The organism is Paracoccus alkanivorans (assembly GCF_003697785.1).
GTDB classification, from domain to species: domain Bacteria; phylum Pseudomonadota; class Alphaproteobacteria; order Rhodobacterales; family Rhodobacteraceae; genus Paracoccus; species Paracoccus alkanivorans.
In genome coordinates this window covers 1-43,974 of record NZ_QOKZ01000015.1, presented here as the reverse complement: position 1 = coordinate 43,974, position 43,974 = coordinate 1, and the positions used below count along the sequence as shown (strand labels likewise).

The window sequence follows — 43,974 nt, the reverse complement described above, 5'->3', positions numbered from 1 at the left end:
CGGCAAGAGCCTCCACCCGGTATTCGAACAATTCATTCAGGTAGTCCGTGCCGTCGAAACGCAACAGGACAAGCACATCCTCGCCCAGTTCCGTCGTCAGCCGGCCGAGACGCTCAATCTGCTTGAAGGGGGCGTTCATGAACAAAGCTCCAGGCAAACAACTTTAAAATATCATGTCACTTTGGACTCAAATGCCCGTGAAGTCCATCCCTTCCCCTGCCGTCCCGGCCGCCTCCGGCCGTGTTAAGGACAAGGAATCCATGCCGATCGCCACCCCCTGCCCATCTGTCCGATGTCCGGGAAAAGATCGCCCAGCTGCATGCGCTGGAACGGAAACTGCAGGACCTGATCGCCGAATGCCGTGGCGATGACGATCCCGACTGTGCGATCCTCGACGAACTCGGCAGCCCGGGGGCTGCGCGCGGCTAGCGCGGCCCGGCCGTTGCAGGCATTTCCGCTTCTTCTTTGTCCAAATACCTCGGGGAGTCGCGCGGCACGCGCGGCGGGGCGGAGCCCCTGCCATCGCGGGACACATTCCCACGCTGCCCCCCTCAGGCAAAGCTCCGGATCGTCCAGATCGCGCCGTCGAGGGCCTTGCCCTCCTCGTCCTGCAGGGCGGCCTCGCGCAGGCGGCGCGCCCAATCGGCGGCGTCCGGCCGGTCGGCGACGGTGGCGATCCCCTCCAGCACAAGATCGAATTTCGACAGGCCACGGCTATGGGTGTCCGAATATCCCTTGATCAGCCGCCGGCAGCGGATCACCTCGACCGCAAGATCGTAATTCGTGGCACGATAGCCCATCGCCCGGTCCAGCCATCCGGCCAGATGCGCCTGTTCCTGCGCATGGCGCAGGGTGCGGCGGCGCCAGCCCTTCAGCCCGCCCAGCAGGTAGAGCATGGCAAAACCGCGCAGGCTGTCGCTGCGCAGGCGGCGGCCCTTGCCGAACCAGCGGTCCAGCCGCTTCATCCATTTCGGGCTGTCCATCACCCTCTGCCCCAATCCGGCAGGCAGCATTCCGGCGATTTCCTCGGCGCGGGGATGCATGTATTCCGTCACCTGCATCAGGTTGGCCTCGCCCGCCCGCATCTCGGCCTGAATCCGGGTCATCCGGCGGGACCGGGTCTTGAGATCGGCCACCCGGATCACATCGTCATAAGCCATCGCATTGGCGATATATTTCGCCGCTTCCCGCGTCAGCACAAAGCCATGCCCGGCATCGTCCCGCGCCAGCACATCGCCAAGCCGGTCCAGATACTCCCGCCCATAGGCGAGATCCTGGAACTCGGCGAGTTTGCGCAGGCCCGGCAGGGCCATCCCGGCGACCGGCGCGGGCAGCGCCCTGGCCTCGGCCTCCAGCGCCTGCCATTGCGCGATCAGCCGCGAAGGGCCGGAGGGGCGCGGCTCGGCCGGGATCGCGGCTTCCGCCGCCTCGGGCGCCCCGGGTGGCTGGCTGGCCGCCTCATGGGCCGCGGCAAAGGCGCGCAGCGAGCCCTCGACCCCCTTGCCGCTCGCCCGGATCGCGTCCTCGAAGGCCTCGCGCGGGAAAGGCAAGGCCCCCGACCCGGCCAGCGCCCCGAACAGCGAGGCCGAGATGACCGAGCCGTTATCGATGGCCATCCGGTCGAAATCGGCGGCGATGAATTGCCGCGCGGCGATTTCCGCCGCCGCCATCACCTCGTCGGAAGAGGCGATGCCATCGCCCGGCACCATCTTTTCCGACACCGCCAGGGCGCGATGGGTCGAGGCGATCAGCACCGTCCGGTCCGGCGTCACGAAACCGCGCTGGATCGAGCGCCCGGCCTCCATCATCTCGGCGGCGATCATGATATCGACATCGCCGGCCGAGGGCGCCAGCGCAAAGACCGGCGCGGCATCGGCCTGCGGGGCCATCTCGATGTAATAGACCGTCGCGCCGGTGCGCTGCGCCACGCCCGCGACGCTGGTCGCCTGAGCGTCATAGCCGTTGCCGCGCGCCAGCGCCTCGATCCAGTTGGTCAGCACGCCGCCGCCCTGCCCGCCGACGGCAAGGATGGCCAGCTTGATGATCCCGTCCAGGCGCGGATCGGCGGGGGCGGAGGGCAAATGCTGGTGCAGGGTCATGGCTGGGCCTCGAATGTCAGGCGGCTGGCATCGCGGCGGGCCTGCAGCCAGCCGATGATGCGGGCGCGGAACCGGGCCAGCCGGGTCTCCCATTTGCGGGGGTTGTGGATGACATCGGCGCGATAGAAGGACGGGCAGAGCACGGCGGCATCCGCCACCTCGCCGCAATTGCCGCAACCGACGCAGCTTTGATCGATCGAGGCGACCGGGTCGTCGCGCAACGGATCGTCCAGCCGCTTCAGCCCGAGCGAGGGGCAGCCCGACAGCCGGATACAGGCGTGATCGCCGGTGCAGACATCCTCATCCACGCCGAAGCGCGGCGCCTCGACCCGGCGGCCATCGCGGATCGCCTGCGCCCGCTGCGGCTTTTCCCGGCGCTGCCGGTTCAGCATGCATTCCGACGAGGCGACGATGACGCGCGGCCCCGGCGCATCCGTGGTCAGCGCCTCGCGCAGCACGTCGCGCATCCGGCCGACATCATAGGTGCGATCGACCTGCCGGATCCAGTTGATACCGATCCCCTTCAGCGCCTTGGAAATGGGATTCTGCGTGGATTTCGTGGGATTGTCCGCGCGGGACGACATCACGTCCTGCCCACCTGTCGCGGCGGAATAGTAGTTATCGACGATCACCGCCACGCCATCGGACTTGTTGAAGGCCATGTTGGTGAAGCTGGATGACAGCCCGTTATGCCAGAACCCGCCATCGCCGATGATCGCCACCGGCCTGCGCTCTCCCCCGCCGTCGAAAGCGGCATTCGCTGCGGGGCCAAGGCCGTAGCCCATGGTCGCCCCGCCGATCTCGAAAGGCGGCAGCGCGGCAAAGAGATGGCAGCCGATATCGGCCGAGATCTGCAGCTTGCCGGTCTCGCGCTGGACCAGCTTCATCGCCGCGAAAATGGGGCGCTCGGGGCAGCCGGTGCAGAAACCGGGCGGACGGATCGGCACGGTCTTGGACAGATCGGGAAGCGGTGGGCGTTCCTCATTCGGGGCCAGGACCTGGGCGGGCAGGATGCCGGGCGCGGCCTCGCGCAGGAACCGGCCGATCCCGTCCAGCATCACCTGCCCGGTATATTCCCCGGCCATCGGCAGGATATCCTTGCCGCGCAGCTTGACCGCCGATCCGGCACGGTAAAGACAGGTGGCAAGCTGCTGCTCGATGAATTCCGGCTGCCCCTCCTCGATAATCAGCACCTGCTCCTTGCCCTCGCAGAAGGACAGGAACTCGTCGGGAACCAGCGGATAGGTGACGTTCAGCACGTAGAGCGGCACCCGGCTGTCGCCATGGATATCGGCCAGGCCAAGCCGCTGCAGCGCGCGGATCACGCTGTTATACATGCCGCCCTGCAGGACCAGCCCGACAGGCGCCTCGCGCGGGCCGAAAACCTCGTTCAGCTTGTGATCGCGGATATAGGCTTCAGCGGCGGGGCGGCGGTTGTCGATCTTGTCCTGCTCATGCGCGAAGCTCATCGGCGGCAGCACCACGCGCGAGAAATCCGATTGCGGATTGGACAGCGCCTCGCGGACGGTCAGGTTGGGGCGGCGATTGTCGCGGGTCGGGAAACTGCCGGTCACGTGGCAGGACCGGATCCGCACCATCAGCATGACCGGCGTGTTCGACGCCTCGGACAGCTCGAACCCGTCGCCCACCGCCTTGACGATCGAGGGCAGGTTGGGGCGCGGGTCCAGCAGCCAGAATTGCGACTTCATCGCGAATGCGTGGGTCCGCTCCTGCATGATCGAGGAGCCTTCGCCGTAATCCTCGCCCACGATCACCAGCGCCCCGCCATTCACGCCCGACGAGGCCAGGTTCGCCAGCGCATCCGACGCGACATTCACCCCGACCGAGCCCTTGAAGGTCACCGCCCCCCGGATCGGGTAATGCACGGACGCGGCCAGCATCGCCGCCGCCGCCGCCTCGTTCGCATTGGCCTCGAAACGGACGCCGAGTTCGGACAGCAATTCCTCGGCATCGGCCAGGACATCCATCAGGTGGCTGATCGGCGCGCCCTGGTAGCCGCCGACATAGCCGACGCCGTTTTCCAGCAGCGCCTTGGTGATGGCCAGGATGCCTTCGCCGGTAAAGCGCTCTCCCTCGCCGAGGCGCAGATGCCTGACCTCGGCCTTGAACGATCGCTCCGCCATCTTCCTTCTCCTTCGGCTACGCACGAGCGGGCCGGGCCTGCCGTGGCCCGGGATCAGATCTCGTGTTTGCGTATGTTTTTCAGAACCTTCTGCAAGGTGCCCACGAAGACGCGCTTGTCCTCGTCGGGGACGCCCCGGAACATCTCGGCCTCTGCCGCGGCCATATGCGGCCATAGCCGGTCGAAATCCGCCCGCCCCGCCTCGGTCAGATAGACCCGCGTCGCGCGGCTGTCGCTTGCATCCTGCACGCGCCGAACCAGCCCGTCGCCGACAAGCTGATCCAGCGCGCGCGACAGGGTGGACTGTTCCACCACGGCATAGATGGCCAACTCGCGGATCAGCGGCCCGTCGATGACCGACAGCACCGCCAATGCGCGCATCTTGGGCGTGCTGAGCCCCAGCCTCGCCATCTCGTCGCGCAACGAGGCATTATAGCGGCCCATGATCCGGTTCATCAGGTAGGGCGCGAAATTCCCAAGCCCGATCTCGCCAAGACGGGGATGGCCGCCGATATCGCGAGTATCGTCTTCGGTCATGACAACGGTCCTCCTTCAGTCGCCCGGCATGCTGTTCGGCTTACCATATAAATATGCATTTGCAAATAAATTTGGACAATTCACAAAGCAAATCGGGCTATGTTTTCGCACTCACAACTCCACTTTCGGCAGCATTGAATGAAAATGGATGCATCGAACACGCTGCATGCCGATACCTCCCTTCTCCTTTGTCCAAATACCTGGCCGGGGATCGCCAGCCGCGCGCGCCGCCGGTTCGAAAGACCGTCCGGCGACGGAACGCAAACCGCAAGCATCTCAGCGGCGGATTGCGTGGACCTTGCCCTTGCCGGCGCGCTCGATCAGCTTGACCAGCAATGCCTTGAGACGCCGCCCCTCGGCCGGGCTCAGGCAGCTTTCGATGAACTCCGTCTCATGTGCCCTGGCGCGGGCAACGAGGTCGCGGGCGATCCCCGCGCCCTGCCCGGTCAGCCAGACATGAACCTTGCGCCGGTCGTCTCGGCAACGCTTGCGGGTGACATGGCCGCGATTGTCCATCCGCTCGATCACCCGCGTCAGGCGCGACTGCTCCATCTGCGCCAGCCGGGCCAGCTCGGTCACCGACTGGCCGTCGCAATCGCTCAGGCAGGCGAGCACCCGCCATTCCGCGACCGACACGCCTGCGGCAGCAGCCTGCACGTGGAAGCTGTGGCTTGCCAGCCCGCTGGCCGTGGCCAGCAGGAATTGCAGGTAATCGGCCAGGAAAGGCTCCCCGGTCTCGGGCTTATCGCGCTCGTGATCGCTCATCCGATCCATTGACTACATCGAGTTCGGAATGACCAGTGCCAATGCCGGAAACAGCAGCAGCAACAGCAGCCTGACGATATCCATCAGCACGAAAGGCGTCACGCCGCGGAATATCTGCCCCACAGGCACCTCGCGCGCGACCACCCGCAGCACGAAGACATTCATTCCCATCGGCGGGGTGATATAGCTCAGCTCGGCGGCCACGACGATGAAGATGCCGAACCAGATCGGATCGATGCCAAGCGAGGTGACGATCGGGAACAGCACCGGCACCACCAGCGTCACCATGGACAGGCTCTCCAAAAGCGCGCCCAGCACCAGCAGCAGGACCGAGATCATCAGCAGGACGCCAAGGGGCGGCATGTCCAGCGACAGGATCCCGTTCTTGATATCCGAGGATAGGCCCGACAGGTTCACGTAATTCATGAAATACAGCGCCCCCATCAGGATGAAGAACATCGCCGCCGTGGTCTTGCCCGAATCGAACAGCGTGGTCAGCGTGGCCCTTGCCGTCAGCTTGCCGCGCAGCGCCGTCAGCAGGATCGCCCCGCCCGCGCCCATGCCCGCCGCCTCGGTCGCGGTGAAGACGCCCAGGTAGATGCCGCCCAACACGAAAAGGAACAGCATCAGCGCGGGAAACACGCCGCGCAGCGCCAGAACCCGCTCGCGCAGCGACAGCGGGGGCATCTCGGTCAGCCGCTCGGGCCGCATCCACAACGAGATCCGGACGGCGATCATGTAGCCGATCACCCCGAGCAGGCCGGGGATGATGCCGGCGAGGAACAGCTTGCCGATATCCTGCTGGGTCAGGATACCGTAGATCACCAGGATGACCGATGGCGGGATGATGATGCCAAGCGTGCCGCCCGCCGCGATACTGCCGGTGGCGAGACTGTCGGAATAGCCATGCCGCCGCATCGCGGGCAGCGCGATCTTGCCCATCGTCGCCGCCGTCGCCAGCGACGAGCCGCAGACCGAGCCGAAGCCGCCGCAGGCCACCACGGTCGCCATGGCCAGCCCGCCCTTGCGGTGCCGCAGCCATGCATTGGCGGCGTCATAGATCTCGTCGGCGACGCCCGATTGCACGATGAAATTGCCCATCAGCAGAAAGAGCGGCACCACCGACAGGGAATAGCTGCGGGCCGTGTCGAAAAAGATCTGCCCCAGCATGGACAGGGCGGGCTGCAGGCCGATGATGCTGGAAATGCCGACAAGACCGACCAGCAGCAGCGAGAACCCGATGGGGATCCCCAGAAACAGTATCGCGAACAGGATCGCCATCCCGAAGGGCCAGTCCATGTTACCTCCCTGCAAACCGCATGAAAATCGCGCTCAATCGGCCCGGCGGACGCGCAGCAGCGCCATTGCCAGCACCATCACCGCCGAGGCCGCGCAGATCACGGCGGCAAACTGCGCCACCGGCCCCATCGGGATCTTCAGATAGAGCGTGGTCTGGTTGTAGCTGGCCAGCCGCAACCCGTGCTGCCACAGTTGCCACGCCCCCAGGGCCAGCGCGGCGGCGGACAGGATACGGGCGCAGAAAAGCTGCCATTCCTTTCCGGTCGGGCTGAAATGCTGGGTGAGCAGATCGGCGGTGACATGGCCGTCATCCAGCGTGATGGCGGGCAGCCCGGCGAAAACGACGGCCATGACCAGAAGCTCGGTCAGCTCGGTGCCGCCGGAAAGCGGGCTGTTGAACAGATAGCGGCCGGCCACGTCCACCACCGTCACTGCGGTCAGGGCGATCAGCAGCACGCCCAGAAGAACCGCGGTGACGGTTCGCATGCCCGCGCGCAACTGCTCGGCCGTCATTCCCCGGCCTGCACTTTCTCGATCTCGGATTTGAACATCTCCAGCGCCGCGTCGAAATCGACGCCCTTGGCCTCGTATTTCCCGCGCACCGAAGCGTAGATCGAATCCGACGCCGCCTGCAGCGCTGCCAGGTCATCACCCTCGGCGGGGGTGAAGGCGACCTTGCCCTCCATCGCCTCGCGCCCGGCCTTGTCGGCGGCGTCCCATGCCTTGCCCGCCATGCGCACCAGCGCCTCGCCCGAGACCTTGTCGATCGCGGCCCGGTCGGCCTCTGACAGGCTGTCATAGCGCGCCTGGTTCATGACCATGAAGAAGGACACGTTATACATGCCGCCATCGACGGTCAGTGCCTGTTTCACCGTATCGTCCAGCTTGAAGAAGGGCACGGATTCATAGGGAAACACGATCCCGTCGGCGACGCCGTTATGCAGCAACTCGTAGCTTTCCGAGGAGGGCGCCTGGACCGAGACCATGCCGAGATTCCCGACAAGCTGATCCGTCACCTCGCCCGCGACGCGGATCTTGGCCCCCTCAAGCCCCGAGACCGGGCTGACCGGTTTCGAGGTGGTGAAAAGCTGCCCCGGCCCATGCCCGAACAGCGCCAGCACCTTGACCCCGGCATGTTCGTTCTGCTCGGCCAGCATATTCTCCCAAACCCGCCAGAAGGCGACAGAGTTCGCCTCGGAACTGGGGGTCAGGAAAGGCAGCTCGGCAAGCTGGGTCAGGGTAAAGCGTCCGGGCGTATAGCTATGCGCCGAAAAGGCGATGTCGGCCGCGCCCGACGACACAAGGTCGAAATGCGCGGGTGGCGGGCCCAGTGGCGCGTCGAGGATCTGAACCTCGACCCGCCCCTCTGTCGCTTCCTTCACCTGCTCGGCCCAGGGCATCATGATGTCCTTGACCACCGGATGCGACACCGGCAGCCAGTTGGAAAGACGCAAGGTCACGTCCTGCGCAAACGAGGGCAGCGCCGACAGGCACAGGGCGGCGGCGGCTGCCAGAAGGCGGGTGTTGAAATGCTTCATGTGGTGGCTCCCGGTTGACGATTCTTTTCCGCAAAGCCTCTCACCAATCGCCCCCTTCACGCAAGAAAAATATGAATATGCATTTTTTTAAGTTTAAAGATTGACAGGAGATTGCATGATATTTCATAGTTTCTGAAACAAGGCGGTCCCGAAATCGCCAGCCAGCGCAGGAAATTGTGCAACGCCAACAGGATCGGACAATGCCGACGACACAGCCCTCCCCCACTGGATCCTCTGGTCAAGAGCTTGAACTGACCGTCAAGCGAATCGCCGATCCGGGCGAAGGCATCCGCGAGATTGCACTGGTCCCGGCGGATGGCGGAAAACTGCCCGCCTATGATGCCGGGGCGCATATCCGGGTGGTTCTGCCCGGCGGAAATACGAATGCATATTCATTGATCGACCTTGGCAGTGATGTCGAAAACCCGGAGGAATACCTGCTGGCAATCCGCCGCGACGATGCCGGTGCGGGCGGCTCCAAATGGATGCATGAGCTGGCCGTTGGCGACCGGATCACCGCGCGCGGTCCGCAGAACGATTTCCCGCTGGATGACGGGGAGGCGCCGGCGCTCTTGCTGGCCGGGGGGATCGGGGTGACGCCGCTGGTCTCGATGGCAATGGCGCTGGCGCGCGGCGAACGGGACTGGCAGATGCATTACGCGGCCCGCTCGGCGGCGGTTGCCGCCTATGCCGATCACCTGACGGGCACACATGGCACGCGGATCGCGCTGCATCGCGATGACGAGGCGGGCGGCCCCTTGCCGGTCGCCGATCTGGTCGCGGCGGCGGCACCGGGCACGCATGTCTATGTCTGCGGCCCGCGCCCGATGATCGACGCCACGCGGCAGGCGGCAGAGGCGGCGGGCTTCACCCCCGAACGCATCCATACCGAGCTGTTCGACACGCCCGAACCAGAGGCCGGCGACAGCCCCTTCGAGATCGAGATCGCCTCGACCGGGCAGGTCTTTACCGTGCCGCCGGGCCTGACCATCATCGAGGTGCTGGAAGAAAACGGCCTCGATATCGTCTATGATTGCCAGCGCGGCGATTGCGGGATCTGCCAGACCGCCGTGCTGGAGGGCACGCCCGATCACCGCGACGTGGTGCTGTCCGAGGCCGAGCGCGCCGCCGGGGATGTCATGCAGATCTGTGTCAGCCGGGCCTTGTCGCCCCGGCTCAAGCTGGACCTCTGACGACGCGCAGGGGAAAACAGGGGGAGAAGCAAATGACCGATGAAACGCAACAGATCCACGAGGTCATCGACCGCGTGATCCGGCCCGAACAGGTGCATCGCGACGTCTATACCAGCCCCGGGATCTTCCGGCTGGAAATGCGCCACCTGTTCCCCAATTGCTGGGTCTATGTCGGCCATGAAAGCCAGACCCCCAATCCCGGCGACTACATCACCGCGCAGATCGGCGACCAGCCGCTGTTGCAGGTCCGGCATTCGGATGGCGAGATCAAGGTGCTGTATAACCGCTGCCCGCACAAGGGCACCAAGATCGTCATCGACAAGGCGGGCAATACCGGCAAGTTCTTTCGCTGCCCCTATCACGCATGGTCCTTCAAGACCGATGGCTGCCTGCTCGCGATTCCGCTGAAAAAGGGCTACCAGGGCACCGGTCTGGAGGGAACCGAGGCCGCCAAGGGTCTGGCCGCGGTGGGCGCATGGCATAATTACCGCGGCTTCATCTTTGCCCGGCTGGCGCGCGAGGGGATCGGGTTCGACGATTTCTTCGGCGACTCGCTGTCGTCGCTGGACAACATGGTGGACCGCTCGCCGGTGGGCAGCCTGACGGTGGCGGGAGCACCGCTGCGCTACATGCATCGCTGCAACTGGAAGATGCTGGTCGAGAACCAGACCGACACCTGTCACCCGATGGTCGCGCATGAATCCAGCGCCGGCACCGCCGTGAAGATCTGGGAGTCGATGGACAAGACTGAGGACACGCCCACGCCCCCGGCGATGGAAATCATCGCGCCCTTCATGTCGCCCTATGAATTCTTTGAGAACATGGGCATCCGCACATGGCCCAACGGGCATGGCCATACCGGGGTGCATCATTCGATCCATTCGGACTACTCGGCGATCCCCGGCTATTTCGAGTCGATGACCGAGGCTTACGGAGAGGATCGCGCCAGGGAAATACTGGGCGAGAACCGGCATAACACGGTCTATTTCCCCAATATCATGATCAAGGGTCCGATCCAGCAATTGCGTAACTTCATCCCGCTGGCCGCCGACAAGACGCTGGTGGAAAGCTGGATCTTCCGGCTGGACGGCGCCCCCGACCAGCTTGTCGCCCGCACCGCGATGTATAACCGGATGATCAACGCGCCGACCTCGATGGTCGGGCATGACGATCTGGAGATGTATGAGCGCGCACAGGAGGGGCTGATGGCCGACGGGCTTGAATGGGTGAATATCCAGCGGCTCTACGAAGAGGGCGAGGATCTGTCGCAAGAGGCCGTGCTGAACGGCACGACCGAACGGCAGATGCGCAACCAGTTCGACGCCTGGAAGCGCTTCATAATCGGGGGTGTGGCATGAAACCCGGGGAAATCACCGATTTCGTTCATGACGAGGCATGGATGCTGGACCAGGGCCAGTATCACGACTGGCTGGAGTTGTGGCTGCCCGACGCCATCTACTGGATGCCGCTGAACTGGAACCAGCAGGACCCGATCAACGAGACCTCGCTGCTCTACGAGGACAATTTCATGCTACGCCTGCGGGTCGAGCGGCTGCATGGCGCGCGCACCTTCAGCCAGAAACCGAAAAGCCGCTGTCACCATGTGCTGAACCGCCCCCGCATCGAAGAGATCTCGGATGACGAGGCGCGGGTGGTCACGCAGATGCACTATATCGAGACGCGGCTGGACGAACAGATGCTGCTGGCCCTGACCGTGCGCCATCACCTGAAGCGGGTGGAAGACCGGATCATGATCGCCGGGAAGCGGGTCGATATCCTGAACTGCGACGCCGCCTTCGGCAATATCCAGTTGCTGCCATGAACCCGATGCAGGCCGATACCGTCGCCGACGCCTTCGCCACCGCCGCAACACGCTGGCCCGACCGCCCGTTCCTCTGCGTGCTGCCGGAAACCGCCCGCGCCTATGGCATCCCGCTCCATAACAAAGTTGTCGCCACCGGGACCACGCTCCCTTCTTCTTCATCCAAATATCCTCCGGGGTCGGCGGCGGGTGCGCCACTGGTCCCCGAACCAGCCGGCGACGGGGGGCGAAGCGCTCCCCGGCCATCGCGGGACGCAATCGAGCTGACCTATGCCGGGGCCGCAATCCGGGTTCAGGCGATCCGCGAGGCCCTGCAGGCCGCCGGGGCGGTCCGGGGCATGCGGCTGATGCTGCTTCTGGAAAACCGCCCGGATTTCTTCCTGTATTGGCTGGCCGCTAACGGGCTGGGCCTGTCCGTCGTGCCGATCAACCCCGATCTGCGCGCCGCCGAGCTGGAACATATGGCCAACCTGACCCGCCCGGCGCTGATCATCGCGATAGAATCCCGCCATGCCAATCTGCGCGCCGCCATCCCCGGCGTGCCGGTCCATGCGCCGGGCGAGGCCATCGCGCCGCTGACCTCGGGCCCGGTCTTCGACGACATCCCCGGCCGCGCCCACGAGGCGGCGGTGCTGTTCACCTCGGGCAGCACCGGCAAGCCCAAGGGCTGCGTGCTGGCGAATGAATATTTCCTGCGGGCGGGCCAGTGGTATGCGCAAGAGGGCGGGTTATGCGCATTGTCCACCGAAGGCGAGCGGATGCTGACCCCGCTGCCGATCTTTCACATGAACGCCATGGCCTATTCCTTCATGGCGATGATCGCGGTAGGCGGCTGCCTGATCGCGCTGGACCGTTTCCATCCGCGCAGCTGGTGGCAATCGGTCAAAGATAGCGGCGCGACCTGCCTGCATTACCTTGGCGTCATGCCCTCGATCCTGATGGGACTGCCGGAAAGCCCTCTGGATCGCAGCCATTCCGTCCGCTTCGGCTTTGGCGCCGGGGTCGATCCCAAACTGCACGGGCCATTCGAGGAGCGCTTCGGCTTTCCGCTGATCGAGGCATGGGCGATGACCGAGACCGGCGCGGGCGCAGTCATCGCCGCCAGCCAGACCCCGCGCCTTGTGGGCGAAAGCGCGCTCGGTCAGCCGGGCCCGGCAATGGAAATGCGAATCGAGGGCGAGGACGGCAACCCCGCCGAACAGGGCGAATTGCTGGTCCGGGCCGCCGGTTCCGACCCGCATCTGGGTTTCTTCCGCGAATACCTGCTCGATCCCGCCGCCACCGCCGAGGCATGGGAAGGCGGCTGGTTCCATACCGGCGACATCGTCCGCCGCGCCCCGGACGGGCAGATCCATTTCGTCGACCGCAAGAAGAACGTCATCCGCCGCTCGGGCGAGAATATCGCCGCGGTCGAGGTCGAATCGATCCTTGCCCGCCACCCGGCCATCGCCTCGGTCGGGATTGCCGCCGTCCCCGACGAGCTGCGCGGCGACGAGGTCTTTGCGCTGATCGTCCCCCGCGACGAAATCGCACCGGAAGACCTCGCCGCATGGGCGCTGGAGCGCATGGCCTATTACAAGATGCCCGGCTATGTCGCGCTGACCGACGCCCTGCCGCTGACCGCGACCAACAAGCTGCAACGGGCCGAGCTGAAAACCCGCGCCGCCGCACTGGTCGGACAACCGGGAACCCATGACCTGCGACATCTGAAAAAGAGGCGGGCATGACCGCCCCCGCCCCATATGACGGCGTGGTCGTCACCGCGCCCTTTACCGCGCCCTATACGCGGTTCTCCCCGCATCCGGCGCAATACTGGCTGGGTTCCGCCCTTCGCGGCTCGCTGAAGGCGGCGGGGCTGACACCGCGCGATATCGACGGGCTGACGGTATCCTCCTTCACCCTGTTTCCCGACACCGCGCCGGGTCTGGCCGATCATCTCGGCCTCGAGTTGCGCTGGCTGGAAACCGTGACGGTCGGCGGCGCCTGCGGCGTGGTCGCCCTGCGCCGCGCCGCCCGCGCCGTGCAGACGGGCGAGGCCGGCATCGTCGCCTGCATCGCCGGGGACGCCAACGAGATCGACAGTTTCCGCCGGCTGCTGCAATCCTTCAGCCGTTTCGCGATGGATGCCAGCTATCCCTATGGGGCGGGCGGGCCGAACGCGGTCTTTGCCCTGCTGACCGATCACTACATGCGGAAATTCGGAGCCACGCGCGAGGATTTCGGCCGGATTGCCACTGCCCAACGCGCCAATGCCCGCCGCAACCCGCAGGCATTGCTGCGCGGCGCGCTCGGCCTTGACGATTACCTTGGGGCGCGGATGATCTCGGACCCGCTCTGCCTGTTCGACTGCGTCATGCCCTGCGCCGGGGCCGAGGCCTTCCTGGTCATGTCCGAGGACCGCGCCCGTTCGCTGCGCCTGCCCCATGCCCGCATCCGCGCCACGATCGAGCGTCACAACGCCTTTCCCGACGATCCCGCCCAGTATCGCGGAGGCTGGGCCGGGGACGCGCCGGGCATGTGGGACACCGCCGGGATCGGGCCGGGGGATATCGACCTGCTCCAGACCTATGACGACTACCCGGTGATCTGCGCCATGCAGGCCGAGGATCTGGGCTTCTGCTCCAAGGGCGAGGGCGCGCGCTTTCTCGCCTCCCGCGACATGACGATAGACGGGGATTTCCCGCATAACAGTTCCGGCGGGCAGCTTTCCGCCGGACAGGCCGGGGCGGCGGGCGGTTTCCTTGGCCTGACCGAGGCGATCCGCCAGGTCACCGCAACCGCAGGGCCGACACAGGTGGCAAAGGCGGCAAGGGCGCTAGTCTCGGGTTTCGGCATGGTCAATTACGACCGCGGCATCTGCTCCGCCGCCGCAATCATCGAAGGGGAAAGCGCATGACCGAACCCCTGCAACCACCGCCGAAAAAGAACCCGCTCAAGCGCACGCGGGTGCCGGTCTCGCCGCCCGGAACCCGGTCCCGCGCCGCGACCGCGCTTGCCGTCATGGCCGCCGAGGGCCGCTTCGCGCTGCAACATTGCGCCGATTGCGGGCGCATCCAGTATCCGCCCCGCGACCTGTGCCGCGCCTGCCTGTCCGGGGCGCTGCAATGGCGCGATACCGACCCGATGGGCCAGCTGGTCGCCGAAACCGCGATCCGCGCCACGCCCGATACGCATTTCCGCGACCGCCTGCCGATCCGCATCGGCACCGTGCTGCTGGATGCCGGGCCGTCGCTGATCTGCCGGTTGCATGGCGATGTCTCGGGCGATGACCGGGTGCGGGTGATCAACCGGATCGACGCCGCCGGGCAGGCGATCCTGCTCGCCCTGCCCCTCAAGGAGGTCCCCCATATGCAAGACGATCCAGCCCTGCGCGCCCTGTCCTGCGACCCGCGCCACCGCCGCGTGCTGATCACCGACGCCCGAGCGCCCGAAGCCCCCGCCCTCGCCCGTGCCTTGCTGAAGGCAGGCGCCTCCCGGGTCTTCCTGGGCCTGCCCGAGGCGTGGAAACCCTTCCCCGCCCGCTCCGAGCTGGAGGACATCGGGAATTGCAGCATCATGCCGCTGGACGTGACCGATATCGATTCGGTCCGGGAACTGGCCGCCGGGATCGGCGGCAAGACCGATATCCTGATCAACAATGCCCGCTTCATCCGCCCGGGCGGCGCACTGGCGCGCCCTGATACGATCTTCGCGCGGCAGGAACTCGATACCGGCTGTCTTGGTCTGATGCGGCTGGCGCAGACATTCGGGCGCGCCATGGCCGCGCGGGGCGAGGACGGGGTGAACAACGCGACCGCATGGGTCAATATCCTGCCCATCGGCGCACTGGTGCCGCAACCGGGCTTTGGCCTGAGCTCGGCCACGGGCGCCGCCGCGCTGGCGATCTCGCATGGCATGCGCGCCGATATGCGCGGCAGCGGGGTGCGGGTGATGAATCTCTATACCGGGCCGATGGACGACGAATGGCACCAGGAATTGCCGCCCCCGAAAGTGACGCCATCGGCGCTGGCCCGCGCGATCGTCTCGGCCCTGATCGCCGGGCAGGAAGAGGCAACCGCCGGAGAAATCGCCCGCGATCTCCATGCCCGCTGGCGCGATGATCCGGCTCTGGCGATCCGCGAGGCACTGGCGAAATGACAGACCTGAAACCACCTGTATTTCTTCTTTGTCCAAATACCTCGGGGGGCGCCGGGGGGCTGGCCCCCCGGCCATCGCGGGACGCAATCCATAGACCGCCTCACCTGAACCGATCCAGCAAAGGAGTCACCCCATGACCGGCATACTCGCGCAATTATCCGGCGCGCTCGCCTCGGGCCGGGTCGAGATCGTCGACCTCACCCACCGCCTGACCCCGGATTTCCCGGTCATGGTGCTGCCGCCGGAATTCGGCCAATGCGCGCCCTTCCGCAAGACCGAGGTCAGCGCCTATGACCATCGCGGCCCGGCATGGCGCTGGAACGAGATCACCATGAACGAGCATACCGGCACGCATTTCGACGCGCCGAGCCACTGGATCACCGGCCGCGACGTGCCCGACGGCGCCACCGACTCGATCCCGGTGCGCAATTTCGTCGGCCCCGTCGTGGTGATCGATTTCACCGCCGAGGCCGCAGCGGACGAGGACGCGCTCCTGGAAGTCGCACATATTCAAGCATGGGAGGATCTCCACGGCCGCATCCCCGCGGATTGCTGGGTCTTTCTGCGCACCGACTGGTCGAAACGCCAGGGCGCGGCCTATCTGAACCTGCGCGAGGACGGCGCGCATTCCCCCGGCCCCTCGCCCGAGGCGATCCGCTTTTTGGTAGAGGAACGCGACATCCGCGGCTTCGGAACCGAGACAGTGGGCACCGATGCCGGTCAGGCCGGGCATCTGGACCCGCCCTACCCGGCCCATGCCACCCTGCATGGCGCCGGGCGCTACGGGCTGCAATGCATGTGCGATCTCGACCGGCTGCCCGCGACCGGGGCGGTGCTGCTCGCCGCGCCGCTCAAGATCGAGAACGGCTCGGGCAGCCCGCTGCGGGTGCTGGCGCTGGTCGAGAAGGAGGGCTGAGGGGATGAGCGGTTACACCGCCGTCATCACCGGCGGAAACAAGGGCATCGGCGCCGATCTGGCGCAGGCGATGCGGGGGCGGGGCTGGCATGTGGTCTCTCTCGCGCGGCATCGATCCGGCGCCGGGGGGATCGAGGAGATCACCGCCGACCTGACCGATCCGCAGGCCGTGGCCCAAGCCGCCGCCGATATCGCCGCACGGCACCAGGTGACGCATCTGGTCCATAATGCCGGGATCATCCTGCCCAACCTTGTCGAGGATGCCCGCGTCGAGGAGATGCAGACCCTCACCCAGCTTCACCTTGGCGCGGCGCTGCAATTGCTGCAGGCCTTCCTGCCCGCCATGAAGGAGCGGCGTTTCGGGCGGGTGCTGTTCAACGCCTCGCGCGCGGCGCTCGGGGCGAAGACGCGGACTGCCTATTCGGCCAGCAAGGCGGGCATGATCGGCATGGCCCGGACATGGGCGCTGGAACTCGCCCCGCACGGGATCACCGTGAATGTCGTCGCCCCCGGCCCGGTGCTGACCGACAATTTCTGGGGCGTCGTCCCGAAAGGCAGCGATGCCGAGAGCGACCTTGCCACGCGCCTGCCGGTCGGACGGCTTGGCACGGTCGGGGATATCACCCGCGCCTTCATGTTCTTTGCCGAGCCCGAGGCCGGGTTCGTTACCGGCCAGACGCTTTATGTCTGCGGCGGCGCCAGTATCGGCGGGGTGCCGATCTAGGCGCGCGGACGGGATTGCGTCCCGCGACGGCCGGGGTTCCACCCCGTCGCCGGCTGGTTCTCGAACCAGTGGCGCACCAACCGGCAACCCCGAGGAATTTGGACAAAGAAGAAGAAGTGTGCGGGAAGCCTATAAGAGCAATCCGCGAAATGAGCCGGGCCACGCTTATATGTGCAAATGCATATTTACAAATTTGAAATAATATTATAGCAAGGCGCGGCATCTGCTCATTTTCATCAATCTATTCGCAACGGCATCGATGAACAGGAGGAACGATGAAGATAGCAGTGATAGGCGGAGGAAACGGCTGTTTTGCCGCCGTGGCGGATTTTGCCGAGGCCGGGCATCAGGTCGGCTGGTGGCGGCGCAACGGGCCGCAGTCCGGCGCAACGGCGCTGACCCTGATCGACCACAAGGGCAGCCGCGAGATTCCCGCCCGGGCGACCGATGATCTGGCAGCGGCGCTGGACGGGGCCGAGCTGATCTTTATCCCCACTCCGGCATTCTCGCAGGAGGATATTGCCCGCAGCCTTGCGCCCCATCTGCGGGACGGGCAGGTGATCTTCCTTGCCCCCGGCAGTTTCGGCAGCCTGCGCATGGCGCAGATCCTGCGCGATGCCGGTTGCGGCGCCGATATCGCGCTGGCCGAAACCGGCACATTGCCGTGGCTTGCCCGCAAGCAGGGGCCGGATGCGGTGCGCATCACCACCCGCGCCTCGCGCCTGCCGACCGGCGTCTTTCCCGCAAGGCTGACCGATCACGCACTGGACATCATCGGACGCGCCTTTCCCGGCGTGATCGAGCGGGCCGAGGACGCGTTGTCCGGCGCGCTGATGAATGCCGGGCCGATCATCCATCCGCCGCTGATCCTGATGAATGCCGGACCGATCGAGCATTTCGACCGGTGGGACATCCATAACGAGGGCACGCAGCCATCGATCCGCCGGGTCCATGATGCGCTGGACGGGGAACGCATCGCCCTGCGCGAGGCGCTTGGATATACCGCCCTGCATTTCCCCCTGCGCGATCATTACGAGACCGACCAGTGGATGTATGGCAATCTTGCCCATGACAAGCTGGTGGGGTCCGGCGACTGGCATGAAAAGCTGAATCTCGGCGATCACCGCTACATGAGCGAGGATATCGCCTATGGGCTTGCTCTGCTTGTCTCGGTCGCCGATTGGGCCGGGGTCGATGTGCCGGTGGCCAAGGGGCTGCTGGCGCTGGCCTCTGCCGTGACCGGGAAGGACCTGCGCCACGGGCCGCGCACGATCGAGGCGATGGGCCTGTCGGGCCTGGACCGGGCCGAGATGAACGAGCTTCTGCAGGACGGCGACCTGTCGCTGGCCGGGGTGGCGGCATGAGCCGAAGGCCGGTCCTCTGCCTTGGCGCGGGCCGAATGGGCCGGGGGATCGCCCATGCCATGGCGCATGGCGGCCATGATGTCCGGCTTTTGGACATGAAACCCCGCGATCCGGCGGATTTCCGGCGCCTGCATGACGAGGCGCTGGACGAGATCGCCTCCAGCCTGGCGATGGTCGCGGATCTGGGCGGGTTCGATCCCGCGCTTGTGGGTGGCATCCTTGACCGGATCTCGATCCACCCGGCGGATCAGGCCGAGGCGGCATTCGCCGGGGCCGAGGCGATCTTCGAGGCGGTTCCGGAAACGCGGGACGCCAAGGCCGCCGCCTTCGCATTGACCGACCGCCATGCGGGGGGCGACGCGATCCTTGCCTCGACCACCTCGACCATGCTGACGACCGAGCTGGCGGGGCTGACCGCCCTGCCCGGCCGGACGCTGAACGCGCATTGGCTCAACCCCGCCTTCCTCGTGCCGCTGGTCGAGATCAGCCCGAACGACCAGACCGACCCTGGCACCCTCACCCGGCTGGAGCGGATATTGGAACAGCTCGGCAAGGTTCCGGTGCGCTGCAAGGCCTCGCCCGGCTATATCGTTCCGCGCATACAGGCATTGGCGATGAACGAGGCCGCACGGCTGGTCGAGGAAGGCGTGGCCAGCGCCGAAGACGTCGACCGCGCGGTGAAATACGGCTTTGGCCTGCGTTTCGGGGTGCTGGGGCTGCTGGAATTCATCGATTGGGGCGGCGGCGACATCCTGTATCACGCCAGCCGCTACATGACGCAGGCGACCGGGGATCAGCGCTTTGCCGCCCCCGCCATCGTCAATGACAAGATGGAAAAGGGCCAGATCGGTCTGCGGACCGGACAGGGCTTTTTCGATTACTCGGACCGCGACATCGACGCCTATCGCCGCGAACGGCTCGGGGCGTTCCTGGCGGCGGTCCGCAACGCGGGACTGTGGAACCAGCCCGTCACGAGCGCGGATGAACCGCGCCGATCCCCGCCAGAACAATAACCAGCAGGAGTTGACCGGATGAAAACCCCCCGCCAGATCTTCAGACTATTCGCCGCCAGCAGCCTTGCCGCGCTTTTGGGTGCGGCGGCGGCGCAGGCCGAAACCACGCTCAAGGCCGTCTCTGCCTTTCCGTCGAATCTCGCCTTTGCGCAAAGCTTCCAGGGCTTTGTCGATCTGGTGAACGAACGAGGCAAGGGCGTGGTTCAGATCCAGATGATGGGCGGACCAGAGGTCTTTCCGCCCAACCAGCAGATCGACGCCGTCAGCCGCGGCATCGTCGATATGCAATACGGCCCCGCCACCTACTCCATCGGCTCCCTGCCCGAGGCCTATGCCTTTGTCGGCGGCACCGTCGATCCGGTGGAAACCCGCAAGAACGGCGGGCTGGACGTCATGCGCGAGGCGATGCTGGAAAAGCTGGGCGTCTACCTGCTTGGCCGCCCGGATTCGGATATCCGCTTCTATATCTACACAACCGGCGAACCGAAACGCACCGGGGATGGCGGCGTGGACCTGTCGGGGATGCAGCTTCGCGCCCTGCCGATCTATAACAAGTTCTTCGAATCCCTCGGCGCGGTGCCGATCTCGGTGCCGGTTGCCGATGTCTATACCGGGCTGGAGCGGAACACCTTCGACGGGCTGGGCTTTCCGATGATCGGAATCCGTGACCTGTCATGGGACAAGTTCCTGAAATACCGCATCGATCCGGGCTTCTTCCAGGGCGACCTGTCGATCGTGCTCAATCCCGAGGCCTGGGAAGGGCTTGCGCCCGAGGCGCAGGAGCTGCTGACGCAGGCCGCCGCCGATTGGGAAGTCCAGAGTGGCGAGCACTTCACCGGGCTGGCCAAGGAAACCGAGGCCGAGATCGCCAAGGCCGGGGTCGAGACCGTCCAGCTTGAAGGCGAAGCGGCCGAGAAATTCCTTGATGCCGCCTACGAGACTTCGTGGCAGGCGCTGAAGGAATCCGGGTCGCCCTATTACGACCGCCTCCGCGAAACCTTCTACGACCGCTGAGGGCATGATGGCCATCCTGGGCAAGCTGTATTCGGGTCTGATCCATGTGCTGGCGGTGCTCGCCGTCATCTCGATCCTCGTGGCGACGGGGCTGATCCTTGGCGATGTGACGATGCGCTACCTGGGGCTGGGCTCGATCCGGGCCTCCAGCACGCTGATCGAATATGCGCTGTTGTTCTCGACCATGCTGGGGGCGCCCTGGCTGATGCGGCGGCGCGGGCATATCACCGTCACCTCGCTGGTCGAGCAATTGCCGCCCGCGGGCCGAAAAGCGGCGGGAGCGCTGGCATTGGGGATCTCGACCGTCACGTTGCTGATCCTTGGCTGGCGCTCGGCGATGGTCGGATATGACAAGTTCCTGCGCGGCGGCGCGGATATCCGCTCCATCGCGGTGCCTGAATGGATTGCCTACGGCATCCTCGCCACCGGCTTCGTCCTGATGGGCACCGAATGCCTGCGCCTGATCCTGCAACGCCGTTTCGAGCCCCACGGCTCGGTCGCGGCATAGAAAGGGGGCGGGAATGAGCTGGCAAGCGGCAGCGCTGCTTCTGGGTGGCGGAGTCATTTTCCTGATGGCCCTGGGCACGCCCGTCGTCATCGCCTTCCTGACGGTCAACCTGATCGGCGCGGTGGTCTTCATGGGCGGCTTGGGCGGGATCGACCAGCTGATCGCCAATGCGACATCCTCGATCACCTCTTTCGCGCTGGTGCCGGTGCCGCTGTTCATCCTGATGGGAGAGCTGCTGTTCCATACCGGCATGGCGGTGCGGGTTTTCGACGCGCTGGACAAGATCCTTGGCGCGATCCGGGCGCGGCTGGCCTATCTGACGGTGATCGGCGGCACGATCTTCGCCACGCTGTCGGGCAGCTCGATCGCCAATACCGCCATGCTCGGCTCGACCCTGATGCCCGACATGGAAAAGCGCGGCTACAGCAAAAGCCTGATCATGGGGCCGATCATTGCCACCGGCAGCATCGCGATGATCATCCCGCCCTCGTCGCTGGCGGTGCTCTTGGGCTCGCTGGCCAAGATCGATGTCGGCGCATTGCTGCTGGCGGGCGTGGTGCCGGGGATCATCCTGTCGCTGATGTATCTGGCGGTGATCCGGCTGCATGTCTGGATCGACCCCGAGGCGGCGCCACCGGTCTCGCCGGTCTCGGTGCCGACGCGGGAAAAGGCGCTGGCACTGCTGCGCGATGTCGCACCGATGGGGCTGGTGATCTTCGCCGTCATCGGACTGATCATCCTCGGCGTGGCCAGCCCGACCGAATCCGCCGCCTTCGGCGTGCTGGCCGTGGCGGTGCTGGCGCTCATCTACGGCAAGCTGCGCTGGAAGGCGGTGGAAAAGGCGCTGTGGGGCACGCTGTCGGTCTCGGTGATGATGCTGGTGATCATCCTCGCCTCTGCGACCTTTTCGCAACTGCTGGCCTTTTCCGGCGCCTCGGCGGGGCTGGTCGCCTGGATGGCGGGATTCGAGCTTGGGCCGCATGCCACGCTGCTTGCCATGCTGGCGGTGCTGATCCTGCTGGGGATGTTCATGGACCAGCTGTCGATCATGATGCTGACCCTGCCGATCTTCATGCCGCTGATCGGCATGCAGGGGATCGATCCGCTGCAATTCGGCATCATCATGCTTCTGGCCCTGGAACTCAGCCTTGCCACGCCACCCTTCGGCCTGCTGCTTTTCGTCATGCTGGGGGTCGCGCCGAAAGGCACCTCTATCTGGGAGGTGGTGCGCGCCTGCCTGCCCTACCTGGCCTGCACGCTGATCCTGATCCTCGTCCTGATCTGGCTGCCCGGGCTGATCATCTGGCAATAGAGCACGGTCGGCGAAGGCCCCGGATCCGGCAGGCGTCACAGCAAGAAATGGAGTTTGCGGCCAAGGTCAGAGAAAGCGGATTTTCGCTTAAATTGCGGATTGTATAGGCTGATTTTTACCTGTAATGGTATATCACGTACTTGTGAGGACTGGTAATGATTAAGCATATCATAGCGATAGGCGCTGCAATATCTCTGGCTGGATGCGCGACAATCACGCGTGGAACGAAGGATGCTCTTGTCGTCAACTCCACACCCGGCGGTGCGCAGGTGAAAATGAGCGACGGTCAGACCTGCGATAATACCCCGTGCACATTCAAGGTGCCGCGCAAGTCGGAACTGAATGTTCTGGTAACCAAAGAGCGCTGCAAGCCCCAGCAAATTCGGGTAACGAACAAAGTTGCGGGCGGCGGTGGCGCGGCGATGGCGGGTAACGTCCTGGTCGGCGGCTTGATCGGCGCGGGTGTGGATGCCAGCAGTGGTGCAATGCTTGATCTTGTTCCCAACCCGGTGAACGTTACGCTTGAGTGTCGCTGATCCTGTGTGCTTGATCAAAGGCTCCGATGCACCGGAGCCTTTCCATGCACCAGAGAAGGTTGCGGCATCGGACCCTGTTCCCGACGATCCGCGACCTTCTTACATCGTTTCGGTTTTTCGTTGAAACACCGAAACGATGTAACTTTTTGTTTTTACGCATTTCCGGACGCAAAACCGGTATCCACTTTTGCTGGAAATGCTTTAGTGAAACCCGCATGCTTATGGCGTTCCGGGATTCACTCCGGCGCGGCGGTTTGCAGCAGGTCGGTGATCCGCCGGACCGAGCTGCGGCGGTTGGCGCGGATATCGCCTTCCTCGGCCACTTTCAGATAGTCCTCGCCATAGCCCTGCACGACGAGGTTCTCGGGCGGCACGTCGAAATATTCGGTCAGCGCGAGAGCCACCGATTCCGCGCGGCGGTCCGAAAGCGCAAGGTTCATGGCCGGGTCGCCGACCGTGTCGGTATAACCCTCGATCATGTAGATCTCCTGCGGGTTCTCGCGGATCGAATCCCCGATCACCCGGCCCAGTGCCGAAAGCTGCTGCGCCTGGCCGGGCGGAATCGCCGCCGAGCCGGTGTCGAAGGTGATCGCCGGAATATCGACCGGCGCCACCAGCGAGCGCACCTCGTGGATATTGCGGATCTGGCCAAGGGTGAAGCGGCGGTCGATATTCGCCTCGCGGTTCAGCGCGGCGCGCAACGCCTCTTCGTCCATCGCGTTGCCAAGGCCCACCGGCGCCGGAGCGGGTGGAAGGCTGGTGATATCAACGGGCTGGACCTCCTGCGTGTCGTCGATCAGCTGGCTGGTGCGGCCATCGGGCGAGATCAGCGTGCGCCGCAGCACCCGCATGTCGGCGTCGCGGATCGTCACCACCTTGCTGCCATCGGCGCGGGTCACGACAGTCCGCGAGGAACCGTCGTCGAACTGCTCCGTCTCGACATTCGAGCCGGGCTGGCGCAGCAGCGCCGCATCGTCCTTGATCAGTTCCTGGCTGCCATCGGGATGGGTCACCACCACCCGGTCGGGCGAACTGAGCGCGACCTGCCGGTTATTGTTCAGCATCGAGCCGACCGCCAGCGCGCCAAGCCCCAGAAGCAGCACCTTGGTCAGGTCGTTGTCATCATCGTCATCGTCGTCGCGATCCCTGTTGCGCTCTTCCCATCTTCTGCGTTCCTCTTCCCGCCAGCGCGATTCCCTGCGCCAGCGGTCGCGGTCACGGTCATTCGACAAGGCGTCGCGCAGGCTGGTGGCGAAATCCTCGTCGGAAGAGCGGGAGTTCTCGTCGGTGATCCGCTGCCGGAAGACATTCCCCGAACCCAGCAGGGCGCTGAGCGCCGCGGCTTCGGGTGCGCGCGTCTCTCTCGCGGCCTCGCGGGCGGCGGCGTTCCGTTCCCGGCGCCTCTCGGCGCGGCGCTCCTCCGCCTTGCGTGCCCTTTCGGCGCGCCGGGCCTGCTCTTCCCGGGCATCCTGCCGAGCCTCCTGCCGGCGCTCGCGCTGCGCCTCCTCGCGTTCCCGGCGCTCTTCACGCCTTGCCTGTGCCGCTTTCTCCTCTTCGCGGGCTTCTTGCCGCGCCTGCTTGCGGCGTTCCTCGCGCCTCGCTTCCGCCGCCTGTTCCTTGCGGCGCTGTTCGCGCTGCGCTTCCTCGCGTTCCCGACGCTCTTCGCGTCTTGCCTGTGCCGCTTTCTCCTCTTCGCGGGCTTCTTGCCGCGCCTGCTTGCGGCGTTCCTCGCGCCTCGCTTCCGCCGCCTGCTCCTTGCGGCGCTCTTCGCGCTGCGCCTCCTGGCGCTCCTTGCGTCTTTCGCGCTCCCGCTCGGCGGCCTGTTTCCTAGCCTCACGCGCCTTTTCCGCCTCGCGGCGGCGTTCTTCCGCGCGGGCCTTCTGTTCCTGCTTCTTCTTCTTCTGCGCTTCCGACTGGCGCTTGGCCTTTTCCTTGTCCTTCTCGGACTGTTTCTGCAAATCCTCGAACACTTTTTGCGCAACGCCGCCATCGCCGGACTGCTGCGCCTGCGCAAGCGAAGGCATCAGCAACGACAGGCAGGTTATGATGGCAGTGGTGTTACGAGCGATGCGTCTCATCTTGAGGCCCCATGTCACGGATCGGAATTTGCTTGCAGCATTAACCTTCCGGCCCGCGACTAGTTCCGTCGGGCGGATGCGTTTCACATCAAATAATCGGTATCGCCGGTTTACGGGGTGATATGGATCGGGGTCCCGTCCTCGACCATGGCATAGATCTCTTCGACCTGCTCATCCGTCACGGCGATGCAGCCCACGGTCCAGTCCCGCTCCTGCCGGGCGAGAACCCGTCCTTCGGGCCCCTGCCCGTGGATGAAGATGTCGCTGCCCACCTGAAGCCCCTTTGCCTGCGCGCGCGCCACGTCCTGCGCATTGGGATAGGAGATCCCCACCGACAGGTGATAGCGGCTGTCGGGATTGCGGCGGTCGATGTAATACAACCCCTCGGGCGTCCTGCCGTCGCCCTCGTATTCCTTCTGCCCGACCGGATAGGTCCCCAGCCCGATGGGATAGACCTTCAGCGCCCTGTTGCCGCTGAAGAGATACATCTGCCGGGCTCCCTTGTTCACCACGACCCGCGTGACCCGGGGACCGGAATAGGATTTGAACTTGCTGGGTCCGCAGGCCGCAAGACCGGACAAAAGCGCGCCTGCAAGAAAGTTTCTGCGTCGAAATGTCATGAAATCAACTTAGTGGCAGATATCCCGGCTGGCAACGCGGCAAATTCCCCGGAACGGCCGCCCCGATGCTCACATTTGCGAGAGATGATCGCGACGGACCACACAAGGGCGAGCGGGCCGTTCAGCCCGCCGCCGTCGAGATCTCGGCAACCCTGTCCTGCTCGCGCTGGCGCAGGTTTTCCTCGCTCTCGGCCATATAGCCGCGGGTCAGCGGCAGCGCCGATACCGACTTGGCAAGCTGGATCTGGTGGACGACCAGCCCCTGATAGCGGAACGCCGTCTCGGAGGCGGCAAGATAGAACTCCCACATCCGTGCGAAACGCTCGTCATACAGTTCGACCGCCCGCTTGCGATTGGCCATGAACCGCTTGCGCCAATGCCTCAGCGTATCGGCATAATGCAGGCGCAGCACCTCTATATCGGTCACCATCAGCCCGTTGCGTTCGATCTGCGGCATCACCTCGGACAGCGAGGGCAGGTAGCCGCCCGGAAAGATATATTTCCGGATCCAGCCATTGGTGACATAGGGCGCCGTCGTCCGGCCGATATAATGCAGCACAGCCACGCCATCGTCCTCCAGCAGGTCCCTGATCTTCGCGAAGAAGGCGCCATAGCTCCGGTTGCCGACATGCTCGAACATGCCCACCGACACGATCCGGTCGAACCGCCCGGTCAGCGCGCGGTAATCGCGCAGCTTGAAATCGACCTGCCCCTGCCGCTTTTCCGCGCGGGCGCGGTCGGTCGAGATCGCAAGCTGCTCTTCCGACAGGGTGATGCCCAGCACCCGCGCGTCGAACATCCGCGCCAGATACAGTGCCAGCCCGCCCCAGCCCGAACCTATATCCAGCACCCGCTGGCCGGGCTTCAGGTGCATCTTGGCCGCCAGATGGCGTTTCTTGGCCAGCTGCGCCTCCTCCAGCCCGTCGCCCGCAGCCTCGAAATAGCCGCAGGAATATTGCCGGTCGCTGTCCAGGAACAGGTCGTAAAGCCGCCGGTCCAAGTCATAGTGATGGGCAACGTTGCGGCGCGCGCGGGCGGGCGAATTGTAATCGCCGATCCGGATGAACAGACGCACCAGCCTGCGGGTCAGGCTTGAAATCCCGCGGGTCTCGTTCACCGTCATATTGGCGAAGATCAGCTCGAGCAGGTCATACATCTCGCCTTCGGCCAGGACCAGCTCGCCATCCATATAGGCCTCGCCAAGCGCGAGATCGGGATAGAGCACAAGCCGCGTCAATGCCTTCCAGCTGGTGATCCGCATGACGATCCGGCGGCCCGAGCCGTCCCCGGCGGAATAAGCTTCGCCAGAGGGCATTTCGACCGTCAGGGAACCCTTGCGGATCGTGTCCGTCAGCAGTTTCTCGAATTTCCTTCGCATGATGCGTCGAAGCAGGGAGTCACGTTTCTTCATATCCAAACGTTCACATTTGCGGCGAGCAACGGTTCGGGTTTGAAACTGCCAATGCTGTCAACCATATGACCCTTGAACCCATGGCAGCAGGAACCGGCCCGGAATTGCCGGGGGGTAGGCGCCCGGATGAGCCACTCGATCGGATCGAGTCCAGTCCGGTGAAATTTTTGCTACAACTAAAGTGGAATGTAAACGCTTCCCTTAAGCAATGGGCGGGCTTCGCCGCGGCCCTTGCAAATCCGCATCACCCCCTGCGGCACACGAATGCATGCAAAAACCGCGCCCCTTCTTCTTCATGCAAATATCCCGGGGAGTCGCGCGGCACGCGCGGCGGGGCAGAGCCCCCTCCCCGCCTCTCAGCCATTGGGCAGGCGCAGGTCGGCGGGGCGGCCCTGTTCCAGCACCAGCCGCATGTTCGGAAGATCGTTGCCCTCCAGCCTGGCCGCCGCCTCCTCCGGATCAAGCCCCGCCCAACGCGCGGCGAGGCGCTGGCGCAGGACCGGCTCGGCCACGTCGATGAAGACGGTAAGGCCGAAACAGCCGCCCAGTTCCCTCCATCCCGGCCGATCGAGCAGAAGATAGTTCCCCTCGACGATGACAAGCCGCACCGAAGCGGGGATCTCCCGCGCTCCGGCCCGGGCGATCTCGATGCCGCGGTCAAAGACCGGCACCACGACCGGGCGCCCGTCATCGGCCGCCAGCCGCTCCAGCATGACCCGCAGGCCATCGATGTCGAATGTATGCGGCGCCCCCTTGCGGGCGCGATGGCCGCGCGCCTCCAGCAGCATGTCGTCGAAATGGTATCCGTCCATCGGCAGAACCGCGGCCCGCCCCGGCGCGCGCGCCTCCAGCCCGGCGGCAAGCGCATCCGCCACATGGCTCTTGCCCGCGCCCGGAGGCCCGGCCAGCGCCACCAGCGCGCGCCGTTCGGACCGCGCCATGCCGGTCAGGCGGTCAAGCAGATCATCCATGGTCGTGTCGGACGTCATCTCTGTTACTCCGGTTTCCATTCGTGCCATAAGCCACGCGATTTGCCGCACAGTCAAATCCGTAGCGCCGGACGGACGGCACAGACGGGTTGCATAAACGCCTGCCGCCGTGAATCGTGACAAGGATAACGAGGAGGATCCCGATGAAACACCACACCCTGTTCGCCGCCGCCCTTGCGGTGCTGTCCTGCGCGGGGCTGGCGCTGCCGGCCATGGCCCAGACACGGCTGACCTATAAATCCGCCAAGACCGGCACTTCCTATTACCAGATGGGGGTCGAACTGGCCGAAGCGGTCAAGACCGCCTCGGACGGCGCATTGGTCATGACGGTCGAGGAAAGCCAGGGCTCGGTCCAGAACGTGATGGAGGTGCGCGCGCGCGGCGCCGATTATATCTTTACCTCCCCGCCCTCGCTGATTGCCTCGGCTCAGGAGGGCACGGGCCCCTTCGAGGGCAAGACCGATCCGAAATTCGCCGAGATACGGGCGCTGTTTCCGATCCCCTCGCTGACCATGCATTTCGTTGTCGGCGGCACCGGGGGCGAAACCGGCATGTCGGTGCTGGAAGGAACCCGCATCCTGCTGGGCAAGGGTACGTTCAGCGCCACCGAGGGGGAAAGATATCTCGAACTGTTCGGGCTGATGGACAAGGTGACCATCGCCGATGCCGAGCTGTCCAATGCCGGCGACGCACTCAAGAACGGCCAGATCGACGCTTTCGTATCGGCCAGTAGCTGGCCCGCGCCGAATATCATCGAGGCCGCCGCCAGCAACGGCGTCCGCATCCTGTCGCTGAGCGAGGAGCAGGTCGAGCAGACCGGGCAGGCACGTGTCGAGATACCCGCCGAGACCTATCCCGGGCAGGCGGAGCCGATCGTCACCACCGGCCTGCCGGTCGTGGCCTTCACCACCACGGCGATGGACGAGCAGACCGCCTATGACCTGACCAGGGATTTCTGGAAAACCCGCGAGAAACTGGCGGAAACCGCCGCCTGGTGGGCGGGTGTGAGCCCCGATCAGGTGGCCGGTATCGGCGAATTGCATCCCGGTGCCGCGCGCTATTACGAAGAGGCCGGTATAGATATCGGCGAGTGAACGGGGACCCGCGTCCCGCGATGGCCGGGGGGCTGCCTGCCCCCCGGCGCCCCCCGGAGGTATTTGCCCAAAGAAGAAGAGGCGCGCGCAACGCCTGAGCGGGTGAAGCACGACACGAGCCGGGAACCGGGTCGGGCACGGTCTGCCGGGTTTTCCGGAGACATGGCGTCCGAATATCCCCGAACGAGAAATTGATCCCCTCCCCTTGCCCATGGTTCCGCCGATGAAAACCGTCCCTGCCCTGACCGAGATACCCTCTGCCGCCGAGACGGCAAGCCCCCCTGCCCGCCCATTGGCGCTGATCGCGGCGGGCTTGCTGGTGTTCTATCATCTCGGGCTGATCTTTTACGGGCTGACCCCGAACCTGGTCGCACGGCCGTTGCATATGGCGCTGATCCTGCCATGGGTGTTCATCTTTACCGAAACCCGCTCGCCGGGGTCGCGGCTCGGCGGGTGGGTGCTGGGCGCGCTTGGAGTAGCGGCGTCTGTCTGGGTGGCCTGGAACGCGGATGCGCTGGCCGACCAATATGGCTTTGTCGAAAGCGGTTTCCAATATGCCACCGGCGCCGTCCTGCTGGTCTCGGTGCTGGAGGCAGCGAGGCGTGCCATCGGCTGGCCCCTGCCGATCGTGGCGGCGCTGTCGCTGGCCTATGCCTTCTGGGGGCATCTGCTGCCCGGAGAGTTCGGTCATGCCCCCCTGCCCCATGCCAGCCTGATGGGCACGCTGACCCTGGCCGAGGGCGGCATCTGGGGCACCCTGACCGGGGTATCGGTGGGCGTCGTCGCCATCTTCGTGATCTTCGGCGCGGTGCTGAACGCGGGTGAGGCCGGACAGGGATTCATGAACCTGTCCGCCGCCGCGGCCGGACGGCTGCGCGGAGGGGCGGCCAAGGTCAGCGTGCTGGCCTCTGCCCTGTTCGGCTCGATTTCGGGTTCCGCCTCGGCCAATGTCGCCTCGACGGGCGCCGTCACCATGCCCGCGATGGTCAGGCTGGGCTATCCGCGCCGCATCGCCGCCGCGGTCGAGGCCGTGGCCTCGTCTGGCGGGCAGATCATGCCACCGCTGATGGGGGCCGGAGCCTTTGTCATGGTCGAGCTGACCGGCGTTCCCTATACCGGCATCGTGCTGGCCGCCACCCTGCCCGCGTTCCTGTATTTCCTTGTCGTCTGGATCGGCATCGACGCCTATGCCCGCCGCTTCGACCTGCGCGGCATTGCCGCCGTGGACCGCCCCGCCCGGCGCGCCGTCATCGTGACCTCGGCCTTTTTCCTCGTCCCCTTCAGCGTGCTGATGGTGGCGATGTTCGGCATGGGTTACACGCCGCAATTCTCGGCCTGCCTGTCGATCATCGCTGCCGCCATCCTGTTGCTGACCGGCGCGGATGGGCGGATCGACCTGCGCCGGGCCGGGACGCGGCTGAGCGATGCCCTGATCTCGGCGGCAAGGCAGGTGGCAATGATCGCGGCCATCATCCTGTGTGCCTCGATCATCATCGGGGTGCTGGCGGTGACCGGTCTTGGGGTCAAGGTCACCTCGCTTATCCTGTCGGTCTCGGGCGGGATGCTGTGGCCCTCGCTGCTGCTGACGGCGCTGGCCTGCCTGGTGCTGGGCATGGAGGTGCCGACCACCGCCGCCTATGTCATCTGTGTCTCGGTCGCGGGCCCTGCCCTGACGCAGCTTGGCCTGTCGCCGCTGCAGGCGCATCTGTTCGTCTTCTGGTTCGCGCTCTTGTCCACGATCACGCCGCCTGTCTGCGGGGCGGTTTTCATCGCGGCAGGCATGATCGGCGAGAACTGGATCAAGGTCGCGCTGACGGCGATGGCACTGGGCGTCGGGCTCTACCTGATCCCGCTGGCGATGATCGCTCAGCCGGCACTGATCGAACTGGCGGCCACACCGGGCGCGGCCCTGCTGGCGGCGGCGCAGATCGGGATCGGCTGCGGCCTGGTCTCTCATGGGCTGATCGGCGAGCGGCGGGGGCTGCGGACGGCATTGTTCGTGTTGGTGGGGCTGGCGGCGCTGTTTGTGAGGCCGGTATTGGGGCTTTGAGCGGGGTTATCGCTCCGCCCCTGCAGGAATCGCATTGAATTATAATGGTTTTTCCCGGCTGAATGGCTGTTTCCGCACGTCTTCAGGGCAAAATTGTTCCATTTTATCAATGCCTTTCGGATCATAGATGCAATCACCTTCCGCCCGTCAGGATATGCACGCAATGCCACGTTCGGGACAAGGGCAAGGCGCGGTCGGTCGGTCGGGGAAAGCAGGCCGGAAGTTGACAGCTGTCAACGCCCCCTGCCCCGCTTTCTCTTTCGCCGCCCGTTCTTTACCCGTCATGTCGCCGCAGTTTGCATCGCGATGGCCTGCTCGAACCATGCAGTTGACAGCTGTCAACTTTGCCTTCTTTCTGCATCCCGGCAAGCTTGTCACGCAGCCAGACGGTTCTCGGCGCGAAGCAATGCCATGACCATGGGCCCGGGAGAAAAACCCGCGCCCTCGGCTTTTCCGGTCAGGCTGCGCAGGTAGCCGCCCGGCCGGAGAATCACGTCGGCGCGTTGCAGAATACAGGCCAGCGTCACTGCGGCGACTTTGGGTCCCATGACCTCTTGTGCTTGCCTCCAGGCATCCGGGCTGATCCCGAGCATTGGGTGAACGAAATTCGCCGTTGCGACCAGATCCCGCCAGCTTTGGATTCCGTCTGGCGCATAGTCCAGAATGTCCGGCGTGGCTTTCAGCACCAGTCCAAGCGGGATTGGCGGGTCTTTCGCGATATGTTCGGATCGCTCGTTCTGCTTTTCTTCGCAAGGTTCAGATTCATGGTTATCTTTATCTGAACTCTGATGGTGCCGCTCATTTTCGCTGTCACTGCCGCTCATTTTTTTTGTTTCCGGCGCGAGGATCGTCTTTACCCGTTCCAGTATTTCGCGCGCCTCGCCGGCCAGTTCCTGCAGCTTGCCGGCATCCAGCTTGCGGCGGAGCGCACGTTGCAGCAAGACGCAGGCATCAGACAGGGCGTCCCAATTCGCTGCAAACTGTTCGCGGCCCCATTGGATCAGCTTGACCGCGTCACGCAGCAGGATCACCGCGTTTTCGCGCAGCCGCCGCCTGGCGAGCTCCGCATGACGGGCCTGTTGCGCGGCCTCGGTGATCTCGGCTGCCCGGGTCAGCAACGGGCGCAGGTCAAAGCCGAAGGCCCGGTCCAGTGCGCCCGACAGGTCGCGGGTGGCGTAACGCTTGCCGTTGGGACTGTCGCGGCGCAGGATCAGCCCGGCGCGCACAAGCGCGGCCAGATGCCGCCGCAGGGTGCTTTCCGCCATTCCATGCGCGCGATCGGACAGGCTGGCATTGGAGGGAAAGACGATCAGCTTGTCGTCGTCATCCAATGTCTTGCCGGGGTGAAAGGACAAGAGTGCCGCCAGAACCGCAAGATCGCGGTCGCTGATGCCGAAATCCGCGCGCGCCGCGGTCAGGTCGTGCAGCACCGCCCATTTGTCGGGAGCGAGATCCGGGGCAGGGGCCTCGGCCAATGCCCGGGTTGCGAGCAGGCCAGCCGTCACCGGCTGCCGCCCGAAGGGCGTCATCGAAATATGCCTCATTTTCATGTCACGGAGGTAAAAACCGCCATTCGCCCGCAAAGACGTTGTTGACAGCTGTCAACTTTTGCCGTTATCTTCGAGGTGCTAGATCGAGAAACGGCCCTTCGGGATGTATGTCCTGGGGGGCTTTTCTTTTGGTCCTACCGTGTCGTGCCTCCTTACTGCTTCATTTGCCTCATCTTCCCGCCCGGCCTTCCTTTTTCTGCCAGTCGCGGTGAAGCTCTTCGATGCGATCGACCAGCCAATCGGCAAAGGCGCGGCCCTCGCCGGATAGTTCGATCACAGTTTTTCCCTTTGTTTTCCGTGCGGTGCCTAGCGATACGCCGTCTTGCCCCTGCAAATCGCGGGGGGCGATCCGGGCGGGCCTGGGCGCGGCGAGCGAGGCCAGCACGGCCACGAAACGCGCGTCGGAATCGGGACCCTTGGCGGCCTCGATCAGCGCATCCGCATCGCGGCCCTTCGCCTTTTCGGCCAGCGCCAGCCAGCGGTCGCGCCCCGCGCCCGGAGCGGCCCCGATGGCGCGGATAACCTCTTCGGGAATGGCGTCGGTGACACTCAGCATCCGCGAGATCACCGTCTTGTCGATCGACAGCGCGTCGCAGATCACCTTGCGCTCATAGCCGACCCGCGTCATCTGCGCGGCGAAATTTGCCTTCTCGATGAAGCTCAGGTCCTTGCGGGCGGTGTTTTCCTGCCCCTGCGCGACGATCAGCTCTCGGTCGTTCAACTGCCGCAGCATCGCCTTGACCGGCATCTGCAATTCGCGCAGCGCGCGGACCCGGCGGCGGCCGAACACCACCTCGTAACGGCCCTCGTAATTCGGGCTGTGGCGCAAAAGGACCGGCACCTGCTGGCCATATTCGGCCATGGACTGCTTCAGCGCCTCGATCCCCTCGGGGTCGTCATCCAGCCGGTCCTTGATCCCGGCATCGTCGATCATGTCCGCTGGCACCTCGATCAGCGCGCGGGATTTCAAATCGGCGATGGAGCGGCTGACGGCGCCGATCGCGCCACGGCTGTAGCGGGGCGGGGCAGGGGAGTCCTCCCTGGCGGCCGAGGCGCCCTCGGTCATCAGCCCTTTCAACAGGTCCTTGCGTGCCATCTTTCCCCCTTCAGCGACCCCATGCCGCCTGTATCAGCCCTTCGATCTCGCCATTGACGGCGTTCAGGCTTTCCATCGCGCGCTCGTAGGTGGCGCGGGTGAATTGTGATTTCTCGATCTCGTAAAGCGTCTGCTTGGTGATCCCGGCGTCGGAAATCGCCGTGGATTTCAGCACCGGATGGTTCAGGACATGCTCTCCGAACATCGATCGCATAAAGCTAACCATTTGATTTTGTGGGCCATCTCCGGGTTCATAGCGGGTGATGACATAGCGCATCCAGTCATAGGTCATGTCGCCCCCTGCCTCGGACACCACCCCCAGGAGGTTCGAGGTCATCAGCAGGAACTGGCACATCGACATGACGTCCAGCATCTGCGGATGCACGGTCACGAGGATCGCGGTGGCGGCGGAGAGGGCGGACATGGTGAGGAATCCAAGCTGTGGCGGGCAGTCGATGACCACGACGTCGTAATCGGCCTCGACCTCGGCCAGCTTGTCGCCGATCCGGGTGAAAAAGATATTGCCCGACCGTTCGATGATGGCGCGCGGCGTCTCGTGCTCGAACTCCATCAGGTCGAGATTCCCGGGGATAAGGTCGAGATTCGTAAAATAGGTCCGCTGGATCACGTTGCGCAACGGCACCGGATCCTCGTAGCGAATCGCATCGTAAAGCGTGCCGCCGTCCAGCAGGTCGAATTCCGGCTGGAACCCGTGCAGCGCCGAAAGGCTGGCCTGCGGGTCAAGATCGATGCCCAGCACCCGATACCCGTCCAGCGCCAGTTTCTGCGCCAGATGGGCGGCGGTGGTGGTCTTGCCCGAGCCGCCCTTGAAATTGATCACCGTGATGACCTGTAAATGGTCGCCCCCGCGCCGTCCGGGCAGATAGGTGCCGGTGGATTTCGCGCCTTTTTCCAATAGCTTGCGCAACTCCTGGATATCGGCCGGGGTATAATAGCGCCGTCCGCCCGCCCGCGTCTCGGGGCTGGGGCCGCGGCCTTCGAGGTCCAGCTTGCGCAGATAGGCATCCTTGACGCCCAGCAGATCGGCCACCTCGCCGCTGGTGAACTTGCGCAATTCGCGCCTTGCATCGGGCGGGAAAAGCTGTGCCCGATGCGCCTGCAGGCGCTCTGACAGCGCGAGTGCATGGTCGCCCACCAGCTTGTCGATGCGAGTCTTTTGCCGCATTCTGCCCCTCGATTCTGCGCGGCTGCCGGTGCGTTTGTTACGCTTTAAGCCGTCTTATTCTGTTTGCTCCGTAAATAAATGCCCCGAAGTCCCGATTCTCGCAAGCATTTTCTGTGTAAAACCCCGATATCTGGTGGTAGATTCCGGGTTGGATACTAGGCGGGTCATTACCCTTTAACGATGTTCAACAGTCTTCCCATTTGTTGAACATGACTGTATTCTACATTCACAGGAATTGTTGAACATGCCCGAGCATCACAGCCAGATCGCCCATGCCGCCTATCACGACCTGCTGCGCGCGCTGCGCGAGGAGGCAGTGTCCGGCCTGCGCGGCACGCCGACAAAGGTGACGCGGAACGGGCGGGTCTATTGGTATGACAGTTTCCGCGTCGGCAACGAGGTGCGCAAGCATTACATCGGCGAGGACAGCGACGCGCTGCGCGTCCTGATCGCCCGCCACCACGAGGCCCGCGCCCCGGCGCAGGAACGCCGCCGCGCCCGTGCCCGGCTGGTCCGGCTGCTCAGGACCGAGGGCTTCCTCGGTCTCGATCCCTCGACCGGCAGCCTGATGGCGGCGCTGGCCGGGGCAGGGGTGTTCCGCTTGGGCGGCACGGTGGTCGGCACCCATGCCTTCCGCCTGTATGAGGGAGAGTTGAACCTGCGCTATGACCTGACGCAGGCGGCGCAGACCGATGATCTGGACATCGCCAGTTTCGAACGCCTGTCGCTGGCGCTCGGCGATGTCACGGCCCCGCCGGTCCAGCAGGTGCTGGGCGATTTCGCCTTCAGTCCGGTTCCCAGTCTCGAACCGGGCCGCACATGGCGATGGCGGCAGACGGCGGGCAATGCGCTGGTCGAATTCCTGACCCCCGCATTCGGCGAGGAGGGGTTGCGCGATCTGCCCGCGCTTGGCGTTCAGGCGCAGGCGCTGAATCATCTGAACTACCTGATCGCCGGGCCGATCCCCGCCGCCATTCCCTATCGCAGCGGCGTGCTGGTCCAGATCCCCCGGCCGGAACGCTATGCCGTCCACAAGCTGATCGTGGCCGAACGCCGCCGCGACACCGACCGCATCAAGGCGCAGAAGGACCGCGCGCAGGCCGCCTTCCTGATCGAGGCGCTGGCCGCGGACCGCCCCGAGGACCTGCTCGACGCGCTGGAGGATGCCCGCGACCGCGGCCCGAAATGGCGTGACCGCATCACGGCCAGCCTTGCACGCATGCCCGAGACGGCGGAACTTTTGCAGGCGCTCTGACACCTGCCGCTCCTTTCTTCTTCATGCAAATATCCCCGGGGGTCGCCGGCCGGTCACGCCACTGGTTCGAGAGACCTGCCGGCGTCGGGCATGTAGCCCCCGGCCATCGCGGGACGCATCCTCCATTTCCCGGCAGATCCGCCGGTTTAACCTCGCCCGCTCACAACCCGGCGGCCTTGGTGAGGTTGACCCGGAAGCGGTCGCGGCGGCGCTGGTAGCGGCGGGTCATCTCGGCCGAGGCATGGCCCAGTTGCTTCTGGACGTAACGCTCGTCGATCTCGGCCGAGGAGGCGAGGCCGGCGCGCAGCGAATGGCCGGAGAAAAGCTTCAGTCGCTCGGCGTCCGGCAGATCGGGGCGGAGCCCGGCATCGCGCACGCTGCGCTTGATCAGCCGCGCCACATGGCGGTCGTTGAGGCGGCGGGGCAGGGCGGTCCCGCCATCGCGGGAGACGGCAGTAAAGACCGGCCCGGCCTGGATCTTCGCGAAATACAGCCATTGCTCCAGCGCGTGGACCGGGCAGGTCCGGTCCGCCGATCCGCGGCCGATCTCCACCTCGCGCCAGCCGGTCTTGGCGTTGAGCGTCAGCAAGGCGCCATCCTCGAACAGCTCGATCCAGCCACCCGAGTCCGGGGTATCGTCCCTGTGAAGATCGAGGCCCACGATCTCGGAGCGCCTGAGCCCGCCCGCATATCCCAGCAGCAGCATCGCCCGGTCGCGCAACCCGCGCAGGTCATGGGGCAGGGTGGCGATCATGGCACGGATGTCCTCGGGTCCGACGGGGTCCTTCTGCACCGGTGGCCGGGCATGTTTGCGGCGGATCCCGGCCAGCACGCTGGCGATATGGCGGTCGCTCCGCTGCAGCACAAAGCCGCGTTGGGTGTAATTCCAGCTGAGGCCCGAGAGGCGCCGTTCGATCGTCGCCACCGACAGGGCAGGGGTGCCATCCACCGGCGCGGCCAGATCGGCGAGATAGAGGCCGATCAGTTCGGGCGCGGGCGGCAGGGGGGCCGTGCCCCGCCGCCGGCACCAGCGGGTGAAATCCGCCCAGTCCCGCGCATAGGCTTTCAGCGTGTTCTCCGAAGCGGCGTGGCGCGCATAGGTCCGGGCCGTCTCGACCAGCCGGTCGAGTGTGCCGGAGCCGGCAATATGCGCGGGCAGGGCGATGTCATCGCCCTGGAGGCGATCTCTCTCGCCGCGCAGAGGCTGATCCAACGCACCGGAGGGCGCTGAGCGCGATTTCTCGCGTCCTGAGGGCATTTTTCCCGCGAAACTCCATCAAACCCGGGGCTGTGCCCCGGCATATCATTATATGTCCGATAATGGAAGATTATCGGACATGACTGAGAACTGCAAGGCCCGGCGCATTTGAGCAAATTATCTTTCCTAAAGCGCCGTCATGTGATAGGCATCCGGCATGGATATGAGCAATGATGCCGGTTCCGAAGATGGGCTCGCCGGGGCGTTCCGCTTCGATCTGCCGCCCGGCTGGATCCGCGCCGAGACTGCGCAAGACCCTGATCAGGCACGGTTTCTGGCCGGAGCGGCGCTGGCCGCCCTGCATCCGGTGGGGATGGGACGGACATCGGTGCCGATGGCCCTGCTATGCGACCGGATGGCGCTGCTGGCCGCCGAGGCCAGTCTGCGGCTGACGGGAAAACCCGCCGGGCTGGCGGCGCTGCGCGATGCCGTGCATCTGATCCGCCCCGGTGAGCATCCGGATCCGGCCGGCAACGTGGCTCAGGCCTGGCGACAGGCGGCGCGGCAACGCCTGGAGCCCGGGGCAGGGGAGGCTGCGCCGCTGGCGGCCGCGGCGACGGCCTATGAAGACAGCCGGGCCGATCATCCCGGCGATCTGCCGGGCGCCCTGATGGCGGCGGAGGCGGCGCTGGCCGGGGCCCTGGGCTGGCCGTTTCTGCTGCCGGTGCTCACAGCGGGATTTTCGCGGCGCGACCTGGCGCCTCGCGGCCCGGATCTGGAACTGGCCTGCGCGCGGGCATTGGTGGCATCGGCGCCGCGGGCGCAGCGCCTGGCGGGCGATCTGGCTCGCCGCGCGGCAAGGCTGCGTGCCGTGGCGCCGAAGCTGCGGGCCAAGGCGGCGCCGGCGGCGGTGGATTTGCTGCTCAGGGTCGATGCGCTGACCCCGGCGCTGGCACTCAGCCCGGTGGTGCAGGGGACGGCGGCGCGCATGTCGGACCGGGCGGCGCGGCGCTTCTGCGACCGGCTGGTGCAACTGGGCGTGCTGCGCGAGTTCAGCGGCCGCGCCGCGTTCCGGATCTACGGGTTGTGACCATGGCGGCGGGACAGGAGCAGGCAGGACCCGCGGAGGGGGCTCTGGATCGCGAACTGGCCGATCTGCCGGTCGAACTGCGCTGGCGCGAATGGCTGCGGCGCATCGAGGCGGTGCTGTTCGCCTCGGCCGAGCCGGTGTCGCGCGACATGCTGGCGCGGGTCGTGGGGCAGGGGGCCGAAATCGATCTGCTGATCGCCGATCTGCGGGCCGAACTGGCCGACCGGCCCTATGACCTGCTCCGGGTCGGCAATGGCTGGGCGCTGCGCACCCGCCCGGCCTATGCCGGTGCGATCCGCGCCGCCGCCGCGCCCGATCCCGGCCCGGTGCCGCTGCGGCAGGGGGAATTGGCGCTGCTGGCCGCCATTGCCTGGCACCAGCCGATCACAAGGGCCGGGCTGGCGGCACTGTTCGGCGGCAAGGTCAGCCGCGATGCGCTGGCGCATCTGCGCGCCCGCGAGCTGATCGCACCCGGCCCGCGCAGCCCGGAACCGGGGGCGCCGCAGACATTCGTGACCACCGAGGGTTTTCTCGATCTGTTCGGGTTGGAGGGGCTGCAGGACCTACCGGATCTGCCCGCCGCCGCAAGCGATCCCGCTCCCGACACCGGCATCCACTGGCCACTGGGTGAGGAGGAGGCGTGACGGCGTGGCGTTCGGGATGCCTATAGGTGCCATATACTATTGAATTTCCAATGGGGGTGCGATCAACCACCGAAGCCTTTTCACAAATACCTAGCATAATCATACAATGGCCAGCAGAGTTGTCACTGTACCCTAATTAATCAGAATTCGGCTTGAAATTGTCCTGCAAAACCAACGAGGGTTTGTACCCTTAATTTTCGCATTGTACTGTTAATTGCAATACTGTACCCTTTATTGTCGTACGGTCGGATTTGTGGATAAGTGTCGACCAAATGGGGCAGGGGATTGGCGTGGTCAGCGAGTGTCTTGCGAAACATCGTGCGGCGGTTCTCCGTCCGATCCTGGAACTTGAGAAGAAGGGTGAGCCAATCAGCGCGGCTATTGGCGATGCTGCCTGGGAACTGGGTTTGGCGAAAAGCCACACCTGGTCGCTTTACCGGCGGTTGAGAGAGAACGATGCGCGTGCTGCGGCGCTGGAGCTGGGCCGTCGGGGGCCGAAACCGGGATCGAAGCGGATCGCTCAGGATGTCGAAGTTCTTATCGACGCCACACTGCGGCGCTACTATCTGGTCCGCGAGCGGTCGAGTTTTCTTCGCATCTGGCGCGAGATCCGCGCGGAATGCGAAGCGAAAGGATTCCAGCCCCCGACCCGGAGGACGGTGAAAGCCCGGCTTGATGCTATGGATCAGCGACAGGTTTTCAGGAAACGGCGTGGAGCGCAGGAATCTGACAAGGTCTTTGCCGCGCGTCCCGGCCGTCTTGAGGTTTCAGCCCCGCTGGAGGTCGTTCAGATCGATCACACAACTTCGGACATCACGTTGGTAGATCACGTCAATCGACGGCCACTTGCGCGACCCTATCTGACGGTTGCCATCGACGTCGCGACCCGGATCGTTCTCGGGGTTTATGTCACGTTCGACGCGCCGTCTGTCTTGTCGATCGCACTGTGTCTCGATCACTGCGTGCGCCGGAAATCGGTACACATTCAGGGGACACTGGAAGAGGTGGTTTGGCCGACGGCCGGTATCCCGAAGGCGATCCACGTAGATAATGCGCAGGAGTTCCACAGCGACGCCTTCAGAACGGCCTGCGAAGATTGGGGTATTGCTGTCCAGTATCGCCCGTTTGGCGGCAAACACTATGGTGGCCATGTCGAGCGTTTGATCGGAACGGCCATGGGGGCTGTTCATGTGCTGCCCGGGACCACCCAGTCCTCAATCGTCGAGAAGGGCGATTATGACAGTGAGAAGCACGCGGCCCTGACCCTGGCCGAGTTCGAGGACTGGCTTCATCTGGAAATATGCCGCTACCACAATACGGTTCACGAAGCCCTCGGACGAACGCCGCTAGCGGCCTGGGTTGACTTGGACGGGGATAGTGCCGGTCGACAGGTTGTCGACGTCGAGGCCTTCCGGATAAGCTTCTTACCCTTTGAGTGGCGCCGGCTCGGGCGCACCGGGATCACGCTCTTCGGGGTGCACTACTGGAGCGATGTCTTTGCGTCGCTGATCGGACGTGGGCAGGGCAAGGTACAGGTGAAATACGATCCGCGGGACTTGTCGCAGGTCTGGGTCATCGTCGACGATGGTCGCGTGATCCCGGCGCGGTACCGGGATCTCAGCCACCCGCGGATATCGCTCTGGGAAAGTCGGCGGGCGCGGAAGGAATGGCTGGATAAGCATGGTGGCCGGATCAACGAGCGCGCCCTGTTCCAATTGATTGACGCGCAACGACGGCTGGCAGAGGCGGCGCGCCAAAAGACCAGGATTGCCCGGTTGGAAAACGAACGGACCGCTCGGATTCCCCGGCACCAACCGCACCGAGATCCGTCGCGCGAAATGTTCGCGATCGACACGGGCAACCCTGATCTCCCAACCTATCCGATTGATGATTTTGATGACCCCAGAAGAAAGAATTGACCGCATCCGCGGTGATCACTGGATCGCGTTCGACCGTGCCACGATCGTTCTCAACCGATTGACGTCCCTGATGGAAATGCCGCAACAAAGCCGGATGCCTGGCCTGATGGTCTATGGAAGTTCCGGCATCGGCAAGACGATGATCGCCAAGCGCATGGCGAGCAAATACCCGACACAGTACAACGCTGAACTGGGCGCTACGAAGACCCCCATCCTGCTGGTTCAGGCACCGCCTGCGCCGGACGAGCGACGGTTCTATCAGCACATTCTGGCGACGATCGGAGCACCGATGTGGGGCCGGCATACCGTGTCCGAACTCGAGGTACGTGCACTCAGTCATCTTCGGGACATGGACCTGAGGATGTTGATGATTGACGAGGTGCACAATCTGCTTGCGGGCAGCTACCGGGAGCAACGTCGTTTCCTGAACATGCTCCGGTTCCTCGCGAATGATCTGTGCGCTTCGCTTGTCGTCTTTGGCGTCAATGAGGCCCTCGAAGCGGTTCGGGGAGACGACCAGTTGGCCCGACGGCTGGACGAACATTATCTGCCGCTCTGGGAGGATGACGTGGAGTTCTCCCGCCTCATCCAGACTCTGATCGCGGCGATGGCGTTAGAGCAACGCTCGGGCTTGACGGTGGGGTCGCTTCGAGCGATCCTGAAAGTGACCGGTGGTATCACCTCGCGTGTGTTCATCATGATCAAGTCCCTGGCCATCGATGCGATCGAAACCGGTGAGGAACGGATCACCGACGAGGCGGTTCAGGCCTGGCAACCGGTATGGACGAAGCACGCCTGGAGCATTCCTCGCCAATCCGTCACCGCGTTCGGGTGACCCTCAAGCCATTGCCCTGTCGGCCGTCGCCGGAACGCGATGAGCTTCTGTCCAGTTGGATCGGGAGGTTGGCGAAGGCCAATCATTGCTCCGCTGAAGAGCTTTGCGGCTATCTGGGTTTGGGGCAGGGCAGGGTGCCGGAGTTTGCGAGCGACCTGCGGGTAGTGAATTGGGTGCAGCTCTGTGCCGCGCTTCAGTGGAGCCCGGATGAGGTCGCCGCCATGACTCTTCCGGATGCGGTGCATTATGCCGTGCGATACATGTCGCTGCATGACTTCCAGTATTGTCCAGGGTGCGTTGAGCAAACACCCGGCATTGTTCTTCGCCATTGGCGCTTCGCGTGGTCGCTGATCTGCGAAACCTGTGGTCGAACTCTCGCGGCGAGGCGTCGATCCGAAGCGGTATCGGACCGGCTTCTTGCGCGCGGTGCTCGCGGCGCGAAGATCCTGAAAACGGCTGTGGCGAGCAACGATCTCAAGCGGTTGCGCCGGATGGATTTGACCCTGTATGTCGTATCGATGCTGGGCGTCGGTCACTCAGCGTCCGCCATCTCCGCGAATGAGCGCGAAAGGTTGATAGCGCTTGCCGCAGTCGGTATCGGCATGACCCGCCCCTTGTTGGGTGTCGCCCTCATTCTGCGAGGAAACGACCGGGTGGTTAGGGAGTTGCGCCGGGTCTTTCCCCGGCATCGTAAGGTGATTGAGCGGGTACGAGGATTGTCGCAGGACCTCGACCGGCGGCTTCCGGGACGGCGCGAAGCAGAGCATACGCCCAAGAAGGAAACATATGAAGCGAGCCGCCCAGGTGGATCCGAGAGTGCTCTGAAGGCCGCTCGTCAGGCCATTTCCGAGCTCGGACCCGACGCAAATCGTCAAGCGCTTCTGGTGCGAGCCGACGCTATCTGGAGGCGCTCAAGCGGTGTCAAATCCTGAAGCATGGGCCCTGTGGACATATTGCAATTAAGGGTACAAAAGTGCCCCAAAATGCTCTGAATCCGCAGATTCTGATTAATTAGGGTACAGTGACAGACGGGTTGGCTCCATACGATCAGCCTTTCCGCGTTTGTGGGCGTTCTTGCAGAACTCTGGCTGTGGAGGATTCACTTCGCGAAACCATAGCGTTAGACGCGCTGCATGAGCAAACCATCTTCCGCCCGCTATCGCACGACGAACCGGTCTAGCTACAACGCATCGCTGCGGAAGCGGGGGCTCTCCTGATCTGGGTCGACAAGGACATGACCTGGCTCGCGCCGCGTGACGGGAAGCCCGGACCGCCAGCGGTGTTTTCCGATGCGGTCATACAGTTCTGCCTCTCGATCAAGGTGCTCTTCAAGCTCCCTCTGCGCCAGACCGCCGGGATGGTGGCGGGTCTGCTGAAGTTGGCGGGGCTGAACCGGCCCGTGCCGGACTTCTCGACGCTGTGCCGCAGTCCCGATCATCCCGATCCGAAAGAACGGGCGAGCGTGGAAAGAAGACTGCCCTGCGGCACGCGCCAGAAACGAGACCCTGCGCGCCACACGGCATTACGGCCGAGCGTTCCGGAAGCGATGGACCGGATACCACGCCCGCAGCCGGACCGAGGCGAGGATGCGCTGCCTCAAGGCCTTCGGCGAACGCATCATGGCGAGAGACCCGGACCGCCAGGCCGCCGAAATCCACATCCGCGCCGCACTCATCAACCGCTTCAACGCCCCCGGCACCGCCGACATCGTCCGCGTGGCATGACCTCAGTGGGGCAAGGGGAACTCACGCCAGGGTAATGCAACAATGCCGGTGTGAAGCAACAAGGCATCGTTCGATCTCCGAGCCTAAAGGGCGGCATTCCAATCTGGACATTTTGGCAAATCGATTCCAAGCTGGCCCGGGTTACCGATGCGTCGTAATTGCAGGAGTCCCACGCTATGGATGGTGCATTCAAGCAGATTGAGCGTCTCGGCCGGCTGACGACGGAACTGGGCGAGGATGTGCTTGTCCTGTTGCGTTTCGACGGCACGGACTACCTGAATGAATTGTTCGAATACCGGGTGGAGGCTCTTGCCG

At 64.8% G+C, this 43,974-nt stretch carries 37 protein-coding genes, 1 pseudogene and 1 other annotated feature; of the genes and pseudogenes, 23 read left to right on the top strand and 15 right to left on the bottom strand.

What is annotated here, in order from left to right:
- Nucleotides 1–551: 551 nt before the first annotated feature.
- The 7 genes from C9E81_RS21400 to C9E81_RS21370 all read right to left on the bottom strand — a co-directional run bounded on the left by C9E81_RS21400 (nucleotide 552) and on the right by C9E81_RS21370 (nucleotide 8,381).
- Nucleotides 552–2,099, bottom strand: a complete 1,548-nt coding sequence (locus tag C9E81_RS21400) for an indolepyruvate oxidoreductase subunit beta family protein (RefSeq protein ID WP_122114401.1) — start codon at nucleotides 2,097–2,099, stop codon at nucleotides 552–554.
- Entirely contained in the window at nucleotides 2,096–4,243 is a 2,148-nt protein-coding gene (locus C9E81_RS21395; RefSeq protein ID WP_122114400.1) for a thiamine pyrophosphate-dependent enzyme, read from the bottom strand. The genes C9E81_RS21400 and C9E81_RS21395 overlap by 4 nt, the downstream gene beginning before the upstream one ends.
- A 53-nt stretch (nucleotides 4,244–4,296) precedes the next feature.
- Nucleotides 4,297–4,779 carry a MarR family winged helix-turn-helix transcriptional regulator gene (locus tag C9E81_RS21390; RefSeq protein ID WP_122114399.1) on the bottom strand — a complete coding sequence of 161 codons (483 nt, stop codon included), beginning with the start codon at nucleotides 4,777–4,779 and terminating at the stop codon, nucleotides 4,297–4,299.
- A 276-nt stretch (nucleotides 4,780–5,055) separates the two neighbouring features.
- Nucleotides 5,056–5,553 carry a MarR family winged helix-turn-helix transcriptional regulator gene (locus C9E81_RS21385; protein ID WP_122114398.1) on the bottom strand — a complete coding sequence of 166 codons (498 nt, stop codon included), beginning with the start codon at nucleotides 5,551–5,553 and terminating at the stop codon, nucleotides 5,056–5,058.
- A gap of 3 nt (nucleotides 5,554–5,556) precedes the next feature.
- Nucleotides 5,557–6,843, bottom strand: a complete 1,287-nt coding sequence (locus C9E81_RS21380; protein ID WP_122114397.1) for a TRAP transporter large permease — start codon at nucleotides 6,841–6,843, stop codon at nucleotides 5,557–5,559.
- Between the two features lie 33 nt (nucleotides 6,844–6,876).
- Complete coding sequence (locus C9E81_RS21375; protein ID WP_122114396.1) at nucleotides 6,877–7,356, bottom strand: TRAP transporter small permease; 480 nt, start codon at nucleotides 7,354–7,356, stop codon at nucleotides 6,877–6,879.
- Nucleotides 7,353–8,381 carry a TRAP transporter substrate-binding protein gene (locus C9E81_RS21370; RefSeq protein WP_122114395.1) on the bottom strand — a complete coding sequence of 343 codons (1,029 nt, stop codon included), beginning with the start codon at nucleotides 8,379–8,381 and terminating at the stop codon, nucleotides 7,353–7,355. The genes C9E81_RS21375 and C9E81_RS21370 overlap by 4 nt, the downstream gene beginning before the upstream one ends.
- 200 nt (nucleotides 8,382–8,581) lie before the next feature.
- On the opposite strand from C9E81_RS21370, the gene C9E81_RS21365 reads away from it, so the two are divergent.
- From C9E81_RS21365 to C9E81_RS21300, 14 genes are all read left to right on the top strand, one after another.
- Nucleotides 8,582–9,574, top strand: coding sequence for a PDR/VanB family oxidoreductase (locus C9E81_RS21365; RefSeq protein WP_122114394.1), 993 nt, complete (start codon nucleotides 8,582–8,584; stop codon nucleotides 9,572–9,574).
- A 32-nt stretch (nucleotides 9,575–9,606) separates the two neighbouring features.
- Entirely contained in the window at nucleotides 9,607–10,932 is a 1,326-nt protein-coding gene (locus C9E81_RS21360) for an aromatic ring-hydroxylating dioxygenase subunit alpha (RefSeq protein ID WP_122114393.1), read from the top strand.
- Complete coding sequence (locus C9E81_RS21355; RefSeq protein ID WP_122114392.1) at nucleotides 10,929–11,396, top strand: aromatic-ring-hydroxylating dioxygenase subunit beta; 468 nt, start codon at nucleotides 10,929–10,931, stop codon at nucleotides 11,394–11,396. The genes C9E81_RS21360 and C9E81_RS21355 overlap by 4 nt, the downstream gene beginning before the upstream one ends.
- Nucleotides 11,393–13,123 carry an AMP-binding protein gene (locus C9E81_RS21350; protein ID WP_243698761.1) on the top strand — a complete coding sequence of 577 codons (1,731 nt, stop codon included), beginning with the start codon at nucleotides 11,393–11,395 and terminating at the stop codon, nucleotides 13,121–13,123. The genes C9E81_RS21355 and C9E81_RS21350 overlap by 4 nt, the downstream gene beginning before the upstream one ends.
- A complete protein-coding gene (locus C9E81_RS21345) occupies nucleotides 13,120–14,292 on the top strand; it encodes a thiolase family protein (RefSeq protein ID WP_122114390.1) in 1,173 nt (390 codons plus the stop codon). Before C9E81_RS21350 ends, C9E81_RS21345 begins: the two co-directional genes overlap by 4 nt.
- The gene (locus C9E81_RS21340) at nucleotides 14,289–15,533 is read left to right on the top strand and encodes an SDR family NAD(P)-dependent oxidoreductase (RefSeq protein ID WP_122114389.1); all 1,245 of its coding nucleotides are present in this window, start codon (nucleotides 14,289–14,291) and stop codon (nucleotides 15,531–15,533) included. The genes C9E81_RS21345 and C9E81_RS21340 overlap by 4 nt, the downstream gene beginning before the upstream one ends.
- A gap of 133 nt (nucleotides 15,534–15,666) precedes the next feature.
- Nucleotides 15,667–16,449: a cyclase family protein gene (locus tag C9E81_RS21335; protein ID WP_122114388.1), complete on the top strand. Its 783-nt coding sequence runs from the start codon at nucleotides 15,667–15,669 to the stop codon at nucleotides 16,447–16,449.
- A 4-nt stretch (nucleotides 16,450–16,453) separates the two neighbouring features.
- On the top strand, nucleotides 16,454–17,173 hold the full coding sequence (locus C9E81_RS21330) for an SDR family oxidoreductase (RefSeq protein WP_122114387.1): 720 nt from the start codon (nucleotides 16,454–16,456) through the stop codon (nucleotides 17,171–17,173).
- 275 nt (nucleotides 17,174–17,448) lie between these two features.
- Nucleotides 17,449–18,537 (top strand): NAD/NADP-dependent octopine/nopaline dehydrogenase family protein, encoded by a 1,089-nt coding sequence (locus C9E81_RS21325; RefSeq protein WP_122114386.1) that lies wholly within the window; start codon nucleotides 17,449–17,451, stop codon nucleotides 18,535–18,537.
- Nucleotides 18,534–19,550, top strand: a complete 1,017-nt coding sequence (locus C9E81_RS21320; protein ID WP_122114385.1) for a 3-hydroxybutyryl-CoA dehydrogenase — start codon at nucleotides 18,534–18,536, stop codon at nucleotides 19,548–19,550. The genes C9E81_RS21325 and C9E81_RS21320 overlap by 4 nt, the downstream gene beginning before the upstream one ends.
- Nucleotides 19,551–19,568: 18 nt before the next feature.
- On the top strand, nucleotides 19,569–20,564 hold the full coding sequence (gene dctP / locus C9E81_RS21315) for a TRAP transporter substrate-binding protein DctP (RefSeq protein WP_122114384.1): 996 nt from the start codon (nucleotides 19,569–19,571) through the stop codon (nucleotides 20,562–20,564).
- A gap of 7 nt (nucleotides 20,565–20,571) precedes the next feature.
- Nucleotides 20,572–21,072, top strand: a complete 501-nt coding sequence (locus C9E81_RS21310) for a TRAP transporter small permease (RefSeq protein WP_166462003.1) — start codon at nucleotides 20,572–20,574, stop codon at nucleotides 21,070–21,072.
- A 13-nt stretch (nucleotides 21,073–21,085) separates the two neighbouring features.
- Nucleotides 21,086–22,384 carry a TRAP transporter large permease gene (locus tag C9E81_RS21305; RefSeq protein ID WP_122114382.1) on the top strand — a complete coding sequence of 433 codons (1,299 nt, stop codon included), beginning with the start codon at nucleotides 21,086–21,088 and terminating at the stop codon, nucleotides 22,382–22,384.
- 155 nt (nucleotides 22,385–22,539) lie between these two features.
- Nucleotides 22,540–22,920, top strand: a complete 381-nt coding sequence (locus C9E81_RS21300; protein WP_122114381.1) for a translation initiation factor 2 — start codon at nucleotides 22,540–22,542, stop codon at nucleotides 22,918–22,920.
- 236 nt (nucleotides 22,921–23,156) lie between these two features.
- Here the strand turns inward: C9E81_RS21300 and C9E81_RS21295 are convergent, their stop codons facing one another.
- From C9E81_RS21295 to C9E81_RS21280, 4 genes are all read right to left on the bottom strand, one after another.
- Nucleotides 23,157–24,998, bottom strand: a complete 1,842-nt coding sequence (locus tag C9E81_RS21295; protein WP_122114380.1) for an OmpA family protein — start codon at nucleotides 24,996–24,998, stop codon at nucleotides 23,157–23,159.
- Between the two features lie 110 nt (nucleotides 24,999–25,108).
- Nucleotides 25,109–25,618 carry a L,D-transpeptidase family protein gene (locus C9E81_RS21290; protein ID WP_122114379.1) on the bottom strand — a complete coding sequence of 170 codons (510 nt, stop codon included), beginning with the start codon at nucleotides 25,616–25,618 and terminating at the stop codon, nucleotides 25,109–25,111.
- 121 nt (nucleotides 25,619–25,739) lie between these two features.
- Entirely contained in the window at nucleotides 25,740–26,996 is a 1,257-nt protein-coding gene (locus C9E81_RS21285; protein WP_122114378.1) for a cyclopropane fatty acid synthase, read from the bottom strand.
- Nucleotides 26,997–27,130: 134 nt separating this feature from the next.
- Nucleotides 27,131–27,184 (bottom strand) — a sequence feature (sul1 is cis-regulatory element that is thought to sense ions involved in sulfur or methionine metabolism; They are found in Alphaproteobacteria).
- A gap of 201 nt (nucleotides 27,185–27,385) precedes the next feature.
- Nucleotides 27,386–28,018, bottom strand: coding sequence for a nucleoside/nucleotide kinase family protein (locus tag C9E81_RS21280; RefSeq protein WP_122114377.1), 633 nt, complete (start codon nucleotides 28,016–28,018; stop codon nucleotides 27,386–27,388).
- A 143-nt stretch (nucleotides 28,019–28,161) separates the two neighbouring features.
- Between C9E81_RS21280 and C9E81_RS21275 the strand changes: the two genes are divergently transcribed.
- Together C9E81_RS21275 and C9E81_RS21270 are read left to right on the top strand one after the other, a co-directional pair.
- On the top strand, nucleotides 28,162–29,112 hold the full coding sequence (locus tag C9E81_RS21275) for a TAXI family TRAP transporter solute-binding subunit (protein ID WP_122114376.1): 951 nt from the start codon (nucleotides 28,162–28,164) through the stop codon (nucleotides 29,110–29,112).
- Between the two features lie 223 nt (nucleotides 29,113–29,335).
- Nucleotides 29,336–31,162, top strand: a complete 1,827-nt coding sequence (locus C9E81_RS21270; RefSeq protein WP_122114403.1) for a TRAP transporter permease — start codon at nucleotides 29,336–29,338, stop codon at nucleotides 31,160–31,162.
- A 374-nt stretch (nucleotides 31,163–31,536) separates the two neighbouring features.
- Here C9E81_RS21270 and repC read toward each other — a convergent pair whose 3' ends face one another.
- The 3 genes from repC to repA all read right to left on the bottom strand — a co-directional run bounded on the left by repC (nucleotide 31,537) and on the right by repA (nucleotide 34,994).
- On the bottom strand, nucleotides 31,537–32,706 hold the full coding sequence (repC, locus tag C9E81_RS21265; RefSeq protein ID WP_243698760.1) for a plasmid replication protein RepC: 1,170 nt from the start codon (nucleotides 32,704–32,706) through the stop codon (nucleotides 31,537–31,539).
- A gap of 175 nt (nucleotides 32,707–32,881) precedes the next feature.
- Nucleotides 32,882–33,808, bottom strand: a complete 927-nt coding sequence (gene repB, locus C9E81_RS21260) for a plasmid partitioning protein RepB (protein WP_122114374.1) — start codon at nucleotides 33,806–33,808, stop codon at nucleotides 32,882–32,884.
- A 10-nt stretch (nucleotides 33,809–33,818) separates the two neighbouring features.
- Nucleotides 33,819–34,994 carry a plasmid partitioning protein RepA gene (repA, locus tag C9E81_RS21255; RefSeq protein WP_122114373.1) on the bottom strand — a complete coding sequence of 392 codons (1,176 nt, stop codon included), beginning with the start codon at nucleotides 34,992–34,994 and terminating at the stop codon, nucleotides 33,819–33,821.
- 244 nt (nucleotides 34,995–35,238) lie between these two features.
- Between repA and C9E81_RS21250 the strand changes: the two genes are divergently transcribed.
- Complete coding sequence (locus C9E81_RS21250) at nucleotides 35,239–36,249, top strand: nucleotidyltransferase family protein (protein ID WP_122114372.1); 1,011 nt, start codon at nucleotides 35,239–35,241, stop codon at nucleotides 36,247–36,249.
- A gap of 160 nt (nucleotides 36,250–36,409) precedes the next feature.
- Here C9E81_RS21250 and C9E81_RS21245 read toward each other — a convergent pair whose 3' ends face one another.
- Nucleotides 36,410–37,507, bottom strand: coding sequence for a tyrosine-type recombinase/integrase (locus tag C9E81_RS21245; RefSeq protein ID WP_122114371.1), 1,098 nt, complete (start codon nucleotides 37,505–37,507; stop codon nucleotides 36,410–36,412).
- Between the two features lie 157 nt (nucleotides 37,508–37,664).
- Here C9E81_RS21245 and C9E81_RS21240 point away from each other — a divergent pair, with 157 nt between their 5' ends.
- The 6 genes and pseudogenes from C9E81_RS21240 to C9E81_RS21215 all read left to right on the top strand — a co-directional run bounded on the left by C9E81_RS21240 (nucleotide 37,665) and on the right by C9E81_RS21215 (nucleotide 43,659).
- Nucleotides 37,665–38,537: a DUF1403 family protein gene (locus C9E81_RS21240; protein WP_243698759.1), complete on the top strand. Its 873-nt coding sequence runs from the start codon at nucleotides 37,665–37,667 to the stop codon at nucleotides 38,535–38,537.
- A 2-nt stretch (nucleotides 38,538–38,539) separates the two neighbouring features.
- On the top strand, nucleotides 38,540–39,181 hold the full coding sequence (gene scpB / locus C9E81_RS21235; RefSeq protein ID WP_122114369.1) for an SMC-Scp complex subunit ScpB: 642 nt from the start codon (nucleotides 38,540–38,542) through the stop codon (nucleotides 39,179–39,181).
- Between the two features lie 272 nt (nucleotides 39,182–39,453).
- A complete protein-coding gene (locus tag C9E81_RS21230) occupies nucleotides 39,454–41,100 on the top strand; it encodes a Mu transposase C-terminal domain-containing protein (protein WP_122114368.1) in 1,647 nt (548 codons plus the stop codon).
- Nucleotides 41,078–41,935, top strand: coding sequence for a TniB family NTP-binding protein (locus C9E81_RS21225; protein ID WP_243698758.1), 858 nt, complete (start codon nucleotides 41,078–41,080; stop codon nucleotides 41,933–41,935). The genes C9E81_RS21230 and C9E81_RS21225 overlap by 23 nt, the downstream gene beginning before the upstream one ends.
- Nucleotides 41,881–42,867 carry a TniQ family protein gene (locus C9E81_RS21220; protein ID WP_122114366.1) on the top strand — a complete coding sequence of 329 codons (987 nt, stop codon included), beginning with the start codon at nucleotides 41,881–41,883 and terminating at the stop codon, nucleotides 42,865–42,867. The genes C9E81_RS21225 and C9E81_RS21220 overlap by 55 nt, the downstream gene beginning before the upstream one ends.
- 201 nt (nucleotides 42,868–43,068) lie before the next feature.
- Nucleotides 43,069–43,659 (top strand): annotated as a pseudogene (locus C9E81_RS21215) (transposase).
- Nucleotides 43,660–43,974 lie beyond the last annotated feature (315 nt).

Bases quoted from the DNA above. Each gene is read 5' to 3' on its own strand.
- C9E81_RS21390 (WP_122114399.1), bottom strand. From the start codon at position 4,779: ATGACCGAAGACGATACTCGCGATATCGGCGGCCATCCCCGTCTTGGC.
- C9E81_RS21300 (WP_122114381.1), top strand. From the start codon at position 22,540: ATGATTAAGCATATCATAGCGATAGGCGCTGCAATATCTCTGGCTGGA.
- C9E81_RS21305 (WP_122114382.1), top strand. From the start codon at position 21,086: ATGAGCTGGCAAGCGGCAGCGCTGCTTCTGGGTGGCGGAGTCATTTTC.
- C9E81_RS21400 (WP_122114401.1), bottom strand. From the start codon at position 2,099: ATGACCCTGCACCAGCATTTGCCCTCCGCCCCCGCCGATCCGCGCCTG.
- C9E81_RS21350 (WP_243698761.1), top strand. From the start codon at position 11,393: ATGAACCCGATGCAGGCCGATACCGTCGCCGACGCCTTCGCCACCGCC.
- C9E81_RS21310 (WP_166462003.1), top strand. From the start codon at position 20,572: ATGGCCATCCTGGGCAAGCTGTATTCGGGTCTGATCCATGTGCTGGCG.
- C9E81_RS21355 (WP_122114392.1), top strand. From the start codon at position 10,929: ATGAAACCCGGGGAAATCACCGATTTCGTTCATGACGAGGCATGGATG.
- C9E81_RS21290 (WP_122114379.1), bottom strand. From the start codon at position 25,618: ATGACATTTCGACGCAGAAACTTTCTTGCAGGCGCGCTTTTGTCCGGT.
- C9E81_RS21385 (WP_122114398.1), bottom strand. From the start codon at position 5,553: ATGGATCGGATGAGCGATCACGAGCGCGATAAGCCCGAGACCGGGGAG.
- C9E81_RS21365 (WP_122114394.1), top strand. From the start codon at position 8,582: ATGCCGACGACACAGCCCTCCCCCACTGGATCCTCTGGTCAAGAGCTT.
- C9E81_RS21360 (WP_122114393.1), top strand. From the start codon at position 9,607: ATGACCGATGAAACGCAACAGATCCACGAGGTCATCGACCGCGTGATC.
- C9E81_RS21395 (WP_122114400.1), bottom strand. From the start codon at position 4,243: ATGGCGGAGCGATCGTTCAAGGCCGAGGTCAGGCATCTGCGCCTCGGC.
- C9E81_RS21230 (WP_122114368.1), top strand. From the start codon at position 39,454: ATGGGGCAGGGGATTGGCGTGGTCAGCGAGTGTCTTGCGAAACATCGT.
- C9E81_RS21295 (WP_122114380.1), bottom strand. From the start codon at position 24,998: ATGAGACGCATCGCTCGTAACACCACTGCCATCATAACCTGCCTGTCG.
- C9E81_RS21275 (WP_122114376.1), top strand. From the start codon at position 28,162: ATGAAACACCACACCCTGTTCGCCGCCGCCCTTGCGGTGCTGTCCTGC.
- dctP (WP_122114384.1), top strand. From the start codon at position 19,569: ATGAAAACCCCCCGCCAGATCTTCAGACTATTCGCCGCCAGCAGCCTT.
- C9E81_RS21330 (WP_122114387.1), top strand. From the start codon at position 16,454: ATGAGCGGTTACACCGCCGTCATCACCGGCGGAAACAAGGGCATCGGC.
- C9E81_RS21250 (WP_122114372.1), top strand. From the start codon at position 35,239: ATGCCCGAGCATCACAGCCAGATCGCCCATGCCGCCTATCACGACCTG.
- C9E81_RS21225 (WP_243698758.1), top strand. From the start codon at position 41,078: ATGACCCCAGAAGAAAGAATTGACCGCATCCGCGGTGATCACTGGATC.
- repC (WP_243698760.1), bottom strand. From the start codon at position 32,706: ATGAGGCATATTTCGATGACGCCCTTCGGGCGGCAGCCGGTGACGGCT.
- repA (WP_122114373.1), bottom strand. From the start codon at position 34,994: ATGCGGCAAAAGACTCGCATCGACAAGCTGGTGGGCGACCATGCACTC.
- C9E81_RS21345 (WP_122114390.1), top strand. From the start codon at position 13,120: ATGACCGCCCCCGCCCCATATGACGGCGTGGTCGTCACCGCGCCCTTT.
- C9E81_RS21375 (WP_122114396.1), bottom strand. From the start codon at position 7,356: ATGACGGCCGAGCAGTTGCGCGCGGGCATGCGAACCGTCACCGCGGTT.
- scpB (WP_122114369.1), top strand. From the start codon at position 38,540: ATGGCGGCGGGACAGGAGCAGGCAGGACCCGCGGAGGGGGCTCTGGAT.
- repB (WP_122114374.1), bottom strand. From the start codon at position 33,808: ATGGCACGCAAGGACCTGTTGAAAGGGCTGATGACCGAGGGCGCCTCG.
- C9E81_RS21370 (WP_122114395.1), bottom strand. From the start codon at position 8,381: ATGAAGCATTTCAACACCCGCCTTCTGGCAGCCGCCGCCGCCCTGTGC.
- C9E81_RS21335 (WP_122114388.1), top strand. From the start codon at position 15,667: ATGACCGGCATACTCGCGCAATTATCCGGCGCGCTCGCCTCGGGCCGG.
- C9E81_RS21220 (WP_122114366.1), top strand. From the start codon at position 41,881: ATGGACGAAGCACGCCTGGAGCATTCCTCGCCAATCCGTCACCGCGTT.
- C9E81_RS21340 (WP_122114389.1), top strand. From the start codon at position 14,289: ATGACCGAACCCCTGCAACCACCGCCGAAAAAGAACCCGCTCAAGCGC.
- C9E81_RS21325 (WP_122114386.1), top strand. From the start codon at position 17,449: ATGAAGATAGCAGTGATAGGCGGAGGAAACGGCTGTTTTGCCGCCGTG.
- C9E81_RS21380 (WP_122114397.1), bottom strand. From the start codon at position 6,843: ATGGACTGGCCCTTCGGGATGGCGATCCTGTTCGCGATACTGTTTCTG.
- C9E81_RS21320 (WP_122114385.1), top strand. From the start codon at position 18,534: ATGAGCCGAAGGCCGGTCCTCTGCCTTGGCGCGGGCCGAATGGGCCGG.
- C9E81_RS21270 (WP_122114403.1), top strand. From the start codon at position 29,336: ATGAAAACCGTCCCTGCCCTGACCGAGATACCCTCTGCCGCCGAGACG.
- C9E81_RS21285 (WP_122114378.1), bottom strand. From the start codon at position 26,996: ATGCGAAGGAAATTCGAGAAACTGCTGACGGACACGATCCGCAAGGGT.
- C9E81_RS21245 (WP_122114371.1), bottom strand. From the start codon at position 37,507: ATGCCCTCAGGACGCGAGAAATCGCGCTCAGCGCCCTCCGGTGCGTTG.
- C9E81_RS21240 (WP_243698759.1), top strand. From the start codon at position 37,665: ATGGATATGAGCAATGATGCCGGTTCCGAAGATGGGCTCGCCGGGGCG.
- C9E81_RS21280 (WP_122114377.1), bottom strand. From the start codon at position 28,018: ATGACGTCCGACACGACCATGGATGATCTGCTTGACCGCCTGACCGGC.